The sequence below is a fragment of the Spirulina sp. LEGE 11439 genome, from assembly GCF_059821285.1.
On record NZ_JCAMRX010000020.1, the window covers coordinates 1 to 57,671 of the forward strand.

Sequence of the window (57,671 nt, forward strand, 5' to 3'; positions counted from 1 at the left end):
GGTTGGATGCCCTTTTCTCAACTTAGTTTTACATACTAAGTTCGGTAGACCCGTATTTTTTATTGTTTCAGTAAGGAGCAACCAAAACTGATTGACAAACCAATCTATGATTTTGGTTTCTTCGGAGATGTAATCTCGAAAATTAAATTCAAAAAAAATAATAGTTCCTGTATGAATTGTATGACAAATTTGATAAGCAATATCTTTGGTGTTTGGATTAGGTGAGTTTTCTAAACCAAAATATCCAGCAAGACGATTTAAAATTCCCCATTCATTAGAAACAATGCCACCATCAGAAAGTTGAATGGGATAATACTTAAATTTACCCATACTTTCTTCTTCAAGGAGATAACGAATTTCCTCTAAATAGCTATCACCTGCTAATAGGTGACTTCTCTCAATTAAAAAACAAAAATATCCAACATTTTCTTGACAACTTCCAATTGTATTTTTGAAGTTAGCGATCGCGTCCTTAAAATCGAGCTTGCGAATATATTTTTTGAATTCTAGCTCGATACGATTGGGATTAGAATCATGAGACTCTAAATTCTGCAATTCGTTCGCTTTATTTCGAGTTTTTTGCTCAATCTTGCTACGTTTTTCAAGTTTTTGGTTTTCTTCTGCTTCTGCTTCACGATCGCATAATTCAGCAAGTTCTTTTGCAGTAATATCGCTAGTTGTAAACACCTTTAGCTGAGGATTTCCCGGATTTGCTTCTCTTGCTTCTCGCACGAGTGTCTCTATTCGATCGCAACTGTCAGCGTAGCAAACAACTCTGTGAAAAATTTGTCTATCTGTCGTGCAATTTTTAGCGATATTCCCTAAATTCCAGCCGAGATCATCGAGTACAATTTTAAAATCTCCTAGATCGGGAAATGCACTTTGTAGCGCTTCTCGAAGTTGTTTTCGCTGTTGGTTTGTCAATCCCATATCTTTCTCAAAATATCGTGCAAAATTATAGTTTTATGCCGCAATTTTATTCTTCAAGCGGATTGATTAAACCCACGACTAGAGTATAGAAAATCAACAGCAGAGAACCGTAAACAGGTTGATAAAATTCCAGCGTAGCAAAAGGACCTCCTAAAGCAAAAACCCAGACGATGAATGCAAGGGTTGAAATTGTAATTTGCGTGATTGCTGGAGAGCGATCGGGTAAAGAAGTTTGTTTTAATGTCCAAATTGCTGTTAAGATCGTTGCGATCGCAAAAGTAATCCATAGCACCACACTTTTAGGAATATTTGCCGCACTTTCAATAAGTCCATTCGCTGTTACCCAAGCGCAGACAATATCGGCGGGAATATACTTAATGACCTTATCAAAATAAGTATCGATTCGGGCATTCGGCGTTTTCGATTCGTATTGGACGGTAATAATTCGACGACTCATTTTAGCGATAGAAAGTCAAAATCCGATCTATTATAGTTCTACTTCAGATGAGATTGAATTCTCGAATAAATCGAATTCAATAAAATTCCCTCTCGGATCGTACCAAAGACCCTCGCTCTTTGGGCGTGATGCAGGGCAACCAACTGCCAATCTTCATTAAAACAGGGCGCACCGCTTGACCCTCCAGCCGTTTTAGTGACATATTGAATCAGTCCAGATTCCTTGTAAACTCCCGTAATCCCATTGGTGCTGATGGCAATTTTCATCGAACCTCCTTCAGGATGTTGCAAAATATTGAGTCCCATTCGTTCTTCAGGAAGGCGATCGCACTCTAAAGATGCGGGTTGAATTTCTGAAAACTGTTTAATCTTTTCGTCCGCGTTTAGCAAAACGTAATCTAATTCTCGCGTTGGACTAGAATCGAGAATAGGGCGATCGCGATCTAATTGAAATACTTGTCCGGTTAATTCATCTCCAGTTTCCGAAGTATAACAACCAAAACGCAAAACCGTCCGTCGTAGTATTTCGCAAACATCGAGATCGAGACTGGATTGCAAAACATGATAATTCGTCAAAACTTGGCGATCGCCAATTAAAACTCCCGTCCCAACAATACCAAAGTCGGCAATTTCAACGCGACAAACTGAAGCAGAATGAGCGATCGCTTGTCTCAAAAAACCAATATCAAGTAATTCGGGTTCGGGTTTGAACCAACTTTGTAATTCCCTCTCATCTGTAATTCCTCTCCAGTCAAAGTCTGGCCCTAAATCTCGACCCTTCCTAGAGGATTTGCCAACAAAAGAGTTGAGCCATTGACGATAAAATTCTTGCAATTTCTCATTATTGGGATTATTTTGATATGCAGCCTCAACAAGAGAAGAAAGTTTTCCTTGAGATTTTGCCCACTTGATAAGGTTAAAAACAATCTGGGTGTTATTATTTCCTCCTACGATCGCCTCTAAATTCTCATTAAATTCGTCAGCAATCAAAATTTCTAGATCGGCTTTGCTCGGATATGCACTGAGAATTGCTAGACGCAGTTGTTTAGAATAAAAATCCGGATTCTGTGCCATCTCATTTCCTTTCTGTTGTAATTGGCGATCCTGCCTTCAAGAGCTGTAGATGATAAAAAGAGCGGGCAAAGCGTGATGCGATCGCTTTGTCCGATACTGTTGAACAATAAACAGTTATCAATTTCCGTTCTCTCATTGATAACTGATAACTGTCAAAGTTTTGCCCCACATTCAGGACAAAATTTATTAGTCGTGGGATTTTTTGCCCCACAACTGCTGCAATAAATCAAGCCGATCGCTTCATCCACCTTATTCTTTTTCGGTAGTCCCAACATTTGCGAGTTGTTTTTACCGGGGGCGATCATCGGATAGCAATTTTCATCTCGGGTAACATGGGCATCCACTAAAACAGGACCATTGTAAGCCAGCATCGTTGCGATCGCTTCTTTCAATTCGCTGCGATCGCGCACCAAAATGCCCTTGACCCCAAACGCCTCAGCCAATTTCACAAAATCCGGCATCCCGACTTCCATATTAGAAGAAGAATAACGCTCCCCAAAGAAAGTCTGCTGCCATTGACGTACCATACCTTGCCAACCATTATTAATAATGATCGTCTTTGCCGCAATGTTATATTGGGCCAGAGTAGCCAACTCTTGCAGATTCATTTGAAAACTGGCATCGCCGCTAATACAAATCACCTCTTCTTCTGGCAATGCCACCTTAACCCCCATAGCAGCAGGCATTCCATAGCCCATCGTTCCCAGTCCCGCACTCGAAATCCAACGACGGGGACCATAATTGATAAACTGTGCCGCCCACATCTGATGCTGCCCGACATCGGTCGTATAGTAAGCATTGGGCGCTTGCTGGCCGATTGCCACAATCACTTCTTGCGGGGAAAGACTATCAGCATGATGGGGAACCACGAGGGGATAGTCCTTGCGCCAATGAGCGATTTTCTCTAACCAAACCCGCGTTTTTTCCTCATCTTCCTCGAGTCCCAATTCTCCAAGGCGATCGAGCATTTGGGTTAAGACCACCTTCACATCCCCAACAATGGGAACTTCTGGCGCTCGATTTTTCCCGACTTCTGCGGGATCGATGTCGATATGAATCACCTTGGCTTTCGAGGCAAATTCATCTAATTTTCCCGTCACGCGATCGTCAAACCGCGAGCCGATCGCAATTAATAAATCGCATTCACTGACCGCAAAATTTGCATAAGCCGTGCCGTGCATCCCCAACATTCCCACGGAAAGCGCGTGATTTTCATCAAAAGCCCCCAACCCCATCAAAGTCGTCGTCACAGGAATGTGAAAATGTTCTGCGAGTTGGTGTAATTGTCGGTGCGCCCCGGCTGCGATCGCGCCCCCACCCACGTACATAAGCGGGCATTCTGCTGCCTGTATTAACTTCAAAGCCGCATTAATTTGTCTGGGATTTCCCTTCACCGTCGGGCGAAACCCGGTTAATTTAATCCCACCCGGCTCTACCGGAATATAGTCAAACTCCTCTAAACCCACATCTTTCGGCACATCAATCAATACCGGACCCGGACGGCCAGAACTTGCGATATGAAAAGCTTCTGCGACGATCCGCGCCATATCTTCCGGCTGACGGACCACATAGGAATTTTTCACGATCGGCAGAGTAATGCCCCAAATATCGGTTTCTTGGAAAGCATCAGTTCCGATCGCCCCTCGTGCCACCTGTCCGGTAATCGCCACCAAAGGAATAGAATCGAGATGCGCCGTTGCAATGCCTGTCACTAAATTTGTCGCACCGGGTCCGGAAGTCGCAAAACACACCCCCACCTGCCCCGTGGCGCGAGCATAACCGTCCGCCGCATGGGAAGCCCCCTGTTCGTGTCTGACAAGAATATGTTGCACATCGCCCCTTGCTTCGGCACGATACACTTCATCGTAAATCGGCAGAATGGCTCCCCCCGGATAGCCAAAAATATGCTTAACTCCGTGACGGACGAGACTATCGATTAAGGCATAAGCCCCCGTGCGTCGGATTGGGGTTGGGGTTGCTTGAGATGTTGGAGATACGCTAGAAGAAACCACTATTTTCTCTAATTAACTAGACGAGTTCGGCTGAATTTTCTGGATTAGCCTCGAATGGCTATGACTGACACTACATTTTCTAGAAAAAAATATAAACGTTTATGATATGAGAAATTTTTCTGCAAGTCAAGATTTCGCGATCGCGAATTGACCTGTTCGCAAGGAACGAGTCACGGCTAACTGTTCCCGTTCTGGGATAAAATGAGAAATAGAACACAAAAGTTAAAAAAATTCTAATGTCTTTGTTTTTAGAGCTTTGCTGAGGAGGATTTGATGAAAAATGTATTTCGCGTTCTTGCGATCGCCTTACTGGCGTTCACCTGTTGGGTTTTTGGAGGACAACAAGCAACCTTAGCTGTTTCCTTACCGCAATTTACTGGGCAATTTACGAGAGTCAATGCTCCCGTATTAGCAGAACTTCGCAACCAAGCGGACAAGATGCTGACAACAGAGTTCGGTCAAAAAATTGACTTAAACAATACAAACGTTCGAGGGTTTCGTCAATTGCAAGGATTTTATCCGACTTTGGCAACCAAAATTGTCAGTAATGCCCCTTATCAGGCGGTAGAGGATGTCCTCAATATTCCGGGTTTATCTGAAACGCAAAAGCAACGCTTGCAAGCTAACTTGGATAAATTTACCGTTGTTCAACGCGCTGATGTCTTCACTCAAGGCGACGATCGTTTGAATAATGGAATTTATGATTAATTAACCATTTTAGCTCTGTTTTGTTACCCACTCTAACCGCAAAAAAGAGTGGGTTTTTTGCGGCCGTCAATCCCAAAAATGAAGAACCAGAGCGACTCCGTACTTTTACAGAGAGTACAAAAAGATTGTTAATATTCACTAATTTTTGTAAAACACTAATTTTTGTAAAAAAAATGCGATTAAATTTTGCAAAAATATGAAGTTCGGTCAGTTTCCAGCGTAGCAACCTTGCAGACTAATACTTTTGAATCAATCTCGGTACAAGATAATTAAATTAATTTTCTCGATTAAATTTCTAAATCAGAAAATTCTGAAGAATATTTTCAAGGGAATCGTGAATGCAGCGAGTTCCAGTTCCTCTTGTATCGCGAGGCTTGCCATTATTATCAGGATCGAATTCTTTATTGAAATCGAGCAAGTGCCTAGCTTGGCTTACTTTTGCTGGGGAAATCCAGATTGCAGAATTTAAGGGGGAATTGAGGGTCTCTGAATTAACACCGTCTTTTGTTTGGGCAACTACTTCACAAGCTCCAAACAGCAAAATTTGCAGGCTCACCCCAACGGCCAAACCAATTTCTACTGTATTTGTGAAACGAAGAGAAATCTTCATAACCCTACCAAGACTGAATCTTGTTTCTGACTCATCACTATAAGTATATTCACGGCTGTGCAAAATAGCACGCAAATTATTCACAATTTTCTGATGAATTTTTTTCATCCACTGGAAAAGCTAATTTTTTTTACAAAATTATAATATTAGTTTATATATTACAATTATTGTTCAGTATAATTACTGATTGCTTTCCGTAGGTTTCTCTTCAGGGCGATTGCTGTTTTTAACTTGATACATGGCTTTGTCAGCAAGAGAGATTAAAACTTCTTCCGTACTGCCATCTTGCGGGTAAACACTGCTGCCAATACTAACAGTAATAAAAACGCGCTCCTCATTTAAAAGGAAAGGAGTAGATAGAGTTGTCGCAATTTTATGGGCGACAATTGCAACATCTTCTGCTTTCTTGATTCCGGGTAAAATAACCGTGAATTCATCGCCTCCCAAACGAGCAACGCGATCGCTATCCCGCAAGCAGTTCTCAATGCGTTCGGCGACCGCTTTGAGGAGTAAATCGCCCCCTTGGTGTCCGAGATTATCATTGACTTGTTTGAAACCATCGAGATCCAAAAACAATAATCCTACGAGACGCTTGTTGTTTTGCGCCCAAACCAAAAAGGTGTGAAAACTTTCATAAAAACCTTTGCGGTTGGCCAAACCCGTGAGGGAATCCGTGTAAGCCAAATGATGCAAGCGAACGTGAGTGCGTTTGAGTTCGGCATTAGAACGACTGAGTTCTTCCGTGGTTCGTCTTAACTCCTCTTCAATTTTTTTCCGTTCCGTAATATCGCGAATGACACCAATTAAAAAGATATTGCCCGCCGCATCTTTATGTAAAGAACGTTTGGTTGCTGTTAAATAAATCCGGCCTTGGCGATCGGTTAATTGTTCTTCATGTTCTCGCGGAGTTTGATAGCGAAAAACCCACTCATCTTGTTCGCGAAAGACTTGTGCTTCGCTGGGGTGAAAAATATCGGCATCGGTTTTATTGAGTAATTCTGCCAAGGGATAGCCGCTAAAATCACAAAAGGATTGATTGAGAACAATCCAACGGCGATCGCGATCTTTAACAAAGATAGGATCGGGAATATTGTCGATCGTGGATTTTAAAAATTCTGTCGAGCGTTTGAGTTCTTCTTGGCGATAGGCCAAATAGCCCGTCAAGACGCTGGCAGAGCCTCCCAAACTGAGTAAAGGTGGAATGACGGGAAGCCACCATCCCCACAAAAATACACCATAAGTTCCCCCGATGAGAATGGCAACTCCACCCAACAATCCTGCTAATGAGTGAAGTGGCGATCGCAATTGCAGAACGATCGCGGTTCCCAGACTCGACCAGAACAAAATCCACAACCATTCGATCGCATCGGGCCAAACCTGAATGATAGGACGACCATCGAGAACTGCGCCGAGAATATAGCTGATAAAATTGGCGTGGAGTTCTACACCATAGATCGGAGAAATAGAGCCAAAAGGATTGGTACTGTAAGGAATATAAACAAAATCTCCCAAGCTCTCAGCAGTTGAACCAATGGCCACAATGCGATCGCGAATGCGATCGGGAGAGACTTCTCCGTTCAGCACTTCCCGCAACGTAACTTTTTCAAAAGCATTAGGATGACGAAAGTTGACTAAAACTTGATAGCCTTGGTTGTCCATGCGAACGTAAGCCCCATCATTAGATTGCAAGGACGGGAAGGGACTTTTGTTTAATTGGAGATACTTGGGGTTAACTTCTGCTGGGTGCGGCTCAATGCCTTCTTGTTTGAGATAAAGTAAGGCCAAACGCAAGGCAAAGCTGGTTCGAGATTTTCCGTCGTCTTCGTGGACATAAAACAGGCTGCGACGGACTCTTCCATCTGCATCAGTCGCAACATTATTAAAACCAACGGTCTCATCAGGGAGGAGCAGAGGAGGAGCAATTCCGCTTCTGCTGTCCCCTAATTTTTCAATACCGACAAAATAGGGAATTTCCGTCATCGCTTTTTGTAAGCGATCGTGACCGGGTTCGACGATGAGATCGCGATAAATATCCAAACCAATCGCCCGGGGTTGGGACTCATTTAACTTATTAATGAGATCGGCCAAAATGCGATCGGGGATCGGCCAAGTCCCGATTTGTTGGATATCTTCTTCATCGATCGCCACAATTAAAACCCGCTCTTCTGGAGGTTCAGCCGGACGCAGGCGAAATAATTGATCGTAAGCCGCCCATTCCCAAGTTTGGAGAATCCCGCTCGATCGCAAGAGAATAATACAGCCCGCGACTCCAAAAGAAGCAACACCAAAGGCTCGCTTTTGCTGCCACCAAGACCAAAGAGATATAAATCGAGAGCGTAAATTAGACATCTACAATCGTGCCAGACAGCAAAGAACGTACAAAGAAAATTTCCGAGAATTACAGCTTTCCTTCTTTTCCGTTTTACTGCCTTCTTGAGAGAAACTGCCACTGGAAATATAGCGATCGCTCAAGAAACTCTCTTATCTTGTTGGAAGAACATATTGAAAATCGGTCGAACCGTCATATTCAGAGACTTCGGCTAATTCATCTAACAACAGCCGTCCCGGTTGTAAGCGATCGCCAATCTCCCAACTGGGATAAGATTGAACCCCAGCCGCTTCACAGGCTTGAGGTTGAGCATTTTCTCCATCTGCCTCGCATTCAATATATTCCACTTCCGCAAAGGCTTCTTTGCCAAACAGGGCTTTTTGCTCGTAACAATGAGGACACCAGTAGGCACCGTACATTTTAATGTCATTTTCCCTTAAATGTTGGGCGAGTTCAATTTCGGACTCTCCCGACTTGGTAGAGATTTTCCAGCCTTTTCCCGGAATGAGTTCGCTTTGTCTGGCGATAGGAATGGGAATTTTACCTTCAGCGATCGCGGGATCGTTGAGCGGGGCATAAATTCCCAAGGTGCCCATAAAAGTAATAAAAGCGACGATAACACTGGTGAAAATAATTTGACCGCTATCTTCCCAATCTCGTCCAAAAACTGTCAGTAAAAATAAGCTCAAAGAAAATAAGGCCGACCCGATACAGTAATAACAAACTGCTTGGATTTTGCCAAAGAGAACGTACATTAAATAAGCACTAAAAACCATCATAGCCGTCGAGCCAATCAGTAAAAATAAGCTCGTCCAATGGTTTAGTGTATTTCGCAAATCGCGATTGTTTTCAGGATTGATAACATAGGGAGAGAGGGCAAAAGTTATCATTGCCAGATAAGCTAGCAACCCAAATAACGCTAAGGGAAGTCCAAAAACTGTTGCATAGGGACTGGAGAGGACATCATTACAACTTCCCGTCGTGGCGCTGGCATTGACCGCACAGCCGACATTTCCGCCCGTGAGTTTGGTAATGGTTAAATAGGCTGTCAGGACTGCCCCCATACTCGCGATCGCGCCGATAATAAATCGCGAGTAGCGGTGAAGCCAAGGAATAGAACGTTTTCTTCTCATTATTTATGGGTAATCGGTAATGGGCAATTTCTATTTTAATCCGGGGATAATATACTTGAAGTCTTGCGTTCCTGCATAGCCGGATAATTGCGCCAGCTTTTCTAAACTTTGAATGCCTTCATACAATTCACCGTTAATTTCCCACGTAGGGAAAGAATGCACGCCTTTAGCTTGACAGAGGGCAGTTTGAGAGTTTTTGCCCTTGCGATCGCATTCCACATAGTTGATTTGAGCAAAGGCTTGTTTGCCTAACAAGAGTTTTTGTTCGCTGCAATGAGGACACCAATAAGCCCCATACATTTTGGCTTCGGTTTGGTTTAAATGTTCGGCGAGGGCGATTTCTGAAGGGGTGGATGTGGTGGCAATTTCCCAACCGATGCCGGGTTGAGGAGCGGTTTTTAAGGCGGGAATGGGGATACGTCCATTAATCAGGGCAGGAGGCGTTTCGTTGGCATAAACCCCTAATGCGCCCACAACCGTTACGATCGCAACGATAATTCCTGTAAAGAACACTTGCCCCCAATCTTCCCAAAGACGACCGAATAGGGTTAATAAGAATAAACTAATGGAAAAGGTAGCCGAAGCCAGACAATAGGGGCAAAAAGCATGTAGTTCAAAAGCAAGAAGATAAACTAAATAACTACTCGCCGCCGTCATGCCTGTCGCGCCAATTAATAAGAGATTCCAAGTCCAATTTTCAAGGCGATCGCGTTGGGATTTTGCTTCTAAGGGGATTACTGCCGGGACTAAAGCCAAAATTGCCATACTGAAATAGGCAACGACCCCATAAAGCGAGAGAGGAAGCCCGAAAACCGTGGCATAAGAACTGGATAGGGCGATATTGCAGCCGTCTCCACCTGCGAGGCAAAAGGCAGAATTTCCCGTCAGTTTAATCAGGGTGAGATAAGAAGTCAGAATCAACCCCAACAAGGCGATCGCGCCAATAAACCAGCGCGATTTTTGGTAAATCCAAGGAAGAGAACGATTGCGATTCATGGGTTTGGCTCAAAATACGATCGACACGATTATTTTGTATTTTGTATTTTAATTTTGCGATTGGGGATAATTTCATCCCGAGAAACCGGAGTTTCGCGGGCGGCTTCCACGAAAGATTGAACGCGAATGGGATCGATCGCTTCTTCGATGCGTCCATTCCGTTTCAGAGAACTCGCCACAATCACGCCATCAGCGGCCTGCATTAAGGTGCCAATATTATCCCAGTTGGCACCGCTACCAATCAAGACGGGCGTTCCTTGGGCTGCGTTGACGGCCAATTCTAAATCCTCCAAGCTGGGAGGGCTTCCCGTCGCCCAGCCTGAAAGAATCACCGCATCGGCTAAACCGCGTTCGATGGTATCTTTGACGGCAACCGTGAGATTGGGCGTGCCTAACGGTCTGGCGTGTTTGACCAAGACATCGGCAAAAATTGCCACATCGCTGCCCAACTCTCGACGATAGCGCAACAATTCCCAAGCATTCCCTTCAATAATGCCTTGATCCGTCGCCATCACTCCCGTCAGAACGTTGACGCGAATAAATTGACAACCGCAGATCGACGCGATCGCCATAGCACTTTTCGCGTCATTTCGCAGAACATTAATACCCACGGGAAGCATGACAAGGCTAAGCAGGCGTTGTACGATGAGGGTCATGGCGCTCGTCGTTGCCGGATCGACGCAATCTTTAGCAAAAGGCGCATCGAAAAAATTTTCTATAATAATTCCATCCACCCCACCCGCAGCGAGGGCTGTTGCTTCTTGTTCGGCACGATCGATCGTTTTGTGTAAATCTCCATTCCACCGAGGAGAAGTCGGCAGGGGCAGCAGATGAACGACACCGATAATGGGGTTGGGGGTTGAGAAGATTTTTTTTAGGTCCACTCTTATTGGCTCGAAATTCTAGGAGCGTTTCGTTTCCATTATTGTATAAAAGGGGACATGGGCAAGAATGAAGGAATTTTGGCAAGATAATCAAGAGAAAAATTAAAAATTTCCCTTTCCCCCCAACTCCCCCAAACCCCCTATCTCCACTATCTCCCAATCCCTATGCCCAAAACCAGTATTGCCATTTCCCATCTCGGATGCGAAAAAAACCGCATCGACTCCGAACATATGCTCGGTTTGTTAGTTGAAGCGGGTTACGAGGTCGATTCTAATGAAGAATTGGCCGATTATGTTGTGGTCAATACCTGTAGTTTTATTCAAGCCGCCCGGGAAGAGTCCGTGCGAACTTTAGTCGAACTGGCCGAAGATAATAAAAAGATTATTATTGCGGGCTGCATGGCACAGCATTTTCAGGAACAATTATTAGAAGAATTGCCGGAAGCTGTTGCGGTTGTTGGCAGTAGCGATTATCAAAAAATTGTTGCGGTCATCGAACGGGTTGAAACTGGAGAACGGGTTAAAGAAGTTTCCTTGGAACCTACCTATATCGCCGATGAAAATACTCCTCGGTATCGCACGACCACAGAAGGAGTGGCTTACTTAAGAATTGCCGAAGGGTGCGATTATCGCTGTGCTTTTTGTATTATTCCTCACCTGCGGGGCAATCAGCGATCGCGATCGATCGAATCTATTGTTACAGAAGCTAAAATGCTGGCAGAGCAAGGAGTCCAAGAACTCATTCTCATTTCGCAAATTACCACCAATTACGGCAAAGATATTTATGGCGAACCGAAATTAGCCGAGTTATTGCGGGAACTGGGAAAAGTTGATATTCCTTGGATTCGGATGCACTATGCCTATCCCACGGGGTTAACGCCAAAAGTGATTGCGGCGATGCGGGAAACGCCGAATGTTCTGCCGTATTTAGATTTACCTTTACAACATTCTCATCCAGAAATTTTGCGATCGATGAATCGACCTTGGCAGGGAAGAGTGAATGATGAGATTATCGAACGACTAAAAACCGAGATTCCCGGTGCCGTTCTCCGCACAACCCTAATTGTCGGTTTTCCGGGGGAAACTGAGGCGCATTTTCAACATTTAGCCGACTTTATTCAACGTCATGAATTCGATCATGTGGGGGTCTTCACTTTTTCACCAGAAGAAGAAACCCCTGCTTATGCTTTACCCGAACAAGTTCTCCAAGAAGTTATGAACGAACGTCGGGATATTCTCATGGAAATTCAACAGCCGATCGCAGCTAAGAAAAACCACAAAGAAATTGGTAAAACCGTTGATGTGTTGATCGAACAAGAAAATCCCGGTACGGGAGAATTAATCGGGCGATCGGCACGATTTTCCCCAGAAGTTGACGGCTGGGTTTATGTAGAAGGAATGGCCCGTTTAGGTGCGATCGTCCCTGTAAAAATTACAGATGCCGATGTTTACGATTTATATGGACGGGTGTTAAGGAACAATTAATTGCGATCGACGAACTCTCGGGTATTTCTGGGAGTTCTTGAAGGAAGCGATCGATTTTAGTATAAACCAGTTTCCAAGTCACCAATCTAAGTCCTCAATCAAAATCTCTAAATTGCGGCTAACCTGAAAAGTAATGTTATTGGTGTGGTAGGAATTTGCGATGAAGCACGTTAAAGCCTTGTTTTATATAGGATTCAGTCATCTAATGAGCCATGAGGGAATTTGCGATGAAGCACTCAGAACTATGCCCAAAAAGGAAGATAACGTGCGTAGCGAGTTGAATCTGATTCAAATGATTCTGGTCGAATCAGTTCAGCTTCTTGCGTATCCTTAATTATTTTTGAAACTGTTGTATTCTTTTTTTTATCCAAATGGAATCGTTCCCGAAGAGTTTGGTTAGACATACGCTTATTACTCAAATAGAGAAGACAACAATGCTGATAACAAGCACGTATACGCTTTTCGCTGCTCATTTCATTAAAGTCTTGAGATGCAAATAGTACGGCTGTTGTATGAATTGCACCTGTCCTAAAATCTGGTGCAGGTAATCGATTGACCTCAGCCGCAGAAATAACTTTATCAATACCACTTCCCTTTTCCTCACAAATTCCAAAGCGACGCATTAAATCTGCAAGCTGCTCATTACGAGAACGATATTCATCAATAAAGCGCTCCACTTTAATTGGAGGAACACCTGGATTAGAAATTTCAACGCGATCGCTATACATTTCAATCATAACTGATGTTCCCGTCCTCTGAAAATCCTGATGTACAAGAGCATTTGCTATAAGTTCTCGTATTGCTTGTTTGGGAAACATTTTAACTTCTTTCCGCACATCATCTTCAATAAATCGGTTTTGAGGTGCGGCAGAATAGACAAAATCAACTAAGTCTTTAAAACCAACAGCATATCCTTTTATTTCAATCTTCTCGGTCTTGGTTATCAGTTTATTGATTCCTTCATAAATTATAACTCTAGGTGCTTTACGAGCTAAGGATGTTGAAAAATTGTCTAGTTGTTCTGCAAGTAGAATTGCTCCTAAATTCAGAATTGTCCAATCTCCTGTATTTTTTCTGATTAAATTCTCACTTTTTAATCGTTCCAGTACAGCATCTTGATTATCTGGATAGGGAAGATGTAAAAGCTGAAAATAAGTTTGTGTGTCAAGTTGAGCAATAATTTCATCAGGACTTAAATTGGTTTTAGCAGATTGAGAAAACCAGTCTTGTTCATCTTCAGCAAAGATGCGTTTTAGCATATCTGATGTCATGGGAACAAGTGCTTCTCCTGAACGCATTAGGTAAGTGCCATCTAAGTGTATTGCCTGACCGGTAGGACGAGATGGAATCTCAAAAATCAATACTCGTCCATCAGGATGTTCAGGTTCTGTAACTTCAACTCGTAGTTGCAATTTATAGAAAATCTTAGTTTTAATCTCGTTAAGAATTTCTTGGGTTGGAAATGCTTTTGTGCCGACTACTTGACGCGGACGTTTATCTGTAACTCCTAAAACCAAGTATCCCCCTCGTTCATTAGCAAGAGCTACACAATATTTGAGGAGTTTTGTACTATCATATTGATTCTTTGCTTCTTTAAATTCTAGATGTTCGTCTTCTGGTGGCTCAGTAAGCCAACTTTTAAGAGTTTCAAGAGATATCATATCCAGTTCCTTCACATTGGGATTATTAACGTTACACTGTCAAAATTTTAGAATATTCCGATCGCCATCAGCAAATCGGCAATTAATGCCCAATCTTCAGTGAACAAGAAAATCTCGGTACGAGAGAACTGAATCGAGCGATCGCAGCGATTTTTCCTAGAAGTCGATGGCTGGGTTTATTTTGCCTGTTCATGCTCAATTGTATCCGTCCAAATTACAGAAACCGATTTTACGATCGCGCCAAAATCAAGAAAAGATCGGCGCGTTGCTTGAAAAGCGTGTACAATGAATAGTGATTGAGCTTTTTTAGCAAAAATCAAATGAATCTAGTCTCGCGCTATAACTTTAAGAGTTTAGCGAGAGAAGATGTCACTAGCGAACCCTACTCTTCGATCGCGCTGGCTTAGGAAAATTCAATATCGCCCAACCGAGTTTAGGAAATCTCGAGTTAGAGAAATTTCGAGTCAGATAAATCGAGTCAATAACATGAGTAAGAACGAGCAGAAGATAAAAAATATGCTTTTGCCACTTTGAACTTTCAGCTTTTCTGCCAATTTTATCGTTTTAGCGTTCCCCTCTCCTGTCAGCATACAAATGCTGCTAACGAATAATGAAGTTTTCCCAAAACTTCGAGGCGGGTAAAAACAGAAGAGGTAACGCCATGTCAATAAATCTGGATAAATGAAATCGCTAGTGCAGGATTGGGAAATGCTCCCAATGCCAGACTGGATCGGAGGTTGAACCCTTCGATCGCGTCCAACGCCAGAAAAGCGATCGCAAATTAACCATTCACAAAATTGGTTAAGTTTCGTAAACTAAAAACAAACGAAGAACCATAACGAATTACAGATGACAATTTCGTTCAAAAGTCTGGGACTGTCCGATGCTCGCGTCGAGCAACTTGAAAACATGGGTTTTGAAGAGCCGACCGAGATTCAAACGCAAGCTATACCCCTCCTATTGACGGGGCAAGATGTAGTGGGACAATCGCAGACGGGAACCGGTAAAACTGCAGCCTTTTCGCTGCCCATTCTCGAACAAATCGATCCCCAAGCGCGGACAGTTCAGGCTTTGATTCTGACTCCCACGCGAGAACTCGCCCAACAGGTCACTCAGGCGATCGATGATTTTTGGGGAAATAACAAACCTTCGCATTCCCGCGATCGCTTGCGAGTCTTGACCGTATGCGGGGGTCAGTCCATCGAACGACAAATTCGCAGTTTGCAACGGGGAATCCAAGTTGTTGTCGGCACCCCCGGACGCGTGATTGACTTGTTAGATCGCAAAGATTTGCGCTTGGAAAACCTGCAATGGGTCGTATTAGATGAAGCCGATGAAATGTTAAGCATGGGCTTTATCGACGATGTGAAGAAAATCCTCAAGCAAACGCCAGACGAACGGTGTACGGCTTGTTTCTCGGCAACAATGCCGACGGAAATTCGCAAATTGATCGAGCAGTTTCTCAAATCGCCTACCACAGTTGCCGTCAAGCAAACCAAAGCAGCCCCTGCCCGCATCGAACAGCGCATTTACAATATCCCCCGTAGCTGGCCGAAAATTAAGGCTTTACAGCCCATTCTCGAAATGGAAGAGCCAGAAGCGGGCATTATTTTCGTTCGCACCAAACGCGCGGCGGCGGAAGTCACGAGCAAATTACAAGCTGCGGGACATAATGTAGACGAATATCACGGCGATTTGAGTCAAAGTCAGCGAGAACGATTAGTTCACCGTTTCCGTAACGGTCAAGTGAAGTTAGTCGTAGCCACGGATATTGCCGCCCGAGGCTTAGACGTGGAAGATCTCTCTCACGTGATTAACTACGATCTCCCCGATAACTCCGAAACTTACATTCACCGCATCGGTCGCACGGGACGCGCCGGGAAAACCGGAACGGCGATTTCTCTCATTCAACCGATGGATCGCCACTTATTGCGGCGGATCGAACATCGCCTGCGGCAAAAACTGCCGACCAGTCGCATTCCCTCTCGGTCGGATGTGGAAACTCGCCGCTTGGAGAAACTGAAAGAGCAAATGAAAGAGGCGCTTTCAGGAGAACGTATGGCCTCATTCTTATCAACGGTGAAAGAATTGAGCGAAGAATACGATCCCCAAGCGATCGCGGCAGCAGCCTTGCAAATGGTTTACGACCAGTCCTGTCCGAGTTGGATGCAAGGAGATTGGGAAGTTCCTTCCGAAGACTTCTCCAAACCCGTCAAGCATGGTGGGGGTGGCGATCGGCATCGCCATCGGAATCATCGCTCGTCAAACAAGCGGAACTATCGTTCCTCTCACGATCGCTTTGAGATGCCCAAAAAAGCATCAGTTTCCGATCGAGCCAAATAAAACTCACTGAGAGAGGAGCTTGAATCGTTAACCGCTATTCACGATCCTCTCGTCTCCAAGCCAAAAAATGCAACAATAGGAAAGATAGGATTATCGCTCTTTTCCTATTGCTGCATTCTTCATTCAACGTTAATTGTGGTTTTAAGTCCTTCTACTGCCCCAGTGTCCAGCCTCAATAACAATGCCGATCGCAATGTTCTGCGTTGGCGCGGTCTCATTGAAACTTATCGCGCTTTTTTGCCCGTGAGCGATACGACTCCCGTGGTCACGCTTTTGGAAGGTAATACCCCTTTAATTCCTGCCCCTGCGATCGCACAACGCATCGGTCGAGGGGTAAAAGTATTACTCAAATACGATGGGTTGAACCCGACGGGAAGTTTTAAAGACCGGGGCATGACGATGGCAATATCGAAGGCAAAAGAAGCGGGGGATAAGGCCGTAATTTGCGCTTCTACGGGTAATACATCGGCTTCAGCAGCAGCTTATGCGCGTCGGGCGGGAATCAAAGCCTTTGTCATCGTACCCGATGGTTACATCGCGTTGGGAAAAATGGCGCAAGCCCTCTTGTATGGGGCAGAAGTGATCGCCATTGATGGCAACTTCGATCGCTGTTTGGAAATTGTCCGGCAAATGTCGGATACTTATCCGGTCACTTTAGTTAATTCCCTCAATCCCTATCGCTTACAGGGACAGAAAACAGGAGCTTTTGAAATTATTGACGATTTAGGAGATGCGCCGGATTGGTTGTGCATTCCTGTAGGCAATGCTGGCAATATTTGCGCTTATTGGATGGGTTTTCAGGAGTATCGCGAACAGAGTAAAAGCACGCGCTTGCCCCGGATGATGGGCTTTCAAGCCGCAGGAGCCGCACCGATTGTGATGGGACATCCCATTGAATCCCCTGAAACCCTTGCCACGGCAATTCGCGTGGGAAACCCTGCCAGTTGGCAAAAAGCGATCGCCGCACAGCAAGCCTCGGGAGGAGAAATCAAAGCCGTGACCGATGCAGAAATTTTGGAAGCATATCGCATTTTAGCCAGCGAAGAAGGCGTATTTTGCGAGCCAGCGAGTGCGGCATCCGTGGCAGGTTTATTACAGGTAAAAAATACTGTTCCTGAAGGCGCGACAATTGTTTGTATTTTGACGGGAAACGGTTTAAAAGATCCCGATGCTGCGATCGAACACAGTCATAATGCGATACATTCTGGCGTGAATTCAGATTTGGAAAGTATAGCGAAGGTAATGGGATTTTAACATTTTCTGTAATGAATTAATAGTCATGTGGGTGTCGTCTATACTAAAAGACAAAAATCCACGAATTGCCCTGTAGCATGAACTATGAGTGTTTCTCTAGATAGTATTGCAGATCGTTGTAATATCCCCACTCGCTGCATGATTCCCACGATCAAATCTCCCCAAGATTATGCAGCTTATCGTATCAGTCCTCACGATACTAACCGTTTGGCGATCGTTTTCGATCCTGAAACAGCAACAACATCTTTAACGGTTTGCGTGGAAATTTTCGATCCGGGAGGAAAAACACCTCCCAATCGTCATAATATTGCCGTAGAAATGTTCTTTATCTTGAAAGGTCAAGGAGAAGCAATCTGCGATGGGAAAATCGTTTCTATTCAAGCTGGAGATAGTTTACTCGTTCCTCCAACTGGTATTCACGAGATTCGCAATACCAGTTCGGAAAGACTTTATGCCCTTTGTTTTATGATCCCCAATGAAGATTTTGTAGAATTGATTCGGAGTGGTACGCCGGTAGAACTAGATGAGGAAGATTTTCAAGTTCTCACGCGAACTTAAAAGAGAGTTGGGAAAGATTGAAAAGTTGCTGAGCGAGAATGCGATCGATTACAACGATAGAGGAAATATTTCAAGACAACAAAATAAAAATTTTCACTTTTGCAAGGTATTGAGAAGTGAATTTTTTGTTTTTATTTTAGATTAATATTTTTATATTAGTATATAATAATCTTACCTATTGTAGATCTTCGCGTGGAAATTGTCTTAATTCTCTAAAAACAATGAAATTTCCTCTTTTATCTTCTCGCGTTCTTTGTTATTTCTCGATCGCCTCTATCGCCCTTATTTCGACTGCGATCGCGATCGTCCAACCCGCACAAGCTGCCAGTTTTACCCTTGAAATCGATCCCGCAGCCACTTACTTACGCACTCCCGATAACGATCTCGCTGCTTTAGATGCCGTTGCGATCGATCTTGGCAGTTTGGGGATTAACGGAGGGGATTTTATTACCCTCGAGCAAATAGGTGATTTTTCTCCTTGGGCTTCAATTGGTAGTCCCGAGGTTGGTACACTCATGACAGGTCTATTTAGTACAAGTGCAGAACTACATCCCAGTCAAAACCGACATCGAGTTCCGGGTGCAATTGACTTTGGTAATGACTATTACACGTCAGTAATCAATTATCTTGATAATGATATCTCTGAAGATTTTCCGATTTATCCAGGCCCGATTCATGTGAAAGTTCCCGATCTTGCTACATTTCTCTTTGTTGGTGCAGGAGATCGATACTGGGGTGATAATCGGGACTTTGATAACGATTATGCCTTGAAAATCACCACCGAGCAGCCCATACCCGAACCCTCTACAATTTTAGGGCTTCTTTCCCTTGGTTTATTGGGCACAGGGTCGATTGTCAAACGCAAACAATAGCCATATAAAACATGTAGGGATATTCCATGAAACATCCCTACAACAAATAACCAATAACGAACAACCAATAACATTAACCGCTATATCGTTCTTCTGCCCAAGGTTCACCTCGGGAGTGGTAACCATTGACTTCCCAAAAACCCAATTTTTCGCGATCGCAAAACTCCAAACCATTAATCCATTTGGCACTTTTCCACGCATAAAGGTGAGGAATTACCGTTCGCATCGGACCACCATGAGGAGAAGGAAGCGGTTCGTCAAACAGAGTATGAGCAAAAAAGCTATCTTCCCTAGTAAAATCCTCTAGAGTAACATTAGTTGTATATCCTCCGTAACAGTGCTGCAACACGTGAGTGGCTTGAGGATCGATCGCGATCGCATCCAGAAAATCTGTTATTTTAATTCCCTTCCATTTCACATCAAGTTTTGACCACCGAGTGACACAGTGGAAATCTTGGGTAAATTCTTGTTGAGGGAGTGCCATCATGTCATCCCAAACAAATGTTTTTGGCTCAACCAACCCCCAAACACGCAATTCCCACTCTTGTTGGTTAATTACTGGGGTTTCTCCGTAAGTAAGGACGGGAAACCCTTTCGCGAGATATTGACCCGGGGGGACGCGATCGCTCTGTTCTGCTTCAGGTTTTTGAAAGAATTTACCCATTTCTAACAGCTTTTTCAATTCGTCTCAATAAGTTATCTCGCAACCCAAACTGACTTATTCTTCATTCTCTTCATCATCATCGTCATCAGTGGGATAAACAAAACTGTTTGCCTGTCCGGTGAGGACGGATTTTCCTTGAGATAAAGCTCTTTGTGCCGCGATCGCAGCTTTGCGCTTCCAAGTGGCTCTGCGCTGGTCGCGCTTAGCGTTAGACGTTTTCTTCTTAGGGACTGCCATAATTTCGAGTTGCAAATATGCTAAGTGGACAATTTCTCATTATAGCTTGAATTTGTCCCGGATTTGCCAAGACTGGATTGAAGACAAGCAGACTCATAAAACCCGAAACCATACAATTCCCCAAACCCCCTATCCTAAAATCGAGAAAGGCGCTATATTTAGGGTATACTTAGCTTTCCATTCCTTCAATAACACTATCTGTAGCGTTTTTCTCTTTAATTTTATTCAATTTTATTCTCAGTCATGAGCGCTTTACCCATTCCCGATTTTACCCTCAATACGCCTCAAGAGCTTGCGTCTTATTTACAAGAGGCGGTCTCTTGGCGAGAAATCGAAGCACTGACAGGGAATTATGCCCATTGGAAAGAAGAAGCGTGGGAATTGCTCTCAGATGGCGATCGCGATCGCATTAAAACCCTCAAGCAATGGAAAGATAGCGCGATCGTGCAGAAATTTCCGCTCGGAACGCCCGTTCAGCGTCTCAATGATAGCGAAAATTTAACCGGAGAAGTAATAAATTACTGGCACGCTTACGGTATAGATTATATTACATTTCAAGTTGGTAAAGATACAGATTGGTGTCGGGCAAGCAATCTCAAGCGAATTGGTAATGGGTAAATCTTTAGGAAAACTTTACCTTAAAGTTATTTAACTAGACACCAGCATCAGTCAAGATTAATCTTAAGATCGGACTTAAAAACAGAAAAATCGGACTCTATGAGAATTCTAGTCACGGGAGGAGCGGGTTTTCTCGGTTCTCACCTCATCGATCGCCTGATGCAGGCAGGTCACGAAGTTATCTGTTTGGATAATTTCTATACGGGCAGCAAGCGCAATGTCCTACAATGGCTCGATAATCCTAAATTTGAAGTCATTCGCCACGATGTCACCGAACCCATTCGCCTCGAAGTAGACCAAATTTATCATCTTGCTTGTCCGGCTTCTCCCGTTCACTACCAATCCAATCCCGTTAAGACGATTAAAACCAATGTTATTGGCACGTTAAATATGCTGGGACTGGCAAAACGAGTCAAAGCTAGATTTTTCCTTGCTTCAACTTCTGAAGTGTATGGCGATCCAGAAGTTCACCCTCAGTCAGAAGAGTATCGCGGTAACGTAAATCCGATTGGCATTCGTGCCTGTTACGACGAAGGTAAGCGAGTTGCAGAAACTCTCGCTTATGACTATCATCGCCAAAATGGTGTTGAGGTCAGGGTTGTACGGATTTTTAATACTTATGGCACGAGAATGCTTCCCAATGATGGGCGCGTTGTGAGTAACTTTATCGTTCAGGCACTACAAGGAAAATCTCTCACAGTTTACGGCGATGGTTCGCAAACCCGTAGTTTTTGTTACGTTTCCGACTTAGTTGAAGGATTCATTCGTTTGATGAATAGCGATCGCAACGAACCCGTAAATATTGGCAATCCGGGAGAATATACCATTTTAGAATTAGCACAAACCATTCAGAATATGGTGAATCCCGAAGCCGAACTCAGTTTTAAACCTCTTCCTCAAGACGATCCCAAGCAACGACAGCCGGATATTACCCGTGCTAAAGAATGGTTGAAATGGGAACCAACAGTGCCTCTAGAGGCAGGATTAAAATTAACAATCGATTATTTTCGCGATCGCCTTGCCGAAGAGGGAAAAATAAGTCAGAAATGAGAAAGCATCTCCGAAGTGCTGATTCAGCATCTCTAGCCTTACTTGCAATTGTTTGAGGATTTAATATTATGCGCGTTTGTGTCATTGGAACGGGATATGTCGGTTTAGTCACGGGAGTTTGTTTATCCCAGATCGGACATAAGGTCATTTGTATCGACAACAATGAAGAAAAAGTAAAACTCATGAAGTCCGGACAAACCCCTATTTACGAACCCGGACTTTCCGATCTAATGAAATCTTGCATGAAGTCAGAACGACTAGAATTTACCACAGATCTCGGTTATGGCGTTCATAATAGCGATATTCTCTTCATTGCTGTCGGGACTCCAGCCTTAGCTACGGGAGATAGCGATACTCGTTATGTAGAAGCGGTAGCGCGAGGAATTGGCTCCCATCTCAAAGAAGGTTATAAAGTCATTGTCAACAAATCGACGGTTCCGATCGGTTCGGGAGATTGGGTGCGGATGATCGTTCTCGATGGCGTTTCCGAACGCCAAAAAGCAGAAGGAGGAAGCACGCCCGAGGAAATTAGCGCCGAATTTGATGTGGTGAGTAACCCAGAATTTTTACGGGAAGGTTCGGCAGTTTTTGATACGTTTAACCCCGATCGCATTGTTTTGGGAAGCAATAACCAAAAAGCGCTCGATATGATGGCGGAACTCTATCAACCGCTTGTCGAGCGTACTTTTGGGGAAGAAGAATATAAAGAATTACCCCCAGTTCCCATTGTAATGACCGACCTCAACTCGGCAGAAATGATTAAATATGCCGCGAATTCTTTCCTCGCCACCAAAATTAGCTTTATTAATGAGATTGCCAATATTTGCGATCGCGTCGGGGCGGATGTGGTACAGGTTTCTCAAGGGATTGGCTTAGATTCTCGCATTGGCTCGAAGTTCTTGCAAGCGGGTTTGGGTTGGGGAGGGTCTTGTTTTCCCAAAGATGTCTCGGCTCTCATTCACACCGCCGACGATTACAATTACGAAGCAGAACTTCTCAAATCTGCTGTCAATGTTAACAAGCGCCAACGCCTCCTCGTTTTGGAAAAACTCCAGCAAGAAATTAAAATCTTGAAAGGAAAAGTTGTCGGTTTGTTGGGGTTAACCTTTAAACCCAATACCGATGATATGCGAGATGCACCTTCCTTGGATTTAATCGAACAATTGCATCGTTTGGGGGCAAAAGTGAAGGCTTACGATCCTATTGTTTCTCAAACGGGAATGCGCCACGGTTTGGCGAATGCGATCGTGGAAACCGATCTCGATCGCCTCGCAGATGGTTGCGATGCTCTTGTATTGGTCACGGACTGGGAGCAGTTCAGCAAGATCGACTATGAAAAAATGGCAAAATTAATGAGCAATCCCGTGATTATTGACGGACGCAATTTCCTCGATCGCCAAGCAGCAGAAAAAGCAGGATTTCGCTATATTGGCATCGGTCATTAAAACCGCGCCCAACACGCAAATTAATCGCTGTTAATCCTTGAGAAGCAAAACCCGATCGCAAATTTGCGATCGGGTTCGTTTTTGGTCTCATGCTAGACGATATCTGCAACTGCAATAACATCGTTGAAGTCGAGATCTCCCCCTCCTCTTAAATCTTCAAAACCAAACGTATTATTCCCCAAGAGGCGAATATGATCCGTGCGATCGGGATTTGCATCTTGATAGAGGAAATAAGCCACGAGATCGGCACTATTACTATTATCGGAATTTTCGTTTAAGAACTGTTCTGGGGTACCGTTGACAGTCATAAACGGCGCGTAAATTTTCCCCCCGCTCAAATCTGCGGAAAAACCTGCCGTTCCTTGGTTGGAAACCGCTAATTCTAAACTGGTCACGCGATTTTCGAGGGCGGCGCGAGCATAACCCGCAGAACCCGGTGTAAAACCCCCAACCGTACCGCTTGCATCATCAACCGCATAAAACCCAACGACATTACTGAAAGCGGCTTCTCGATATACCGTAAAGTTACCGCGCACCGACCCAGAAAGCCCTTGTAAATCGAGGACTTCACGACCTTGTTCTTGTAGATTGCCGATGCCGCGAGGCTGTCCGGCATTGGTTTGACGCACCTTTAAAACAACGCCTCGGGCAAATTGCAAGGAATACTCCCCATTGGCAATCTCAATGACCTCCGGTTCTACCGAAAGCGTGCCGCCATCAATATTTTGCAGGATAATGCGAAACTGCTGGCCGGGGGTAGTATTGGGACGCAAGAATTTTTGGGCGCTCACGGCAAATCCACTGGGACGAAAACGACCGGGAAGCGCGTCAAAAAGCGATTGCGGCGTGCCAAAACTACCGTCGGCATTTTGGAAGGCGATACCGATTTGCGTGAATTCGCTCGCTCCATCCCCCGTGAGTTGTAACTCGACGGCATTCCCGCCTTCAGTCCCAACAACAAAGAGCTTTTCACCGCGATTGAAATCTAATTTGTTGGGGTTTTGAGGAGAACTCGAGGGGGGTAATTGCGGTTTGAGAATACCTTGAACGGCAAAATCAAAAGGCGGGGCGGTAATGCTGGTATCGGTGGTGGTAAATTCCACTGTGCCGTTAAAGGTACCGGTGGTGGTGGGATTGAATGCGATCGCAAAACTGGTGGATTGATTCGCGTCTAAACTGGCGAGAAAACCCGTAGTATCGAGGCTAAAAGTTGCCGGATTTGCCCCAGCGATCGCAGGAGTCCCCAGATTAATTGCTTGGGAGCCTCGATTGGTAATGCGGAATTTCGCGGGCTTGGCACTATTGCCCATCACCGGATCGTCGATGAGAATGGGAGTGGGGAAGCCATCCACAATTGTCCGAATCACTCGATCTTGCTCGTCTACCAACTCAACTAACATGGTGGGGTCAATTGCCCCAGTTAGTTTGAAGTTAAAGGGTTCGGTAATTTTAGGATCGTTGGTGGTAAAAGTAATTTCTTCATTAAATTGGCCGACTTTATCGGTTTTCAGTCCGACTTTAAAGGTCGTTGATTGATTTTGGCCGAGGATGCCGTTAAATCCACCGGTATCTAAGACAAACGCCGAATTTGCCCCTCCCACCAGAGACACGGTACCGATATTGAGATCTTGAACGCCGATATTTTCAATTTTGAAGGTGGTAAAACTTTGTGGCGTACCGAAGAGCGTATTGCCAAAGGCGATCGGCGTGGGGGCATTATCTAAAACTGGCGTACCGTTGGGGTCGATGGAAACGCGAACTTCCGGGGCGGGAGCAGTAACTGCCCCGGTAATGCCAAAATCAAAGGGATCGACAATCTGGGAGTCATTAGCGGCAAAATTCACCGTTGCGCCAAACTGTCCGAGGGTATCGGTTTTTAGAGCAACTTTGAAAGAGGTAGATTGATTTTGATTGAGGGTGGTGAGAAATCCTTGGGTATCTAAAACAAAAGCATTTGGAGAAGCACCAACGAGAGTGGGAGTACCCAAAGTCAGGGGATCTTGACCGAGATTTTCAATCTTAAAGGTCGTAAACGTTTGCGTGGCCCCTTGGGTTATATCTCCAAAAGCGATCGCATTGGGTTGACCGTCGCCAATTGTTGGACCATTAGGATCGATAGAAACGCGAATTGTCGGAGGGTTGCTCAGCAATTCGGGGGCATTGGTGGTCGTAACGGTATTGCCTCCTTCATTGACCACTGTCGTCGCACCGGTATTCCCATTTTGATCGAAAGCGTCTTGAACATCTAAACCTCCACCAGAATTATTCTCAATCTTGGTATTGCCGAGAGTTAAACTCGTTCCTGAAACTCCCGGCTCTGCACCATTAGAAATTCCACTGCCAAATTGAGAACTATTATTAGTAATTTGGCTATTTTGAATCGTTAAAACACCGCCATTCACATTACGAATGCCGCCACCACTGCCATTTTGACTTTGATTTTCAGTAATGGTACTGCCGGTAATGGTCATCTCTGCACCGATCGCACCGCTATCCTTATTGCCATCATTATCAATGCCGGCACCGCCATCATCGAGAGCATCTCCTTTGGCAATATTTTTGCTGATGATACTGTTTTCAATCGTTGCTTTTGCCAGTCCTTGTCCGGTTCCTGTATTAATAATTCCCGCCCCATCGTCATCGGCATAATTTTCCGTAATGGTTGAATTATTGCGGATAATTAATTCACCCCCCGAGTTAAATATGCCTCCACCATCATCTGTTGCGCCAGTTGTTCCAACAGCCCGCCCACCTTTAATCGTAACATTATCTAAAGTGAGCTTTCCTCTTCCATTTCCGAAGCCAACAGTACCGAGTCCAGCAACGAGAATAATGCGGAAATCCGGCGCACCTCCATTCCGTTGAATTGTCGAACCGTTGCCATTAATCGTAATATCATCCAAAATTACGGGTAATCCCGTTGCACCGTAAAAGTTATCTATATTTTCGGCTTGAGTTAAATCAAAGGTTGTATTTGCGGCTAGATTAATTGTGTCGGCTTCTGGGGTGGTGTTTGCATCTTTAATACTTTGAATTAATTCGGTAATATTATTAGCATTAAAAACAGCTAAAACTGACGAATAAGATGCTATAACTTCAGGTCTAAAGGCTAAAGTCGTATCGATCGCTCTCGTCGTATATTCTAATGCCCAAGTTCCTCCCCAAGCGGCATTTCCAGTTAAATCGGCGGAAGCGGCAATTTTTGCCCTTGTCATTTCGCCGATCGCCGTTGTAAATTCTTCCCCTTGTCTCCCTTTGGCAACTTGACAGCCATAGAGTAGGATTTCAAAGTTTGAGAAGGATTTTTGCCAATGTTGAAGGAGATATTGATAAGTCTTTAAGTTATCGAGATTGAGCTTGGTATTGCCAATATAGAGGCTACCGGGAGCGCCGTGACAGATAAGGTGTAAGCTGGTAAATCCTTGATGGCGAGCGAGATATTCGCTAATTTGGACAATCCCATCGATTTCGGGATCGAGTTGAAACACCGTCGCCCCCGGGAGAACACCTGTTTTGAGATGGTGAACGTCGGAGATGCTAGGATCGATAATCACCAGCATTCCTTCCCCGCGATCGCCTGATTTGACAAGGGATTTTACAGAGTCATTCCCTGTCGTGCAGTGCTTGTGAAGAAGATTGGATTTACTCATCGCTCAATTCTCGCGCTCCTCAATTGATGCAGCTTTTCACTCGTGCCTTTATTAAGATTATCCTCTCAGAGAAAAATTGGGGAGAGAAATTATGCTGATACTCTTGAAAGAAAAAATTAAACTTATGTCCAAGTATCTCTCAAGACAGTATCTTCAGATACACACGAAACCCCCAAAACACTTGAATTTTAGGGGTTTGATGATTAATTTTTCTGTGTTTACCGATGTATAATCACTTCACCTCCATCAATGCCAAAGCGAAGCCGAATCATTCCATCGTAACGGAATACGATCGCCGAAACGACAACAACACTGAGACAAAGGACGCTGATGATTACCGTTCGGAGTACAAGGTTATTAACCTTCCGAATAGGATTCTGTTGCTTATTCATTTGGTATCTTGGAGTTAGTCTGCATTCCCCTGCTTTTGCAGGGGGATTTTCTTTACGATCCCGGTGGAAACCAATACTCATTCAGGCATGAATTTGTCAACCGCCGCAATACCATCAAATCTTAATCTAAGGCTGAAAAATTGGGGAGGGGCATTTTGCGGATATTCTTTGAAGAAAGATTAAGCGATCGAGGTTTTGAGGCAATAGATAGATTTGCTAATTGTTAATTGTTAATTGTTCGTCGATATTAATTTTCATAGTTTGACAGATTGCATCTAAAGGCAGATCGTTGGGATCGTGACCAAAAGGATTTTCAATTTCCAGACCGATCGCTTCAATACCAAAGACCGTAAAACTAATAATTCCCACAACGATCGCCGTTCCCCAGCCAAATTCACTAACTAATTGTGACGGCAGACAACAACAGTAAACAAATAAGAGTTGTTTTAAATGAATTGAATACGCTAAAGGAATCGGCGTTTTTAAAATGCGCTCGCATCCGCCTAACACATCTACCATTGTTTGGAGAAGTTGCAACATAGACAGTAAATAACTCATCTCGATGCGATCGCGTGCAGATTGTTTTTTGATATAATCTCCAATCCAAAAGGCAATCTCTAAGGGAGGATTATTCATTAATTGTAACTGTTCGTGGCGATCGCGAGACATGAGTTCTGCGAGTTCGCGATCGACAGGCTCGCCTCGTAAATGCAGCTTGGTTGCGATCGCAAAAGCGGGTAACAATTGAATTATTGCGATCTTTTCTATTTTATCTTGTGGCTCTTCTTCAGTGATTCCTACCCAGAGTTCTCGGGCGAGATTGCGAACGGTATTAATTAAAATACCCCATAATTTTCTCCCTTCCCAAAAGCGTTCGTAAGCAGTATTGGTTCTAAATACGAGGAGCAGTCCGAGAACAAGGCTAGAAACAATACTGGTTTGAGAAGGTAAGGCAACGGGAAGTTGTAAATAAAATAGCTGAGAAATGATAAGACTGAGAATAACAAAAAGAACAACGCGCGGAAAAATTACGGGAATGACTGAAAAATGTAATTGGAAAATCAATCCAAACCAGTCATTTTGTTCGACGATCGTTATCTGTTGATTGCGCTTTAAAATTTTGAGAAAATTGGGGATTTTTGAAAACTTACGAGCCATTCGTTTCGCCAAATAGAAGCACAAAAGTGATGGTAATGCGATCGCGTCTTATTGTCAATAGAGAGAAATAGATGTATTTTAATGAACCTTGTCAAGTATTTTCATGAATCTTAATAAATAGCGATCGCTTTTTTGTTTGCGTCCTAATTCTCGATCGTTCATCTTTTACAAAGAGATAACATGAAGTAAAATTAAATATTCAGGTCAAGACAATGAGCAAGGAGCGAGCATTAACTTCTCCTCTCTTCTCAATTTAACACATATAATCAATCGCTAAAATAGATGAATGGCAGATAAAAACAAAGAAACGTATCAAGCCTCTAATATTGTCTCATACTATACACAACTCAATCTACTGCAACCTGCAGAACAGACTATCTTAGATCGTTTAAAAGACCGATTGCCGGCTTTCAAAATGTTAGATATTGGCATCGGAGGAGGACGAACAACACAACACTTTGCTCCTTTAGTCAAAGAATATACAGGGATCGATTATTCTGGTGAGATGATTGCGGCTTGTCAGCAAAGATTTACCAATACTTCTCAAGCAATGATCCTAGAAATTGGCGATGCCAGAAAGATGAGGTTTGCTGATAATTCCTTTGATTTTATTTTGTTTAGTTTTAATGGAATTGATTATGTTTCTCATCGCGATCGCTTACAAATTCTGCAAGAAATACACAGAGTAGGAAAGCCGGATTGTTATCTTTTCTTTTCCAGTCATAATCTTCAGAGTATGGCGAGAGTATTTGATTATAAAACACATATTAGTCTCAATCTTTTTAAAACTTATGTTGATTTGGTGATGTTTGCATTGCTCAAACGATTTAATCCTGCAATTAATTGCGATCGTCTCAAAAATTCCAGTTATGTCATTCTCAGAGATGAGTCTCATAACTTCCGTCTCTCTACTTACTATATTCGACCAGAGGAACAGGTAAAACAACTAGAAGCCAATTTTAAGAACATTGAAATCTATTCATGGCAAAACGGACAGAAGTTATTAGACGCAAGGGATTCATCTTTAGATTCGGATATGTGGCTTTATTATTTTTGTGTTGTCAAAATTGGATAGCTCTGATAATCGACCAAGTATACACAAAGAAAATACAAACCTAATATGATGCCAACAACCTACTCTAACCTTTTAGTTAAAGTAAAACCAAAACCCATTCATTCTAAAGCTGAGAAAGACTATTTTTTGGATCGAATGAATGAACTTCTGTCTATTGATGAAGAAGAATTAACAGAAGAGCAAGGGGATTTGCTGGAATTATTGGCTATTCTCATCGAGGATTATGAAAAAAAGCATTATAATCCTCCTCAAAAAGCGACTCTCAATGATATCCTTAAAGAACTTATGGACGCTCACGAGCTTAAACAAAAAGATCTCCTTGACATTTTTGGCTCTAAAAGGATTGCTTCTGAAGTCATTAATAATAAAAGAAGCATTAGTAAAAATCAAGCTAAGGCTTTAGGAGATCGCTTTAATCTTCCTCCCTCACTATTTCTCTAAAGAGAAGAGACAACAAAAATAAATAAATTAAAAATTATTTCATCTGTTGTTTCTTCTCTTTCTTTAAATCTCGCATTCCTGTGGCTGCTAATTCTGCATCCATTAACGTGCGTCCCGTTGCTGCTAAATAAACATCATCCAAACTCGGTCGCGATTGTGCCATGCTAAAGGTCGGTAAACCAATTTCTGATAAGGATTTTTCAATTTGTGTTAACGAATTACTTTCTCGCTGGACGATCAAATTTAAAGAGTTTCCTTGTGCTTCGTTAATAATTGCTTCTTCTACAAAAGGTAGAGTTAATAATCGTGACTTTGCTTTTTCGGCTTCTTCTTGAGGAGAAAACTCGCGAATTCTTAATGTCACCCGATCGCCACCGACTTTATCTTTTAATTCTGAAGGACTTCCTTCGGCTAAAACAATACCGCGATCGATAATGGCAAGGCGATCGGCAAGAGCATCAATTTCCTCTAAATAATGACTGGTAATCAATACTGTTGTGCCAGCTTCACGTAATTTTCGCAAGAAATCCCAAGCCACAAAACGACTTTCAATATCTAACCCTACCGTCGGTTCATCTAACACTAATACATCCGGTTGATGTAGTAAACCTGCCGCTAAATCTAACCGTTTTCGCAGTCCTCCGGAATAAGTTCCTGTTTTTTTATCTGCATATTCTTGTAATCCCAAAAGGTTTAATAATTGGTTAATGCGCTCTTTGCTCATTTTAGCGGGAAGATGATACAAGGCAGCTTGTAGCTGTAATAATTCTCGTCCTGTGAGCACTTTATCCAGTGCCACTTCTTGTGCTACATAACCAAGACGCTTTCTCGTTTGTTTTGGGTTGGCGATCGCAGAAACCCCACAAACTTCAATTTTGCCTGCATCAGGTTTAGAGAGAGTACACAAACAACGAATTGTAGTGGTTTTTCCCGCACCATTGGGTCCGAGTAAGCCAAAAACTTCTCCCCGTCCAACCTTAAAAGAGATGTCTTTGACTGCTTCTACATCTCCATAGTTTTTCTTAAGATTCTCGACTAAAACGGCAGCACTCATAAAGACACAAATTTAAACGATTTTTTTGTAAAAAAGAAGAACTATCCCAGATATTGTAGATAGCCTTTCTTCAAATTATGTCATAAAAATTTACAAACTTTATTCGTCAGGTTCAAAATCACCTTTACCAACTCCGCAAACCGGGCAAACCCAATCATCGGGAATATCTTCAAAAGCGGTTCCCGGTGCAATTCCGCTATCGGGATCGCCTTCTTCAGGATTGTAGGTGTAACCACAAACGCTGCATACATATGTTTTCATGGTCGTTTCTCCTCTCATTGCCTCGGATTTTAGCTTAAAAGCGCCGACTTTTCTCGACAAAAAAGAGAATCCCCGTTGCGATCGCCAATAAAATCAGAAACCAGACGATCCCACCGGGTATAAAGGACAAAATTTCCATTCCTCGCAGGATATAGACAAAAATGGCAAGGGTCGCAACTAGATAAAAAAGGTTGCTAATGATGGTTTCTGACTGAGGAGGAAAAGCCATTTCAATGAACAATGAGCAATGAGTAGTGAAGATTCCCGTTGATCGAATCTTCTTTTATTGTTGTCGTATTGGAGAGACTTGGGGAAAATGTAAGGATTCTTTACGTTAATTGGAGTTCGCGATCGCATTCGCCTTTCTCAGCCGATATTTTTTAGCGTCCTATCCAGATATTCCCGATCCTGCGCTGCATTCTTCGGATTTTAGTTAACGAGATCGATCCCTTAGAGACTTGACAAAATAAATAAAATATGAAAATATCGAGTAAGTATTTTTTTGTCTATTGTAACTATTTTTATAAAAATGAAACATAAATCCTCTGAATTTGCGATTTTTTGAGATTTTAAAGAAAATAGGGGATTTTTCAGTAAAAGATTGTAATCAAGCTAGTCTTACTACAGATTTAGGGCGTTTTTCATTTTTACCGTCCCTTTGCAAGAGCGATCGCTTTGGTCATAATGCAGAGAACGAACTCACCCGCTAATCTACGATCGCCATAACAAGAGGAGATAAAGAAACATGAAACTTTCAGTTTACGGAAAAGGTGGAATTGGCAAATCGACAACCAGTTGCAATATTTCTGTTGCCTTAGCAAAACGAGGTAAAAAAGTCCTACAAATTGGCTGCGATCCCAAACACGACAGCACTTTCACCCTCACGGGATTTTTGATTCCCACCATCATCGATACCCTACAGGAAAAAGATTTTCACTACGAAGACATTTGGCCGGAAGATGTTATCTATAAGGGCTATGGCGGCGTACATTGTGTAGAAGCGGGTGGTCCTCCTGCTGGTGCGGGTTGCGGCGGCTATGTCGTCGGTGAAACTGTTAAACTTTTAAAAGAACTCAACGCCTTTGACGAATACGATGTCATTCTTTTTGACGTACTCGGAGACGTAGTTTGTGGTGGATTTGCCGCCCCTTTGAACTATTCTGACTATTGTATGATTGTTACCGATAATGGCTTTGATGCCTTATTTGCTGCCAATCGCATCGCGGCATCGGTACGAGAAAAAGCCCGCACTCATCCCCTGCGTTTGGCAGGTTTAATTGGCAATCGGACATCAAAGCGGGATTTAATCAATAAGTATATCGAAGCGGTTCCCATGCCCGTATTGGAAGTTTTACCCTTAATTGAAGATATTCGGGTTTCTCGAGTAAAAGGGAAGACATTATTTGAAATGGCAGAAAGCGATCCCTCTTTAAATTATGTCTGCGATTACTATTTGAATATTGCCGATCAAGTTTTGGCTTTACCCGAAGGAGTTGTTCCCAAAGATGCACAAGATCGGGATTTATTCTCCTTATTATCCGACTTCTATCTCAATCCCCCCGAAGCGCCTAAAACTGAATCCGAAGAACTCGATCTCATGATGGTCTAATTCAGTTATCAGTTATCAGTTATCAGTTATCAATGCGTATTGGTAATTGATAATTGTTCATTTTCATTATTTAAAGGAGAATTAAGGCATGACAGTTGCACAACAAGAACCTGAAGCATTGAATTTTGAGTGTGAAACAGGGAATTATCATACGTTTTGTCCGATTAGTTGCGTTGCTTGGTTGTACCAAAAGATTGAAGATAGTTTCTTTTTGGTAATCGGGACGAAAACTTGCGGTTACTTCCTGCAAAATGCAATGGGAGTCATGATTTTTGCAGAACCTCGTTATGCAATGGCAGAGTTGGAAGAAGGGGACATTTCTGCCAAACTCAATGATTACGAAGAACTGAAAAGATTGTGCGACCAAATTAAACGCGATCGCAATCCTAGCGTCATCGTTTGGATCGGCACTTGTACCACAGAAATCATTAAAATGGACTTGGAAGGATTAGCTCCCAAGTTAGAGGCAGAAATCGGTATTCCCATTGTCGTTGCAAGGGCAAATGGCTTGGATTATGCTTTCACTCAAGGAGAAGATACCGTCCTCGCAGCAATGGCACAACGCTGTCCCAAAGAAGCACAGGTGAAAGAGGATGAAAAAGGCGATCGCAATGCCATTCAAAAACTCCTCAATTTCGGACGCAAAACAGATGAAGGAACAACAGAAGAATCAGAATTCAAAGATCATCCACCTTTAGTCTTATTTGGTTCGCTTCCCGATCCCGTCGTAACTAACCTATCTCTAGAACTGAAAAAGCAAGGGATTAAAGTATCGGGTTGGTTGCCAGCTAAGCGTTATACGGAATTACCGGTTGTAGAAGAAGGTTATTATGTTGCTGGCGTGAATCCTTTCCTTTCTCGCACTGCAACCACATTAATGCGCCGTCGTAAGTGTAAACTCATTGGTGCGCCATTTCCGATCGGTCCTGATGGAACTCGCGCCTGGATCGAAAAAATTTGCTCGGTCTTTAATATCGAACCTCAAGGATTAGAAGAACGAGAAGCGGCAATTTGGGCGAGTATGGAAGACTATCTCCAACTCATTCGCGGTAAATCTGTTTTCTTCATGGGAGACAATTTGCTCGAGGTTTCTTTGGCGCGTTTTCTCATTCGTGCGGGAATGACAGTTCCTGAAATTGGTATTCCTTACATGGATAAACGCTATCAAAAAGCTGAATTAGAATTGTTAGCAAAAACCTGTCAGGATATGAGAGTTCCCGCACCAACAATTGTGGAAAAACCCGACAATTACAACCAAATTCAGCGAATTTACGATTTAGAACCGGATTTGGTGATTACAGGAATGGCTCATGCAAATCCGTTAGAAGCGCGAGGAATTAATACTAAATGGTCGGTAGAATTTACCTTTGCTCAAATGCACGGGTTTACCAATTCACGAGATATTCTCGAATTAGTCACTCGTCCCCTTCGTCGTAACAATTCTCTCAAGGATTTGGGTTGGGATAAGTTGGTGAAGGAGGAAGCAGTAGTTTAATTGCTTGTTTGATTGCAAGCGATCGCTTACATATTATTTAAAACAGGGCAAATAAATGTTTGCCCTGTTTTAAGTATATAATAGAGTTGAGTCAAGATAGTTATTTTCTCAAACTCATCATATGACAAGGGAACAATATTATGGCCTTACTTGGAGATACAAAATCTAATGCAAATAATGCAAAAGTCAACACATTTGCTAAGATTCATCTTGACAACTGGAGACAATTTAATTTGATCGATCTTGATTTGAGCAATCAAGTTACAGTTTTAACAGGTCAAAATGGATGCGGAAAAACCACTATTTTAAATATATTGAACAGACATTTTGGCTGGAATATGAATTTTGTATCAACTCCATTTATCAATAAGAAAACGAAAAAGAAATTTTTCTCTGATATATTCAAATTGTTTGAAAGCCCAGAATCGAAAAGCAGTAATAATGTAATTCTAATTGGTCATATTGAATATAGCAATGGTGTTAAATCTAATTTACAAACCAAAGAAATTGTAAATGCCAGATACAATCTAACATTTCAGAATATGCAAAGCGTTATAGGTTTGCATATTCCTTCGCATCGACCTAATGCTACTTATCAACAGGTAGCTCAAATTCCTACAAATCCGAAAACGATCCAACAACAGTATCAAGATTATCAAAGTTTTTTGTTCGCCTCATACAATTCAGACAATGTGAGAAACCCAGGATTAATCTTAAAACAATCCTTAATTTCTCTTGCATTATTTGGATATGGTAATCAAGCTGTTATACCAAATCAAGAATATCTCAAGGTCTTTGAAGAGTTTCAGGAAATCTTAAGAAAAATAATGCCTGAAAGTATTGGATTTGAGAAAATTGAAATTAGAATGCCTGATGTTGTTCTCATAACACGATCGGGGGATTTTTCCTTAGATGCTATGTCTGGAGGAATTAATGCTTTACTAGGTATGGCATGGCAAATTCATATGTATGGAGCAGATAAAGAACAATGTACTGTTACAATAGATGAACCTGAAAATCATTTACATCCCAGTATGCAAAGAACCTTGTTACCTTCTTTAGCAAAAGCATTCCCAAAATACAAATTTATTATTGCAACTCATAGTCCTTTTGTTGTTTCTTCAATGCCAGAAGCCAATGTTTATGGATTGATATATAATGAAAATAATCGAGTTGAATCTCTTAAGATTGAAGAAGCAGATTTATCGGGAACTCCTAATAAAATTCTGAGAGAGATCCTCGATGTTCCCTCTAATTTACCTGTTTGGGTAGAAGAGAGAGTAAAAAAATTGCTCGAATCTCTTGACGAACAAACACCGGAAGAAAGAGCAAATCATTTATTTGCATTGTTAGAAGATTTAGGAATCTCCGATCAGATTTCAGAATTTAACTTTCATTAAAATTAAGTATCAATAAGAAATGAGAAATTTGCAAAAATTAGACGAACCTGAAATTTTATCTAAAAATAAAGAAAAATGGCTACAAGATTATTTGGCAGATCCTAAAAATGACTATAAGAAAACTAAATATCGCGATAAGGAAATCAAAGACACTTTAAAAAAAGAGACTGGTGATAAATGTATTTATTGCGAGAGCAAAATAGGACAGAATACTCCGGGTGATATCGAACATAAAATTCCAACCTCTAAAAATAAAAGCCTACATTTTACTTGGCACAATTTAACAATTGCTTGCTCTGAATGTAATCGTAGAAAAAGAGACTATTATAAAGAAGGGCAAGAATTTTTAGATCCTTACAAAGATGATGTAGAATCTCTAATCGAACATTATGGAGCTACTGTTGGTTGGAAAAGTGGTGAATCGAGAGCAGAAATCAGCGTAAAAATTCTAGAACTTCATAATGGTACCAGAACACCTCTAATTTTGAGAAAAATCGAAAAAATAGAAGACTTAAATCATGTGATAGAACGGTATAAAAAAGAATCCGATCCCATGCTGAAACAACTTTTGAAAAAACGGGTAGAGGAAATGTGCGATCGCACATCAGAATATTCCGGCATGATTTTATCGATCTTGAAATCCAAAAATATATTAAAAATCATCCAAAAATAAAGATAATGAGCAGAGTGATATAATTAACCCTATAACCAACAACAGATAACCAATAACAAAAGATGAGTTTTTATTTGGGGTGTGCAGTTTGGTCGTATAAAGGATGGGTGGGAGATTTTTATCCAGAGAAAACGAAACAGGGAGATTTTTTGCGCTTGTATGCCGATCGCTTCACCGCCGTCGAGGGCAACACCACCTTCTACGCAGTCCCAAATCCCGAAGTTATAGAGCGCTGGGCGGCTCAAATGCCACCGGGATTTCATTTTTGCCCTAAAATGCCGAAAACCGTTACTCACGGCGATTTATTAATACCGAAATTGGCAGACGCGATCGCTTTTTTAGAACGAATGAGAGGACTCGGCGATCGCTTGGGTGTCACCTTCATTCAACTTCCTCCCAGTTATAGCCCAGAAGCATTTGAAGACCTTAAATCTTTCCTCTCGCAACTTCCTCGAAAAGACTATAAACTCGCCCTAGAAGTACGCCATATTGATTGGTTTAAAGAGCCAAATTGCGATCGCTTAAATCAATTATTGCAAACCTTCAATATTGGACGAGTCCTCCTCGATACCCGTCCCGTTTATGAATCTTCCGACGATCCGCAATTGCATTCCCGCACCCGCAAACCCGATGTTCCTTTACAGCCAATTGTCACCAGCGATTTTAGTCTCATTCGCTTTATTTCCCATCCTCAATCTCAATTTAATCAAATCTTTCTGCAAGAGTGGGCGCAACAAATCGATCGCTGGTTGCAAGCAGGAAAAACGATTTATTTTTTCGTTCACTGTCCCGAAGAAGAACATTCTCCCCACACCGCACGAGATTTTCAAGCCTTATTAGAAAAACAGGGGACATCCGTTCCAGAATTGCCGTGGAATCGTTTAAAAATGCCCCCTAAACAGTTAAGTTTATTTTGATTTGACTAAGCCAACCCAACTAATTTTTCGCTTAAATCCCACATTTTCTTGGCCTTAGCATCATCGCTCCCCTCGGCGGAAAGTTCCTGTACAAAGGCTTCACGGCCTTCCTGCTGGCGATTTCCCCAACTCCAATGCACTCCCGATTTAGTATAGTTGCGATCGGCGACAACTTCCGCAACTCTTTCTCCTGCGAGTTCTTGAGTGACATAACCGCCGGTAATATTCTTTTGAAACCAAGGAAAAATTGTACGAAAGAGAGGGAAATGATTGCGGAATAGAGGAGTATCTGCGACGCAACCGGGATAGATGGAACTGACGACAATCCCCGTTGTATTGTGATAGCGGCGATGCAATTCTCGTGCAGTGAGCATATTACAGAGCTTGCTATCTTTGTAGGCTTTCCCAGACTTAAATTTTTTACCGTTAATCATAGCAATCGGCTCTTTGAACCCTGCTTCAAATCCTTGCAAATCACCGAGATCGGGAGGTGCAGGAATGGGAATTTTACCCCCTAATTCTTTACTATTGGCGGTAACAGTGCCTAAAATTACCAGCCGTTTTGTCGGGACGGGAGATCTCCGCAAATCATCTAACATGAGATTGCAGAGCAAGAAATGCCCGAGATGATTAGTCGCAACGCTTAATTCATAGCCGTCGGGACTGCGGAGAGGTTCTTTTTGTAAAGGTAAATAAACCGCCGCATTACAAACGAGAGCTTCTAGCGATCGCTCGCTTTCTCGAAAGGTTTTGACAAATTGACGCACGCTATCTAAGGATGCGAGATCAATCTCCATGACGGTATAGTTTTCTTCAGGGATTTGTAAATCTTGCGCGGCTTTTTTCGCTTTGATAATATCCCGACAAGCCATCACCACAAACCAGCCTTTTGCTGCTAGTGCTTTCGCCGCATACAATCCGACTCCCGATGATGCGCCCGTAATAATTGCCGTTGATTTCCATGTCTCTCCCATGCTCGTGAAGCTCCGTTAACCATCCTAAACTGTGGTAATAAAGTCTACATCACTCCCACTGGCTCTGAATCCCCCAATGGGGTAGATTGTAATATTTTGTCGCGATCGCGCCACAAACTGCTGATATTAGTTAATAAGGCGATCGCACTGCTTAATCAAGCTCCTTTTGTTCTACCCGGTGTTTTAGAAATCTATAAGCCTCTTTTTCTTCAGGTTTTTTGGCTGAAGCAATGAAGGTAGCCATCGGGAAAACTAAGCTGTTATTTTGTCTATAGTTGATTAAAAATCTCTGGTGAGCTCAGAATGCGATCGCGTTTTTTACTCCCGATTCAAGCGTAACAAAATCTGCTCCAACTCCTGATTGAAGCGACCGTATTCCGACCAATTTCCAGTTCTTAAAGATTCTTGTGCCTTTTGATAGGTTTCTAACGCAGATTGAACCAATGAAGAGGTTTCAGTGTTATTTTCATTTTCTTTTTGTGGTTGAGAACTCGTCGGAGACGCAGAACCAAAAAGCGCCGCTAAAGCAGATTCTAAACTATTTTCCATGACGCTTTTTTGATCGTAAATAGCAATCACTCGTTTGAGTTCTGGTAACTGTCCTGTTTCTGCTCGTAAATAGACGGGTTCGATATAAAGTAAAGAATCTTCAATGGGAATAATTAACAAATCCCCTCGAATAACTTTCGATCCTTTTTGACTCCATAACGTTAACTGCTGCGAAATTGTGGGATTTTGATCGATCCGAGCTTCCTGCTGCATGGGTCCAAAAATAAGCTGTTGTTTAGAAAATTCATAAACGAGGGTTTTTCCATAATTTTCCCCATCGGAACGAGCCGCCATCCAAGCTACCATATTTGATTTTTCTACCGGAGTAAAGGGCAGAATTAAGACAAATTCTTCTTGTTTGGATTGAGGAAGGCGCATAATTGTGTAATAAGGATTCATTTTTTCTTTTTGCCCTTCATAAATTTGTAAAGGAATTGCCCACATATCTTCCCGGTTGTAAAATACTTCGGGATTGGTCATGTGATAAACAAGATACTTTTGGGCTTGAATGTTAAAAAGATCGATGGGATAGCGAAAATGTTCTTGAACTGCCGCAGGAACCTCCTCGGAAGATTGAAAAAGATGAGGAAAAATACGACGATATGTTGTCAATATTGGATCGTCTTCATCCATTGCAAAAAACTGCATTGTTCCATCATAGGCATCGACTACAATTTTGACGGAATTGCGGATGTAATTTAATTTCGGAATAGCGGGTTCAAAAGAAGGCTCGGAATAAGGGTAGAGATCGCTTGTTGTATAAGCATCAAAGATCCATTTTAATCGTTTGTCCACAATAATCGGGTAAGCATCGCGATCGAGTTGAAGAAAAGGAATAATTCTCTGGACGCGATCGCGAATTTGACGGTGGTATAAAATACGCGAATCGGGAGTAAAATAACCCGATATTAAAAGTTTTAAATCGCCAAAATGAAACGCATAAATGAGACGATTAAAAAATCCCGGAATGGGAACACCACCTGCTCCAGAATACCGATAGGCTGCATTTTTTTTACCGTCAGGATAGTCAAATTCATCGGTATCCATGCCAGTAAAAATATAGCGATCGGTATTTTCTCCATAATAAATTCGCGGTTCTTCAATCTCTAAATCTGTTGTCGCAATTGGCGGAATATCTTTGATTAATAATTTTGGTAAGCCTTCAGGATTCACTTGATTAACAGGACTCATCACTAAACCATAACCATGAGTATATTTTAAATGTTGATTAACCCATGTTTGACCGCGTGGAGGTACTTGATCGTAAGCGAGTTCTCGTACAGAAAGCATCACTTGTCGATAAGTATTATCGATAGTATAGCGATCGATATCGACATCTTTGAAGTGATAATAAGGACGAATTTCTTGTAGTTCTTTGTAGGTACTTAAAAGGGGGCGATTGTCCCACAAACGAATATTATCAATCGTTGCCGAATTCTCTGCCAAAGTTTGTAGATCTAGATTAGATTTAACTTCATAAAGTTGAGTTTTTATCCGATCCAACCCGTAGGCTTTGCGCGTATATTTAATATTATGTTCGATATAGGGTTTTTCTTTAGTAAGCTCGTTAGGAGAAACCACTAATTGCTGTTCTAAAATAGGAATTAAGCCTTGAAAAATAAACGAGATTACGATATATATTCCAACGGAGAATAACGGCAAAGTCAAGCGACTTTGACCGATAGAAACCAAGAAAATAACAGCGAGAGTAAGCGCTAAAAATCCCATCAAAATGAGAGCGATCTGGCGGGTATGAACATCCGTATATCCTGTGCCAAAAACAACCCCCTCGGTAGAATAAAGAAGCTGATAGCGTTGCAGCCAATAGCTAACAGCAACCAAAACTGCGATCGCTGCCAATAAACTCATTAAATGTGCTTTCACTCGGCCTGCGAATAACCTCGCCCATCCTCGACTGAGATCGATGTTTCCTTTGAATAAATAAACGGGAATTGAAAGAGCCAATCCTCCGAGACATAAAGCCAATAATCCATTTCTTACACTGACATAGAAAGGGAGTTGAAAGATATAAAAACCAATATTGCGCTGATAAATCGGGTCGAAAGTGGTGAAATCTGTTCCTCGCAAAAATTTTAGGACAGTTTCCCAAATATCCGTACTTGCTGCCGCCGCAATTAAAGCCAAGAAGACGATCGCTGCAGTCGCCAGAAAATTAAACAACTGACCCACGGCATCGGGAGGAATCTTATAATAATTGCTGGCAGGGAGAGACCGAAAAGTCTGCTCTCGCGTTAAATATAGAGCAAGGCGATAATTAAAACCTAGAAAAAGAGCAAAAACCAGAAAGACGAGCGCCCAAGATAGCGATCGCCCCAGCAGCAACGTCCAAAAGACTTCGCGATAGCCAACAGCTTCAAACCACCACAACTCCGTTAGAGTACGAATGGCAGGAGTTAAGCCAATGAGGACTATTAAAACCAGAACGAGAAGCAAACCTGTCATTCTCGGACGCACCTTAGCACCTCTATCCCTTGGCAAACGTTCCATCAGCATTAACTCCCTTGCTTCTGACTTTTCTATTTTGACATCTTTGCTCCCCCATCGAGGTCTTTCATTCTCCTCGCATGCACCCAGACTGAGTTACCGCTATTCTTAAACTTTGTTTGAGCAGCGAAAGAAAGAACCGACTCTCAGATCGTTAATTATGGATGGTTAACTGGTGAGACTGCTCGAGTTGGGGAATTTTGAAGACATAGCGATAGCCACCTTCTCGGGATTTCTCCACAGTAATTTGCCCTCCGTGCATTTCCATTAACTGACAGCTTAACAATAGCCCGAGGGTCTCTCGTCCTGCCTCTTCAGTTAACTTGCGATCGCGTTTATTTGTTTGTAACGTTTCGAGCAGCAAAGCCAGAGTTTTTTGGGGCGATTGTTCATTTTGAGTCGGAGTGGAGGTCGGAGGTGTCGTCTCTTGCCAACAGGGATGAGCCGCCCAGAAAGCAATATTGAGAACTGGGAGGAGATTAACGGGATCTTCAATTTTACGACAGATATGAACGTGAATCTCGCTCCCCGCAACCGTTGCTTGAATGAGACTGTAACCTAGAAAATACAATGCTTGACGTAATTTATCTTTGTCGAGCAACCAGATCCGGTTACCCGGCTCGATCGACAATCGCAAAGTTTGCTTCTCTTGCTCGGCAAGGGATTGTAATTGATTGAGAGATTGCTGGCAAAGCATCTCCACATCCACTGGAGAAAGTTGCAATCGCTCGTTGTTGGGGTCTAGGACTCCTACAGCCAGCATCTCTTCTACGCGAGAGAGCAAATCTTGACCGCTCGTATGAATGATGTCGAGATATTTTTTTTGCTTGTCCGTCAGAGGACCGTAAATTTCCTGTTCCAAGACGCGAGCCATGCCGATCACAGAGGTTAACGGGTTGCGCAAATCCTCCGTCAGTCCCACCATCAAACGCATTTTCAAGAGGTTGGGCGAAAGTGCAATCATTCCGTTCTCACTTTTGGCCAAAGTGAGAGCAATTTTCTCAGCAGGAGATACCAAACCGAGTGGAGAAAGATAAGCATCTTCAGAGGTTATCGGAGCAGGTAGCGTTAGGGAGCCTTCATATTCACTCACGCACCATCGTGCGGTTAGAGTTAAAAAATCAAGCTCGCGATCGCTAAATTCGCGAGGCGCTAAATCCATCACCGCGATCGCCCCAATGCAGTCCCCCGAGCGAGCAATGAGCGGTGCGCCCAAATAAGCGTGAATGCCGTAATACTGGAACAATAAACTACGAGCAAAATTGGAGTTTTCGGCAATATTAGCGATGCTCAAAGGACTGGCCGCATCAATAACATACTGACAAAATGATTCGGAGTGCGGGAATTTGCGAAAAACAGCCAGATCGTTCCTCAAACCGAGTTGAGATAATCCCCATGCAGATTTCAGCCATAATTCGTTCTGCACCTGAATACCGATAAAACAAATTGGCATTTCGGGAAATTGAGACGATCCTGAAACGACCTCATGGGAGGAATTCGAGCCGATAAAGCGAGCAGCAGTCTGTACGGCTTCATCAAAAATAGGAATGGTCTCAGAATTTAATAATCCCAATTGGTTTAATCTCTGCAAGTGCCGTTTTTCTCGTTCTTCCGAGGTCAAACCGTCCAAACGACAAAAGAGTCGATTTTGATAGGTGATGGGACTGCGATCGCTTTGCTCCATAATCATTTTTAGTTTAGTGGCGAAAGGAAACCAACCTCGAAAACGAGAACGAATCTTTTCTCATCAACCTTAGTCTTCCCGCGATCGCTTCTCAATGAACAATCAATAATACCTCAACGAGAGATTGCATCGAACCCTCGCAGTCGATGGCGATTCGGGTTCGTACCCCTATGTCGATCAATCAATTTCAGGGTATCATAGCAAGATAAGGTGTTAAGAAAAGCGTGCATTTACCGAAGATCGAGGCATAAACTCGACGCAAATAGGGGCATCCTTCGGCAACAAAGAAAAAACTCGCAGAAAGAAAAAAGCAAGTCATTCCTGAATTCAGGAAATTTTGGGTGTATCAAAAAAAAGTTCGATCGCTAACGACTCTCGGATGTTCCCTAAAATCCCAACCCATTATCATGTCAAGTTTTGAGATTCCCAATTATTTGGATTTGGATGCTCTACCCCGCTTTCATGTTGAGGAAGCAAATGTCAGTCCTCGCGCTTTGAATATTCACTCTGTAGAGGATAAGGATCTTATGAAACACGCGGCATCCCCAGCCCTTCGCGTTGGTATTTTTTCCCTCCAGCAAAACGAGCAGCAAACGCAGAAGATATCCTCAGCAAAACTCATTACCGCAGCCATCTCGACAGCGATCGAGGAAATCAATGGAGCAGGGGGCATTCTCGGTCAAGCGATCGAACCAATGACAACGGTTGAAGTGAATCATCCCGAGGCATTAGAACGCCAAACGCAAACTCTTTTAGAAGATCCGAGGGTGAAAGCAATTTTTAGTTGGGGAACGTCTGAAACGCTACGCCAAAGATTGTTTTCCCTCGTTGAGACTGCCAATATTCTCCTGTGGCATGCCGATCGCTATCCCGGTGGCGAAACCTTTTCTCGCGTCTTTTATACCGGTACCTGTCCCAACCAACGGGTCGAGGCCGCGATCGCTTGGTTGCAAGAAACCGAACGGAAACGGTGTTATTTAATCAATTCAACGGAACTTCTCTCTCAACGCACGGGAAAAATTTTTGTCGAACAATGGCCAAGACGAGAGGATATTTCTCTGACAACAGTTGATGAAAATACGAATTGGGAGGAATTATTAGGCGCGATCGCTAAAGAGCAACCCGATATTGTTATCGATACCCGTGGGGGTGAAGCTGACAATCTCTACCAGACCTATCAAAACGCCAATCTCAATCCCGAAAACTTCCCTATTTTTGCCCTCAATCTGACCTTAGCTGACATTGAGAATTTCAATGATTTGGCCGAGGGACATTTCTTTCTCAGTCCATATTTTCCCAACCCGTCCCCAACGCTTTCCCCTTCTTCCTTTGTTCCCGCCAACGAAATTGCCGCCGCCGCTTACACCCAAGTTTATCTCTGGAAACAAGCCGTAGAAGCGGCGGGTTCTTTCGATGTCCATCGCCTTCGAGCTGCTGCGATCGGGCAAACGGGCAAGGAAGCCGGACGAATTGTTCGTCTTACCCCCAACCAACACCTCGCTCGCCCTTTATTTATCGGGTGTTACCGCGATCGCAGTTTTCACGTCCTTTATGAAAGCGATCGCGCCCTAAATCCCCTACCTTGGCTCGGCTGTTTACCATCACCCGTTAAACAGTCACCAGTCACCAGTCACCAGTCACCAGTCACCAATCATCAGTCACCAGTCACCAGTCACCAGTCACCAGTCACCAATCATCAGTCACCAGTCACCAGTCACCAGTCACCAGTTCAGAGACAATCAGCAGCAGATAACGAGCAACAGGCAATTCCGAATAATCTCATTGCCGAACTGGAAGGAGAACGAGCGAAACGGCAAGAAATTGAAGCAGCAGTACAAGAATATGGCAGTGCATTGCGAGCCTTATTTGCCGCCACCAGCGATGCGATCGTGATTACCGATGCTCGCGGCTGTTATTTGCGGGTTGCACCGACGCAGCCTCTACCGCCCTTTTCTCACGATTTAATTGGGAAAACCTTACACGAAATTTTTCCCCGAGACCAAGCCGATCGCTTTCTCGGCTACATTCGGACTGCCATCGAGGAAAAACATCCCGTTCAATTCGAGTATCGTTGGGAAAACGCTTGGTTTTCTGCGGTGATTTCTCCGATTAATGAGAATGAAGCGATCTGGATCGTTCGCGATATCACCACGCAAAAACAGAACGAATGGCAACGAGAACAATATTTACTCGAATTCCAACAGCAATTTCAGGAACGAACCTCGGCTCTCAGAGATGTCAGCGATCGCCTCGTCGGGGAAGTGGTAGAACGCCAACACGTCGAAGATGCCCTCAGTGCCGCCCAAGACCAACTGCAAGCGATTTTAGATGCCGTACCGGGAATCGTTTCTTGGATTAGTGCCGACCTGCGCTATTTGGGAGTCAATCATCACCTCGCCGGCATGTTTAACCTCAAACCCGACGTGTTCATCGGACAGGATATTGGTTTTTTAAATGCCAGCGAAGAATTTATCAGTTTTATTCGCGACTTTTTTGCCAGCGAGGTGATGGAAGACTTTCGCGAAATCACCTCCCACGTCCAAGGAAGTTCGCGAACTTACCTGATTGTCGTCCAGAAATACAATGGCGGCAAAGCAGCCTTTACTGTTGGCATTGATGTCACCAAACGCCAAGAAGCTCTCGATGCCCTTGCCCGTTCCAAAGCGCAACTGCAAGCAGTCTTAGAAGCAGTACCGGGGATTGTTTCTTGGATTAGCGCCGATCTACGTTATTTGGGTGTTAACCGCCATTTAGCCAAAACCTTTAACCTGACTCCCGAAGACTTCACAGGGAAAAATATTGGTTTCTTGCAAGCCAGCGATGATTTTAACCAATTCGTGCAGGACTTTTTTGCAGCCCCCGAACAAGATAATTTTCGCGAAGTAGAAGCCCTTGTCGATGGGGAAACCCGCAATTATTTAATTGCCGCACAAAAATATGACGATGGTGCAGCAGCCTTTACCGTCGGCATCGATGTCACCGATCGCCAACGCGCGATCGAAGATTTACACTTTACCAAAGACCAATTACAAGCAGTATTAGAAGCCGTACCGGGAATTGTTTCTTGGATTAGTGCCGACCTGCGCTATTTGGGAGTTAATCGCCATTTAGCGAACACTTTCGATCTTCCCGTCGAAGCCTTTGCGGGACAAAATTTGGGATTTTTACAAGCCAGCGAGGACTTTAATGAGTTTGTCAGTAACTTTTTTGCCAGCCCGGAACAAGATAATTTTCGCGAAGTGGAAACCATTGTCGATGGAGAACCGCGCAACTATTTAATTGCTGCCCAAAAATACGATGAAGGACGCGCCGCCTTTACCGTCGGCATTGATGTCACCGATCGCCAGCAAGCCTTAGAAGCTCTCCAAAAAGCAGAGGCCAAATATCGCACCATTTTTGAAAATGCCGTCGAGGGGATATTCCAAACTACCCCCGAGGGTCGCTATCTCAGTGCAAACCCGGCTCTGGCGAGAATTTACGGCTATGCTTCTCCAGAAGACTTAATCGCCAACCTCGACAACTTAGAGGAACGCTTATATGTAGATCCTCAACGCCGTCGCATTTTCACCCATACGATTGAAACTGAAGGCGGTGTCGTTGGTTTTGAGGCAGAAGTGCGCCGCCAAGATGGGAAATTACGCTGGATTTCCGAAAACGCTCGGGCGGTGCGGGATAAAAAGGGCAAGATTCTCTATTATGAAGGGACGGTTGAAGATATTACCGATCGCAAGCAAGCGGAAGAGAAACTGAGAAAGCTCAATGAAGAGCTAGAAACGCGAGTACAGCAACGTACTAATGAATTACAACAGTTAAACTTGCAATTACTCCTCGAAATTGGCGAACGAGAGCGTATTGAATCGGCTTTACGCACCTCGGAAGCAGAACTGAAAGCCCTCTTTGCTGCCATGACAGATATTATTACCGTCTTCGATGCCGAGGGACATTATGCCAAAATCGTGACCACAAACTCGGAAACAATTTACAGTCCCAAAGCAGAATTGCTGAGCAAAAACGTCCGCGAGGTATTCTCCCCAGAACAGGCACAAATTTTCCTCGATCATATCCAAGAAGCTTTGGAAACTGAGGAAACCGTTTATATTGAATATAGTTTGGATGCTACGCAACAAATAGATTTCCCTTCATCCGATCGCACCGTTTGGTTTTCTGCCAGTGTTTCGCCTTTGCCTAATAATTGCGTCATCTGGGTGGCGCGGAACATTACCAAGCGCAAACAGATGCAATTGAAGGTAGAAAAGGCTGAGGAAAAATACCGCAGCATCTTTGAAAATGCGGCGGAGGGGATTTTCCAATCCACGCGAGATGGACGCTATATCAGTGCAAATCCGGCTCTGGTGGCCATGTTTGGTTATGAGTCTTTTGCAGAGATGGCGGCTTTGATGCCCCAAATCGATCGCTGCTATGTCGCTCCCAAGTTACGGGCTTCTTTCCGAGAACGCCTCGAACGCAAGGGTTCCGTCACGGGTTTTAAAGCACAGGTCAGACGCAAGGATAATAGTTTGATTTGGACTTCGGAAAATGCGCGGGTGGTGCGGGATAATGATGGCAATATCTTATATTACGAAGGGACTGTCGCCGATATTACCAAGCAACAGGAAGCGCAAGATGCCCTACAGATAGAGCGGGAAAAATCAGACCGCTTGTTGTTGAATATTTTACCGAAAGCGATCGCAGAACGGCTCAAACAAAACGAGAAATCCATCGCGGAACGATTCGATCGCGTTTCGATTTTGTTTGCAGATATCGTCGATTTCACCTCTCTCTCAGCGACAATTTCGCCAACGGAGTTAGTGGATTTGCTCAATGAAATGTTTTCTGCCTTTGACAAGTTAGCAACATGGCACAGTGTGGAGAAAATCAAGACGATCGGCGATTCGTATATGGTAGCGGGGGGACTCCTCGATACGACTCCCAATCATGCCGAAGCGATCGCGGATCTGGCGTTAGATATGCAGTTGGCTATCTCTAAGTTTCGGCGAGAGGATGGGCAACCGTTCGAGGTTCGCATCGGTATCAATACGGGGCCGGTGGTCGCGGGAGTTATCGGGATTAATAAATTTATTTACGATCTCTGGGGAGATACGGTGAATGTGGCTTCTCGTATGGAATCTCAAAGCAAGTCGAATGCGATTCAAGTTACGGAGGACACTTACGAACTGATTAAAGATAAGTTCTTTTTTGAGGAACGCGGGGAAATTGCCATTAAAGGTAAGGGGAATATGAAAACCTATTTCTTACAAGGACGGCTTTAGGGGGCATTCTCTCCCCTATCTATTGCATCTTCTTCAGAGGGTAGCGGGAGAGATTCGTAAACGGTGGCATCGTCGCGATCGCTTCTTTGGGCGAGGTCTGCATCTTCCAAGCGTTCTAAAAAGGGCATCAGTTCGCTAAAACTGCGAAAGCCCAATTGTTGGAGATCTTCTATTAATATTTCTTCATCGGATAATTGCCCGCGTTGTGCTAAGAAAAGGCGCACTTGTTCTTCTCTCGCATCTAATGCGGCTTGTTCTCGGAAGGTACGCGAGGCAGCTTTTAAGCCTTGCTTGAGAACTTCTGGGGTAATAGCATCCGCTTCTAAATCTGCTGCTGTGGAGAGGATCGCACGCCCCAAACGATTGAAACGGCGAGGTTTACCGAGGGATATGGCACAGAGGCGTTTTGCAGTTTCGGGGGTGAAGGGCAAAACACAACGGGGATTTTCGCGATCGCGGCAATCATTATCAATTCTCGCACTATTGAGATAATTGATCAGCATTTGATAGGTCGTTTCTTGGTCGAATTCTTTGAGTGAGAGTTTCAGGTCAAATAAGCCCCGTTCGTCGGTTAATAAATCTCCGGTCATGCCGTAAGGATGACCCGTTAGCATGAACCACGCTCGTCCTTTTAGCATTCCTTGCGCGTCGTGCATCAGTTCTCGTACTTGACGAGGGTTCTGTTTGTCGAGGTCGTCGATCGCAATGACAACCCCATCGGGATATTTCTCTTGCGCCCGTTCTAAAAGCGTATCTAAGCTAACAGTAGAATATTGTAGTTTATGAATGGGGATGTTTTTCTCGCTGACTTTAGCTGTAAATATGTTACTGGCACCCACTTCAGCACTACGATCTTTCAAAAGGCGTTTTGGGCGGCTTGATAGCGTTGGTCGATTCTGGCGGCGCGATCGCTTTCTCCTAACTGATTGTAACCTTCGCGAGCGATCTGGAGTTCGCCGATCCCTTTTTTCAGCAGTCCTTTGGAAACGAAAATGCTTCCCAAGCCTTCGTGACTTTGGGCAATTCCGAGGGCATCGTTTAAATGCTCGTATAGGCGCAAAGCATCGCGGTAGTCAATACGAGCATTATCCCAATCGCAGAGGGTTTCATGGGCGCGTCCGGTTTGCAAGAGGGCGTTTGCGTGGGCATGGAGATCGCTTCCCGTACTGAGTTTATGGACGCTATCGAGTAGGAGTTGCAATCCGTCTTGATATTGTCCGTCGTCGATCAGGCGACTCCCCAAGATTGATTGGGTGGCAGGAAGTGCTTGCCATATTTGTTGGCGATCGTAATGTTCGGGGCTAATAGCATCTAAGGCAGTTTGATAAGCCTGTTGAGCTTTTAAGTCGTTAGGGTTTTGGCTGTACTCGTAGCGACGAGAAAGGGCTGTTCCCAAACAATATTGAGAATCAATGAAGTCTGGACTACCAACAGGTGAAACTTCTAGGGCTGACTGGAGCAAATTAATTGCTGTATCTAAATCTTGGCTATTTTCGGTTAGTTCGGCACGTTTTGTTAGCGTTTCTGCTAAATTGCTTTGAGTTTGCGCCCAATCTTGAGGGAATGCAGAGGGAGTATAAACCTGCAAAGCTAATTCATAGGCAGCGATCGCTTTTTCGAGGTTATCAGCCCTCTCTCCTCGGATTCGGTCACCGTAGGCATTTGCAAGGTTGTTTTGCGTTCCAGCCCAATCTTCGGGGAATGCAGAGGGAGTTCTGACCTGCAAAGCTAACTCATAGGCAGCGATCGCTTTTTCGAGGTTATCAGCCCTCTCTCCTCGGATTCGGTTATTGTAGGCAATTGCGAGGTTGTTTTGCGTCATTGCCCATTTTTCGAGGAATGCAGAGCGAGTATAAACCTGCAAAGCTAACTCATAAGCAGCGATCGCTTTTTCGAGGTTATCAGCCCTCTCTCCTCGGATTCGGTTATTGTAGGCAATTGCGAGGTTGTTTTGCGTCATTGCCCATTTTTCGAGGAATGCAGAGCGAGTATAAACCTGCAAAGCTAACTCATAAGCAGCGATCGCTTTTTCGAGGTTATCAGCCCTCTCTCCTCGGATTCGGTTATTGTAGGCAAGTCCGAGGTTGTTTTGCGTCATTGCCCAATCTTGGTGGAATGCAGAGGGGGTATAAATTTTTTGTGCCAGTTGAGAAGCTGCAATGCTCAATTCTAAATTGATTTGGCGCTCCCCTAAAGGAAATTCCTGAATAAAAGCACCAAAAATACAAAATAATGCCGCATTCTTTTGTTGCTCTGTCGATGTTTGATTCGCGATGAATTTCCCAAACACCAAAGGTAATGCCTCTAATAACGATTCATCTAACTGAGTTAAATGGGACTTAAAAAAGTGATGTGCCTCAGTTTTACTGTTCTTTGTCTCGGCCATACATTTTCTGAATGCAAGCATCAATTTACGCGCATTCCGTGTCGGTATTTCCTTTTTCTTGCCAAACCCTTTTTTTTGCTTTGCCATAACCGTTTCCAGACAATCTCGCGTTCTTGCAAGAGGTTATTTTAGTATAGCAATCAGTCTTGCTCGCTTGCGATCCGCCGGGGAATCAAATTCCCCGTCTCATATAAAAAGTCCTCTCAAGAGGACTGCACCCGTCAATTTGATGAGGTAGAATTTTGCAATTGTAATCCATTTTAATGGATTTTTCGTATGAGGCAGGGATTTTCAATCCCTGACGGCTCAACAATCAGAAAGATTCTCTCCAATAGACCCGCGATCGCTAGGCGAGATCCGCCGGGGAATCAAATTCACCGTCTCATATAAAAAGTCCTCTCAAGAGGACTGCACCCGTCAATTTGATGAGGTAGAATTTTGCAATTGTAATCCATTTTAATGGATTTTTCGTATGAGGCAGGGATTTTCAATCCCTGACGGCTCAACAATCAGAAAGATTCTCTCCAATAGACCCGCGATCGCTAGGCGAGATCCGCCGGGGAATCAAATTCACCGTCTCATATAAAAAGTCCTCTCAAGAGGACTGCACCCGTCAATTTGATGAGGTAGAATTTTGCAATTGTAATCCATTTTAATGGATTTTTCGTATGAGGCAGGGATTTTCAATCCCTGACGGCTCAACAATCAGAAAGATTCTCTCCAATAGACCCGCGATCGCTAGGCGAGATCCGCCGGGGAATCAAATTCACCGTCTCATATAAAAAGTCCTCTCAAGAGGACTGCACCCGTCAATTTGATGAGGTAGAATTTTGCAATTGTAATCCATTTTAATGGATTTTTCGTATGAGGCAGGGATTTTCAATCCCTGACGGCTCAACAATCAGAAAGATTCTCTCCAATAGACCCGCGATCGCTAGGCGAGATCCGCCGGGGAATCAAATTCACCGTCTCATATAAAAAGTCCTCTCAAGAGGACTGCACCCGTCAATTTGATGAGGTAGAATTTTGCAATTGTAATCCATTTTAATGGATTTTTCGTATGAGGCAGGGATTTTCAATCCCTGACGGCTCAACAATCAGAAAGATTCTCTCCAATAGACCCGCGATCGCTAGGCGAGATCCGCCGGGGAATCAAATTCACCGTCTCATATAAAAAGTCCTCTCAAGAGGACTGCACCCGTCAATTTGATGAGGTAGAATTTTGCAATTGTAATCCATTTTAATGGATTTTTCGTATGAGGCAGGGATTTTCAATCCCTGACGGATCGACAATCAGAAAGATTCTCTCAAATAGACAATTACGCCCATTGCTGAAGTGTTACACTATAAAAATAAAATGACAAGCCGAATCGACTTGGTTTGCGATCGCCTAAAGTTGTGTTATGAGGAGAAAAAATATGGCAATTGCCGTTTCAGAAATTGCTCATTTTACTCTAGAAGAATATCATCGTGCTATTGAAGCAGGTCTTCTGTGCGATCGTCGAGTCGAATTAATTGCAGGACTTATTGTTGAAATGCCGCCAGAAGAAACGGAACACGTTTATTTTGCAGAAAATCTGGTTAAAAAGCTCGATCGCTCCCTATCAGAACGCGCCTATGTTCGCGAAAGCAAACCGATTACCCTGTCAAATTCCGAACCCGAACCAGATATTGTTATAGCACGATTGCCGCGATCGCAGTATATCGAACACCATCCTTTTCCAGAAGATATCGAGCTATTAATAGAAGTTTCCAAGGCAACGCGAAACCGCGATCTTTCTATGAAAAAGCAACTTTATGCAGCAGAAACAATCTCAGAATATTGGATTGTAGATATCATAAATCGCAAGCTCATTGTATTTCGTTCTCCCGAGTCGGGAGAATATCAGCAAAGAATTGAATTTTCGGCATCTGAAACAGTTTTTCCTTTAGCTTTTCCCGATCTTGAGATCGCCGTATCGGAAATTTTTGCGATTTAGTTGACATTCAACCCCAAACCTGACGCAAATTCAGCAGAAAATTGGATAATATTTCCTCTCCCGATAACTCCGTGGGATTTTCTAATATTTCTACAGGCGATCGCGATCGATAAATTTCGACCCGTCGATTTTGCGGATCGATGAGCCAACCCAGCACCGCACCATTCTCCAGATATTCTCTCATCTTGGCTTGCAAGAGTTCAAGGCGATCGGAACCCGATCGCAACTCCACCACAAAATCCGGGCAAAGTTGGGCAAATGCTCCTCCTCGGTCCGAAATAAGCGATTCCCAACGCTCTTGACTCACCCAAGACGCATCGGGAGAACGAATCGCACCATTAGGTAAAATGAAGCCAGTAGAGGAGTCAAAGGCTTCCCCGGGTTCTCCAGAATTACGCCACCACAAATATAACTCCCCTGAAATATTCCAGTTGCGTTTTCCGGTTTCCCAGCCTGTGGGTGGATTCACAATTAATTCTCCTTTAGCAGTTCTTTCTAGTCTTAAATCTCGGTTAGCAGCAGCGATCGCCGCAAACTGGTCGTGAGTAACGAATAATGCGATCGCCTCGGGCAGTTCGAGAGATAAGGTTTGGGATGTCGATCTAGCGGGGGTTTGTACCATCTGACCAAGCTCGATATAACCAAAAAAAGGGTGCGTTACCCTAGCGTAACGCACCCAATCCTAGAGAGTGACTCAATCGATTACGATCGCACCCATTGACTGACATCAACGGCGAGTTGCCGACCCAAATCTAATAAAATCGGAACATTAACAATATCCCAAGGACAAGATACTGTGTCTCCTTCAACCACAACGCATTGCGGCAAAATATCCCCATGCAGACATCGGAAATAATATTCCTGTACCCGATCCAACGATAAACCCACTTGCAAGCGATCGCCTAACTGGATCGTGCGGGAAATTTGCTGGCTGTCCTCTTGCACTGTCTCGGCATTGGCTTCCCCTAATAATGCCAGACAATCCCGCATGATTAACGCTTCTAAAAGCTGCTTGGCATCAGGAAGATTCAAACGACAACGCATATTTTCCGCTTCCGTCGCGATCGCTTCTAATTCCGTTAGATACATATCCTTGCGATCGCTTTCTCGGGCTTGCTCCAATTTTCCTAATGCTTGCAAACAACGATGAGAAAGGGCAATTTCCGCCGAGACTTTCAACTCTTGAGGAACCGGCAACTCTTCGCGATAAAAGGCTTGCAGGAGACTATAATTATCCCGATATGCCTGTGAAAACAGCCGTTCTAGGTTTCCCTTGCTCTTATTGGCCACCTGTTGGACAATCCACTGACGTTCTTCCGCAAAGAGGGTCTCGAGATCGAAGACGCGATCGCCGAACACTCGGGTCATAGCAAAGAGCGTTTTCGCCACACTGGCATCATTGAGAGCAACAAACAACTTATCCTTAATTTGCGAATAAGCCAAACGTCCGATAAAAGGCTGAATGCAACAATGGAAATCCCAACCGCCAAAATGCAGTACGGCAAAGATAAACTCTTGGCTTTCCCGCGTAATTTCCGAGATTAAACGCAACTGTCCCACGGCAAGGGTTAACGCCCCGATTTGTTGGCGGTGGTAGTCGAGTTGCGTGGCTTCGTAACAGTAGACCCGATCTTCGCTTTGATAGTGTTTGAAAAGTGAAGTGATTGCATAATGTGCCGCCACTCGCTCAAAAGTAATACGGGCAGAAACTACTAACTTATCGTAAACAACGGCACCATTCTCGAAAATTTCTACATTACTGGGAGCTTCCTGCAAGCGATCGCGGAATTCTGCTTCTAATTGCACCCCAGCAATATCCCCCGCCAATTCGATCGCCCGGGCGGCATAACGGAGAATTTGTACCCCTTCTGGTCGCGAAAGTTCGTCAAAGAACCAACCACAACTGGTGAACATGAGTAAAGATTGGCGCTGCATCTCCAATAATCGCAGGGAATCGACCTGTTCTCCCGGTTCGAGGGGATGATTTTGATTGCGGAAGAGGAAATTAATCGTATTCTCGGGGGAGCGATCGTGAATCAGTTGAATGTACTCATCCCGTGCCACCCAAGGCTCGCTGAAAAATTTGCCCCCGTAGGTCTCGTAAATCTCCCCGAGGCGATCGCGCAGCCAATTCAAACTCTCTCGCAAGGGTCGCCGCCATTTCTGATTCCACAACCCACCCCCACCGCAGCCGCAGTCATCCTGCCAGCGATCGACTCCGTGGGCGCAACTCCAAGCCGTGACGGGTTTTAACACCACTTCCCACTCTGGGGCATTCTCCTCGAGGTAATGGGCAAAATTCGTCACCGTCCAACCTCGGTTGGGAAACTCTTGAACGAAGGAATAAGACAAGCATTTTTCTGTTCCGCCTTTGTGATGGCCGAAGGTTTCCCCATCCGTCGCCACGCAAATGAGTTGAGAAGGACGGCGCACGGCTTGTCCCAAGCGTCCGGCAAAATTATCCGCACTATTCAAAACCTCATCAAACCCCATATCCCGAGAAATGGGACCGTCATAGAAAAAGATGTCAATAAAACGACCATCTTCGAGGAAACAGCGATAAGGACGGGTGGGATCGATCTGAGATCCCCCCACGGCCAACCAGTCGGGATCGGCGTTCTCCTCCGTGGGGAGGGGGCGACATTGTTCCGCTTGGGAAGGGGCAAGGATAATGAAGCGAATGCCCTCATCTACCAATACTTTCAGGGTAGGATAGTCTACTGCCGTTTCTGCCAGCCACATCCCCTCGGGATCGCGACCAAAATGAGAGCGAAAATCCGCTTTTCCCCAGCGAACTTGGGTGTATTTGTCTCGTTCGTTAGCAAGGGGCAGAATAATATGATTGTAGGCTTGAGCGATCGCATTGCCGTGACCGTTGAGGCGTTCTCCACTCTGGCGATCGGCAGCGATAATGCCTTGGTAAACCTCGCGATCGTGGCGTTTCAACCATGACATCAAGGTCGGCCCCACATTAAAACTCATGTACTCGAAGTTATTGACAATGCTAACGACTTCTCCTCGTTCGTTGAGAATGCGGGAAAAAACATTGGGGCGATAGCATTCGTAGAGGATGCGTTCATTCCAATCGTGACAGGGATAAGCACTGGGTTGACGTTCGATCGCATCGAGATAAGGATTTTCCCGGGGGGGTTGATAGAAATGACCGTGAACTGTGACGCAAACTCCAGTAGCTGGGACGCGGTGGGTTATAGAAACGGTTGAATTGCCAGCGATCGCTTGAGTGGTAGTGTGGCTTTGTGTCTGGGCTTGAGGCATGAATTTCTCCCAATAGGAACAAACAAGGAAATCTAGGATGAACTGAGGTAATGACAACAAACAGAATTAAAAACCAAGAAAATTCATTCTCAATCTCTTGAAATCCTTAAAACTTTATTAAATTAACAGGAATTTTAAGCGATTTAACCATCCTCTATTGAATCGTAATTTTAAGATAAATTATCAATTTTGTTAAGGAACTTAACAGCAAATTAAGATAATTGGGGAAGAACGGCTCAACTTTAAAAAAAGTTGTATTAAATTTTGTGATTTTATATTTACAATCCCTGCCAATCCGCTTCTCCATTGCCCATGACCGATTACCGATTACCAATTGAAAAAATATCCCTTATCCTAGAGGCTAGTTTGGATTGCATACCTCTCGAAAACATGAGCAAAATTCTTTACAGTTTATTAATTTTTATCCCCATTTCCGTGGCTGCACATTTTATGGGCTGGGGATCGGCAACAACCTTTATTACGGCAGGTCTGGGAATCATACCCCTCGCGGCGCTAATGGGAACAGCTACCGAGGAAATTGCCATCGTAGTCGGACCCAATTTGGGAGGTTTATTAAATGCCACTTTTGGCAACGCCACAGAATTAATTATTGCGCTGGTTGCCCTCAACAGTGGCTTAATTGAAGTGGTCAAGGCAACAATAACCGGTTCGATTATCAGTAACCTTCTCCTCGTCATGGGCTTTTCCATGCTACTTGGAGGGTTGCGCTTTAAAGAACAAGACTTTCAACCCACCGCCGCCCGTATGAATGCTTCGGTCATGAACTTGGCGGTCATTTCTTTACTCGTTCCCACCGCCGTACAGTATACTTCTTCAGGCATTGAGGAATCATTGTTGCAAACCCTTTCTATTGCGGTAGCGGTGGTTTTAGTGTTGGTTTACGCCCTGACATTATTCTTTTCTATGAAAACCCACGCCTATCTTTACGATGTTGGTGTTGCCGAGTTTGAATCCGACGAAGAAGGAGAAGAAGAACACGAACCCCCTAATATTTTGTTGTGGATTGGCGTGTTATTTGTTGTTACTCTCTTAGTGGCTCTCGAATCGGAATTTTTAGTTGATTCTCTCGAAGAAGCAACTTCTGTATTAGGGTTGACGGCACTCTTTACCGGGGTCATTCTTTTACCAATTATTGGCAATGCGGCCGAACACGCTACGGCGGTGACGGTTGCCATGAAAGACAAAATGGATTTATCAGTTTCCGTGGCCATGGGTTCTAGTTTGCAAATAGCCCTCTTTGTCGCCCCAGTATTGGTCATTGCGGGTTGGTTTATCGGGCAGCCGATGGATTTGAATTTTAATCCTTTTGAGTTAGTTGCGGTTATGATTGCCGTTTTAGTTGCCAATTCGGTCAGTTCTGACGGAAAATCCAATTGGCTCGAAGGTGGATTGTTATTAGCGACTTATACCATTTTAGGATTTGCCTTTTTCTTCCATCCTGTTGTTGAAGGGTTGGGTGGATAATATCAATTCGCAATGGGGAAACTCGCGTTCGGCTTAGAGAATGAGTCTAACCAGACCATTAGGGGCTAACCCGATTTCACGATCTGAATGAAGTATTGCGTTTAACTGTCGATCGCAAT

General features: G+C 43.7%; 44 protein-coding genes. 19 read left to right on the forward strand and 25 right to left on the reverse strand.

From position 1 onward, the window contains the following. From AC6RV6_RS14645 to ilvB, 4 genes are all read right to left on the reverse strand, one after another. On the reverse strand, positions 1-930 hold a 930-nt coding region (locus tag AC6RV6_RS14645; protein ID WP_500241605.1), incomplete at its 3' end, for an effector-associated domain EAD1-containing protein. A gap of 46 nt (positions 931-976) precedes the next feature. Further along, the gene (locus AC6RV6_RS14650) at positions 977-1,387 is read right to left on the reverse strand and encodes a hypothetical protein (protein WP_500241606.1); all 411 of its coding nucleotides are present in this window, start codon (positions 1,385-1,387) and stop codon (positions 977-979) included. A gap of 38 nt (positions 1,388-1,425) precedes the next feature. After that, complete coding sequence (locus AC6RV6_RS14655; RefSeq protein WP_500241607.1) at positions 1,426-2,460, reverse strand: trypsin-like peptidase domain-containing protein; 1,035 nt, start codon at positions 2,458-2,460, stop codon at positions 1,426-1,428. Between the two features lie 152 nt (positions 2,461-2,612). Further along, positions 2,613-4,472 (reverse strand): biosynthetic-type acetolactate synthase large subunit, encoded by a 1,860-nt coding sequence (gene ilvB / locus AC6RV6_RS14660; protein WP_500241608.1) that lies wholly within the window; start codon positions 4,470-4,472, stop codon positions 2,613-2,615. Between the two features lie 273 nt (positions 4,473-4,745). Here ilvB and psbU point away from each other — a divergent pair, with 273 nt between their 5' ends. After that, positions 4,746-5,180, forward strand: a complete 435-nt coding sequence (gene psbU / locus AC6RV6_RS14665) for a photosystem II complex extrinsic protein PsbU (protein ID WP_500241609.1) — start codon at positions 4,746-4,748, stop codon at positions 5,178-5,180. Between the two features lie 295 nt (positions 5,181-5,475). Here psbU and AC6RV6_RS14670 read toward each other — a convergent pair whose 3' ends face one another. The 5 genes from AC6RV6_RS14670 to btpA form a co-directional block, all read right to left on the reverse strand. Continuing rightward, complete coding sequence (locus AC6RV6_RS14670; protein ID WP_500241610.1) at positions 5,476-5,898, reverse strand: hypothetical protein; 423 nt, start codon at positions 5,896-5,898, stop codon at positions 5,476-5,478. 72 nt (positions 5,899-5,970) lie between these two features. Beyond that, positions 5,971-8,139: a CHASE2 domain-containing protein gene (locus tag AC6RV6_RS14675; protein ID WP_500241611.1), complete on the reverse strand. Its 2,169-nt coding sequence runs from the start codon at positions 8,137-8,139 to the stop codon at positions 5,971-5,973. Positions 8,140-8,271: 132 nt separating this feature from the next. Continuing rightward, on the reverse strand, positions 8,272-9,252 hold the full coding sequence (locus AC6RV6_RS14680; protein WP_500241612.1) for a vitamin K epoxide reductase family protein: 981 nt from the start codon (positions 9,250-9,252) through the stop codon (positions 8,272-8,274). 30 nt (positions 9,253-9,282) lie between these two features. Further along, positions 9,283-10,248 (reverse strand): vitamin K epoxide reductase family protein, encoded by a 966-nt coding sequence (locus AC6RV6_RS14685; RefSeq protein ID WP_500241613.1) that lies wholly within the window; start codon positions 10,246-10,248, stop codon positions 9,283-9,285. Positions 10,249-10,277: 29 nt separating this feature from the next. Further along, a complete protein-coding gene (gene btpA, locus AC6RV6_RS14690) occupies positions 10,278-11,132 on the reverse strand; it encodes a photosystem I biogenesis protein BtpA (protein ID WP_500241614.1) in 855 nt (284 codons plus the stop codon). 165 nt (positions 11,133-11,297) lie between these two features. Between btpA and rimO the strand changes: the two genes are divergently transcribed. Further along, on the forward strand, positions 11,298-12,617 hold the full coding sequence (gene rimO / locus AC6RV6_RS14695; protein ID WP_500241615.1) for a 30S ribosomal protein S12 methylthiotransferase RimO: 1,320 nt from the start codon (positions 11,298-11,300) through the stop codon (positions 12,615-12,617). 242 nt (positions 12,618-12,859) lie between these two features. On the opposite strand, the gene AC6RV6_RS14700 is transcribed toward rimO, so the two are convergent. Beyond that, positions 12,860-14,278, reverse strand: a complete 1,419-nt coding sequence (locus AC6RV6_RS14700) for an ATP-binding protein (RefSeq protein WP_500241616.1) — start codon at positions 14,276-14,278, stop codon at positions 12,860-12,862. Positions 14,279-15,127: 849 nt separating this feature from the next. Between AC6RV6_RS14700 and AC6RV6_RS14705 the strand changes: the two genes are divergently transcribed. From AC6RV6_RS14705 to AC6RV6_RS14720, 4 genes are all read left to right on the forward strand, one after another. Then, the gene (locus AC6RV6_RS14705) at positions 15,128-16,621 is read left to right on the forward strand and encodes a DEAD/DEAH box helicase (protein WP_500241617.1); all 1,494 of its coding nucleotides are present in this window, start codon (positions 15,128-15,130) and stop codon (positions 16,619-16,621) included. A gap of 135 nt (positions 16,622-16,756) precedes the next feature. Next, positions 16,757-17,875, forward strand: a complete 1,119-nt coding sequence (gene thrC, locus AC6RV6_RS14710) for a threonine synthase (RefSeq protein ID WP_500241618.1) — start codon at positions 16,757-16,759, stop codon at positions 17,873-17,875. Between the two features lie 138 nt (positions 17,876-18,013). Beyond that, a complete protein-coding gene (locus tag AC6RV6_RS14715) occupies positions 18,014-18,433 on the forward strand; it encodes a cupin domain-containing protein (protein ID WP_500241677.1) in 420 nt (139 codons plus the stop codon). Between the two features lie 221 nt (positions 18,434-18,654). Next, positions 18,655-19,305 (forward strand): PEP-CTERM sorting domain-containing protein, encoded by a 651-nt coding sequence (locus tag AC6RV6_RS14720; RefSeq protein ID WP_500241619.1) that lies wholly within the window; start codon positions 18,655-18,657, stop codon positions 19,303-19,305. Positions 19,306-19,378: 73 nt separating this feature from the next. On the opposite strand, the gene AC6RV6_RS14725 is transcribed toward AC6RV6_RS14720, so the two are convergent. Further along, complete coding sequence (locus AC6RV6_RS14725; RefSeq protein ID WP_500241678.1) at positions 19,379-19,969, reverse strand: sulfite oxidase-like oxidoreductase; 591 nt, start codon at positions 19,967-19,969, stop codon at positions 19,379-19,381. A 54-nt stretch (positions 19,970-20,023) separates the two neighbouring features. Continuing rightward, positions 20,024-20,206, reverse strand: coding sequence for a 50S ribosomal protein L32 (gene rpmF, locus AC6RV6_RS14730; protein WP_500241620.1), 183 nt, complete (start codon positions 20,204-20,206; stop codon positions 20,024-20,026). A 243-nt stretch (positions 20,207-20,449) separates the two neighbouring features. Here rpmF and AC6RV6_RS14735 point away from each other — a divergent pair, with 243 nt between their 5' ends. The 3 genes from AC6RV6_RS14735 (at position 20,450) to AC6RV6_RS14745 (ending at position 23,319) form a co-directional block, all read left to right on the forward strand. Further along, positions 20,450-20,824, forward strand: a complete 375-nt coding sequence (locus AC6RV6_RS14735) for a hypothetical protein (protein ID WP_500241621.1) — start codon at positions 20,450-20,452, stop codon at positions 20,822-20,824. Positions 20,825-20,923: 99 nt separating this feature from the next. Then, positions 20,924-21,874, forward strand: a complete 951-nt coding sequence (locus AC6RV6_RS14740; RefSeq protein ID WP_500241622.1) for a UDP-glucuronic acid decarboxylase family protein — start codon at positions 20,924-20,926, stop codon at positions 21,872-21,874. Between the two features lie 68 nt (positions 21,875-21,942). Beyond that, entirely contained in the window at positions 21,943-23,319 is a 1,377-nt protein-coding gene (locus AC6RV6_RS14745; RefSeq protein WP_500241623.1) for a UDP-glucose dehydrogenase family protein, read from the forward strand. 92 nt (positions 23,320-23,411) lie between these two features. On the opposite strand, the gene AC6RV6_RS14750 is transcribed toward AC6RV6_RS14745, so the two are convergent. The 3 genes from AC6RV6_RS14750 to AC6RV6_RS14760 form a co-directional block, all read right to left on the reverse strand. Further along, the gene (locus AC6RV6_RS14750) at positions 23,412-26,969 is read right to left on the reverse strand and encodes a DUF4347 domain-containing protein (RefSeq protein WP_500241624.1); all 3,558 of its coding nucleotides are present in this window, start codon (positions 26,967-26,969) and stop codon (positions 23,412-23,414) included. Between the two features lie 218 nt (positions 26,970-27,187). Continuing rightward, positions 27,188-27,361, reverse strand: coding sequence for a hypothetical protein (locus AC6RV6_RS14755; RefSeq protein WP_500241625.1), 174 nt, complete (start codon positions 27,359-27,361; stop codon positions 27,188-27,190). 216 nt (positions 27,362-27,577) lie between these two features. Then, positions 27,578-28,519 (reverse strand): bestrophin family protein, encoded by a 942-nt coding sequence (locus AC6RV6_RS14760; RefSeq protein ID WP_500241626.1) that lies wholly within the window; start codon positions 28,517-28,519, stop codon positions 27,578-27,580. A 286-nt stretch (positions 28,520-28,805) separates the two neighbouring features. Between AC6RV6_RS14760 and AC6RV6_RS14765 the strand changes: the two genes are divergently transcribed. Both AC6RV6_RS14765 and AC6RV6_RS14770 read left to right on the forward strand, forming a co-directional pair. After that, positions 28,806-29,594, forward strand: coding sequence for a class I SAM-dependent methyltransferase (locus AC6RV6_RS14765; protein ID WP_500241627.1), 789 nt, complete (start codon positions 28,806-28,808; stop codon positions 29,592-29,594). Positions 29,595-29,729: 135 nt separating this feature from the next. Beyond that, positions 29,730-30,035 carry a helix-turn-helix domain-containing protein gene (locus AC6RV6_RS14770; protein ID WP_500241628.1) on the forward strand — a complete coding sequence of 102 codons (306 nt, stop codon included), beginning with the start codon at positions 29,730-29,732 and terminating at the stop codon, positions 30,033-30,035. Positions 30,036-30,069: 34 nt separating this feature from the next. Here AC6RV6_RS14770 and AC6RV6_RS14775 read toward each other — a convergent pair whose 3' ends face one another. The 3 genes from AC6RV6_RS14775 to AC6RV6_RS14785 all read right to left on the reverse strand — a co-directional run bounded on the left by AC6RV6_RS14775 (position 30,070) and on the right by AC6RV6_RS14785 (position 31,579). Further along, positions 30,070-31,089 carry an ABC transporter ATP-binding protein gene (locus tag AC6RV6_RS14775; RefSeq protein ID WP_500241629.1) on the reverse strand — a complete coding sequence of 340 codons (1,020 nt, stop codon included), beginning with the start codon at positions 31,087-31,089 and terminating at the stop codon, positions 30,070-30,072. A gap of 99 nt (positions 31,090-31,188) precedes the next feature. Beyond that, positions 31,189-31,350: a rubredoxin gene (rd, locus tag AC6RV6_RS14780; protein ID WP_500241630.1), complete on the reverse strand. Its 162-nt coding sequence runs from the start codon at positions 31,348-31,350 to the stop codon at positions 31,189-31,191. A gap of 34 nt (positions 31,351-31,384) precedes the next feature. Further along, positions 31,385-31,579, reverse strand: a complete 195-nt coding sequence (locus AC6RV6_RS14785) for a hypothetical protein (RefSeq protein ID WP_500241631.1) — start codon at positions 31,577-31,579, stop codon at positions 31,385-31,387. A 516-nt stretch (positions 31,580-32,095) separates the two neighbouring features. Between AC6RV6_RS14785 and bchL the strand changes: the two genes are divergently transcribed. From bchL to AC6RV6_RS14810, 5 genes are all read left to right on the forward strand, one after another. After that, positions 32,096-32,959 carry a ferredoxin:protochlorophyllide reductase (ATP-dependent) iron-sulfur ATP-binding protein gene (gene bchL / locus AC6RV6_RS14790; protein WP_500241632.1) on the forward strand — a complete coding sequence of 288 codons (864 nt, stop codon included), beginning with the start codon at positions 32,096-32,098 and terminating at the stop codon, positions 32,957-32,959. Between the two features lie 88 nt (positions 32,960-33,047). Continuing rightward, positions 33,048-34,454 (forward strand): ferredoxin:protochlorophyllide reductase (ATP-dependent) subunit N, encoded by a 1,407-nt coding sequence (locus AC6RV6_RS14795; RefSeq protein WP_500241633.1) that lies wholly within the window; start codon positions 33,048-33,050, stop codon positions 34,452-34,454. A gap of 140 nt (positions 34,455-34,594) precedes the next feature. Beyond that, positions 34,595-35,854, forward strand: a complete 1,260-nt coding sequence (locus AC6RV6_RS14800) for an AAA family ATPase (RefSeq protein WP_500241634.1) — start codon at positions 34,595-34,597, stop codon at positions 35,852-35,854. A 19-nt stretch (positions 35,855-35,873) separates the two neighbouring features. After that, positions 35,874-36,527: an HNH endonuclease signature motif containing protein gene (locus AC6RV6_RS14805; RefSeq protein WP_500241635.1), complete on the forward strand. Its 654-nt coding sequence runs from the start codon at positions 35,874-35,876 to the stop codon at positions 36,525-36,527. A gap of 62 nt (positions 36,528-36,589) precedes the next feature. Further along, positions 36,590-37,444: a DUF72 domain-containing protein gene (locus AC6RV6_RS14810; protein WP_500241636.1), complete on the forward strand. Its 855-nt coding sequence runs from the start codon at positions 36,590-36,592 to the stop codon at positions 37,442-37,444. A 5-nt stretch (positions 37,445-37,449) separates the two neighbouring features. Here AC6RV6_RS14810 and AC6RV6_RS14815 read toward each other — a convergent pair whose 3' ends face one another. The 3 genes from AC6RV6_RS14815 to AC6RV6_RS14825 all read right to left on the reverse strand — a co-directional run bounded on the left by AC6RV6_RS14815 (position 37,450) and on the right by AC6RV6_RS14825 (position 43,162). Continuing rightward, positions 37,450-38,418, reverse strand: coding sequence for a protochlorophyllide reductase (locus AC6RV6_RS14815; protein ID WP_500241637.1), 969 nt, complete (start codon positions 38,416-38,418; stop codon positions 37,450-37,452). A 318-nt stretch (positions 38,419-38,736) separates the two neighbouring features. Further along, entirely contained in the window at positions 38,737-41,481 is a 2,745-nt protein-coding gene (locus AC6RV6_RS14820) for a UPF0182 family membrane protein (protein WP_500241638.1), read from the reverse strand. Positions 41,482-41,626: 145 nt separating this feature from the next. Then, the gene (locus tag AC6RV6_RS14825) at positions 41,627-43,162 is read right to left on the reverse strand and encodes a GAF domain-containing sensor histidine kinase (protein ID WP_500241639.1); all 1,536 of its coding nucleotides are present in this window, start codon (positions 43,160-43,162) and stop codon (positions 41,627-41,629) included. A gap of 401 nt (positions 43,163-43,563) precedes the next feature. On the opposite strand from AC6RV6_RS14825, the gene AC6RV6_RS14830 reads away from it, so the two are divergent. Then, positions 43,564-48,426, forward strand: coding sequence for a PAS domain S-box protein (locus AC6RV6_RS14830; protein ID WP_500241640.1), 4,863 nt, complete (start codon positions 43,564-43,566; stop codon positions 48,424-48,426). Here AC6RV6_RS14830 and AC6RV6_RS14835 read toward each other — a convergent pair. Next, positions 48,423-49,286, reverse strand: coding sequence for a hypothetical protein (locus AC6RV6_RS14835; RefSeq protein WP_500241641.1), 864 nt, complete (start codon positions 49,284-49,286; stop codon positions 48,423-48,425). The genes AC6RV6_RS14830 and AC6RV6_RS14835 overlap by 4 nt on opposite strands. Next, positions 49,283-50,899, reverse strand: coding sequence for a tetratricopeptide repeat protein (locus AC6RV6_RS14840; RefSeq protein ID WP_500241642.1), 1,617 nt, complete (start codon positions 50,897-50,899; stop codon positions 49,283-49,285). The genes AC6RV6_RS14835 and AC6RV6_RS14840 overlap by 4 nt, the downstream gene beginning before the upstream one ends. Before the next feature lie 1,331 nt (positions 50,900-52,230). Here AC6RV6_RS14840 and AC6RV6_RS14845 point away from each other — a divergent pair. Next, positions 52,231-52,791 carry a Uma2 family endonuclease gene (locus tag AC6RV6_RS14845; RefSeq protein WP_500241643.1) on the forward strand — a complete coding sequence of 187 codons (561 nt, stop codon included), beginning with the start codon at positions 52,231-52,233 and terminating at the stop codon, positions 52,789-52,791. A gap of 7 nt (positions 52,792-52,798) precedes the next feature. Here AC6RV6_RS14845 and AC6RV6_RS14850 read toward each other — a convergent pair whose 3' ends face one another. Both AC6RV6_RS14850 and AC6RV6_RS14855 read right to left on the reverse strand, forming a co-directional pair. Next, entirely contained in the window at positions 52,799-53,413 is a 615-nt protein-coding gene (locus tag AC6RV6_RS14850) for a Uma2 family endonuclease (protein ID WP_500241644.1), read from the reverse strand. An 80-nt stretch (positions 53,414-53,493) separates the two neighbouring features. Then, positions 53,494-56,067: a DUF3536 domain-containing protein gene (locus tag AC6RV6_RS14855; protein ID WP_500241645.1), complete on the reverse strand. Its 2,574-nt coding sequence runs from the start codon at positions 56,065-56,067 to the stop codon at positions 53,494-53,496. A gap of 390 nt (positions 56,068-56,457) precedes the next feature. On the opposite strand from AC6RV6_RS14855, the gene cax reads away from it, so the two are divergent. Continuing rightward, a complete protein-coding gene (gene cax / locus AC6RV6_RS14860) occupies positions 56,458-57,552 on the forward strand; it encodes a calcium/proton exchanger (RefSeq protein WP_500241646.1) in 1,095 nt (364 codons plus the stop codon). The last annotated feature ends 119 nt before the right edge of the window (positions 57,553-57,671 follow it).

Excerpts from the sequence above, each read along its gene's own strand:
- AC6RV6_RS14650 (WP_500241606.1), bottom strand. The coding sequence starts at position 1,387 with ATGAGTCGTCGAATTATTACCGTCCAATACGAATCGAAAACGCCGAAT.
- AC6RV6_RS14655 (WP_500241607.1), bottom strand. The coding sequence starts at position 2,460 with ATGGCACAGAATCCGGATTTTTATTCTAAACAACTGCGTCTAGCAATT.
- psbU (WP_500241609.1), top strand. The coding sequence starts at position 4,746 with ATGAAAAATGTATTTCGCGTTCTTGCGATCGCCTTACTGGCGTTCACC.
- AC6RV6_RS14670 (WP_500241610.1), bottom strand. The coding sequence starts at position 5,898 with ATGAAAAAAATTCATCAGAAAATTGTGAATAATTTGCGTGCTATTTTG.
- AC6RV6_RS14675 (WP_500241611.1), bottom strand. The coding sequence starts at position 8,139 with ATGTCTAATTTACGCTCTCGATTTATATCTCTTTGGTCTTGGTGGCAG.
- AC6RV6_RS14680 (WP_500241612.1), bottom strand. The coding sequence starts at position 9,252 with ATGAGAAGAAAACGTTCTATTCCTTGGCTTCACCGCTACTCGCGATTT.
- AC6RV6_RS14685 (WP_500241613.1), bottom strand. The coding sequence starts at position 10,248 with ATGAATCGCAATCGTTCTCTTCCTTGGATTTACCAAAAATCGCGCTGG.
- rimO (WP_500241615.1), top strand. The coding sequence starts at position 11,298 with ATGCCCAAAACCAGTATTGCCATTTCCCATCTCGGATGCGAAAAAAAC.
- AC6RV6_RS14700 (WP_500241616.1), bottom strand. The coding sequence starts at position 14,278 with ATGATATCTCTTGAAACTCTTAAAAGTTGGCTTACTGAGCCACCAGAA.
- AC6RV6_RS14705 (WP_500241617.1), top strand. The coding sequence starts at position 15,128 with ATGACAATTTCGTTCAAAAGTCTGGGACTGTCCGATGCTCGCGTCGAG.
- AC6RV6_RS14715 (WP_500241677.1), top strand. The coding sequence starts at position 18,014 with ATGATTCCCACGATCAAATCTCCCCAAGATTATGCAGCTTATCGTATC.
- AC6RV6_RS14720 (WP_500241619.1), top strand. The coding sequence starts at position 18,655 with ATGAAATTTCCTCTTTTATCTTCTCGCGTTCTTTGTTATTTCTCGATC.
- AC6RV6_RS14725 (WP_500241678.1), bottom strand. The coding sequence starts at position 19,969 with ATGGGTAAATTCTTTCAAAAACCTGAAGCAGAACAGAGCGATCGCGTC.
- rpmF (WP_500241620.1), bottom strand. The coding sequence starts at position 20,206 with ATGGCAGTCCCTAAGAAGAAAACGTCTAACGCTAAGCGCGACCAGCGC.
- AC6RV6_RS14735 (WP_500241621.1), top strand. The coding sequence starts at position 20,450 with ATGAGCGCTTTACCCATTCCCGATTTTACCCTCAATACGCCTCAAGAG.
- AC6RV6_RS14740 (WP_500241622.1), top strand. The coding sequence starts at position 20,924 with ATGAGAATTCTAGTCACGGGAGGAGCGGGTTTTCTCGGTTCTCACCTC.
- AC6RV6_RS14745 (WP_500241623.1), top strand. The coding sequence starts at position 21,943 with ATGCGCGTTTGTGTCATTGGAACGGGATATGTCGGTTTAGTCACGGGA.
- AC6RV6_RS14750 (WP_500241624.1), bottom strand. The coding sequence starts at position 26,969 with ATGAGTAAATCCAATCTTCTTCACAAGCACTGCACGACAGGGAATGAC.
- AC6RV6_RS14755 (WP_500241625.1), bottom strand. The coding sequence starts at position 27,361 with ATGAATAAGCAACAGAATCCTATTCGGAAGGTTAATAACCTTGTACTC.
- AC6RV6_RS14760 (WP_500241626.1), bottom strand. The coding sequence starts at position 28,519 with ATGGCTCGTAAGTTTTCAAAAATCCCCAATTTTCTCAAAATTTTAAAG.
- AC6RV6_RS14765 (WP_500241627.1), top strand. The coding sequence starts at position 28,806 with ATGGCAGATAAAAACAAAGAAACGTATCAAGCCTCTAATATTGTCTCA.
- AC6RV6_RS14770 (WP_500241628.1), top strand. The coding sequence starts at position 29,730 with ATGAATGAACTTCTGTCTATTGATGAAGAAGAATTAACAGAAGAGCAA.
- AC6RV6_RS14775 (WP_500241629.1), bottom strand. The coding sequence starts at position 31,089 with ATGAGTGCTGCCGTTTTAGTCGAGAATCTTAAGAAAAACTATGGAGAT.
- rd (WP_500241630.1), bottom strand. The coding sequence starts at position 31,350 with ATGAAAACATATGTATGCAGCGTTTGTGGTTACACCTACAATCCTGAA.
- AC6RV6_RS14785 (WP_500241631.1), bottom strand. The coding sequence starts at position 31,579 with ATGGCTTTTCCTCCTCAGTCAGAAACCATCATTAGCAACCTTTTTTAT.
- bchL (WP_500241632.1), top strand. The coding sequence starts at position 32,096 with ATGAAACTTTCAGTTTACGGAAAAGGTGGAATTGGCAAATCGACAACC.
- AC6RV6_RS14795 (WP_500241633.1), top strand. The coding sequence starts at position 33,048 with ATGACAGTTGCACAACAAGAACCTGAAGCATTGAATTTTGAGTGTGAA.
- AC6RV6_RS14800 (WP_500241634.1), top strand. The coding sequence starts at position 34,595 with ATGGCCTTACTTGGAGATACAAAATCTAATGCAAATAATGCAAAAGTC.
- AC6RV6_RS14805 (WP_500241635.1), top strand. The coding sequence starts at position 35,874 with ATGAGAAATTTGCAAAAATTAGACGAACCTGAAATTTTATCTAAAAAT.
- AC6RV6_RS14810 (WP_500241636.1), top strand. The coding sequence starts at position 36,590 with ATGAGTTTTTATTTGGGGTGTGCAGTTTGGTCGTATAAAGGATGGGTG.
- AC6RV6_RS14815 (WP_500241637.1), bottom strand. The coding sequence starts at position 38,418 with ATGGGAGAGACATGGAAATCAACGGCAATTATTACGGGCGCATCATCG.
- AC6RV6_RS14820 (WP_500241638.1), bottom strand. The coding sequence starts at position 41,481 with ATGCTGATGGAACGTTTGCCAAGGGATAGAGGTGCTAAGGTGCGTCCG.
- AC6RV6_RS14825 (WP_500241639.1), bottom strand. The coding sequence starts at position 43,162 with ATGATTATGGAGCAAAGCGATCGCAGTCCCATCACCTATCAAAATCGA.
- AC6RV6_RS14830 (WP_500241640.1), top strand. The coding sequence starts at position 43,564 with ATGTCAAGTTTTGAGATTCCCAATTATTTGGATTTGGATGCTCTACCC.
- AC6RV6_RS14840 (WP_500241642.1), bottom strand. The coding sequence starts at position 50,899 with ATGGCAAAGCAAAAAAAAGGGTTTGGCAAGAAAAAGGAAATACCGACA.
- AC6RV6_RS14845 (WP_500241643.1), top strand. The coding sequence starts at position 52,231 with ATGGCAATTGCCGTTTCAGAAATTGCTCATTTTACTCTAGAAGAATAT.
- AC6RV6_RS14850 (WP_500241644.1), bottom strand. The coding sequence starts at position 53,413 with ATGGTACAAACCCCCGCTAGATCGACATCCCAAACCTTATCTCTCGAA.
- AC6RV6_RS14855 (WP_500241645.1), bottom strand. The coding sequence starts at position 56,067 with ATGCCTCAAGCCCAGACACAAAGCCACACTACCACTCAAGCGATCGCT.
- cax (WP_500241646.1), top strand. The coding sequence starts at position 56,458 with ATGAGCAAAATTCTTTACAGTTTATTAATTTTTATCCCCATTTCCGTG.